This is a genomic window from Slackia equolifaciens (assembly GCF_003725995.1).
Lineage (GTDB): Bacteria > Actinomycetota > Coriobacteriia > Coriobacteriales > Eggerthellaceae > Slackia > Slackia equolifaciens.
In genome coordinates, this window is record NZ_QIBX01000016.1 from 1 (window position 1) to 57,671 (window position 57,671).

A 57,671-nucleotide genomic window follows, 5' to 3' on the forward strand; every position below is an offset into this window, starting at 1 on the left:
GGGTGGGGCGGGCCGTGCCAAGGCCGTGCAGCAATGCTGGGTCGGCCGCAAAGGGAGGGCGTCGTAGGCGCCACAATGGAGGGATTGTCGCTATGGGCTACGAGCACTACGACAACATCATAGAGCCGTTTCTTGAGAATGTGCGCTTGCATCCGGATAGGCTGGCATGCGTATGCGACGATGTGACTCACACCTATCAGGAAATGAACGTACTTACCGACCGCATTGCCCGGGCATTTGTCGACCGCGGCGTGACCGCGGGCGACAGGGTGGCCTACCTTATTCCCAATAGCATTGAGTTGGTGGGCGTGTACTTGGCCATCCAACGCATCGGCGCCGTTGCCGTGCCGCTGAACTATCGCCTCATCTCGCGCGAAATCGCGTTCTTGACCAACGCGGTAGATGCGAAGCTTCTGGTGTTCGACAAGAGATTTGTCGACAAGGTGGAGGCGGTTCTTAGCGACTTCGAGTCCGATCTTGCCCTCATGGGTGTAGGTACGTCGACCTCATTCGCACCGCGACTGTGGGATTTGGCAAGCGAGGCGCCTATAGACCCCGAGGTGCCGTTGTTCAAGGACCCGTCGGCCCTGTCGCGCATCCAGTTCACCGGAGGGAGCACAGGGCTTCCCAAGGGGGCCTGTCGCACGCATCGGCAGGACTTGACGGAAATCCATGCCTGCATCGCCTCGAACGGCATGCTGGAGATGGATCATCCGATAGCGCTTATCCAGTGTCCGCTCGAGCATCACGGAGGGCACAGCTGGTTCATGTCGGCTCTTTCGTCTGGGGCGACGACGGTGATCTGCGGCAAGTTCGACCCGCAGAACATCCTCTCCCAGATTGAGCAGTACGGCGTAACGCACATGATTCTACTGCCGCCTACCACCTATCTGCGCCTCATGCGCGATGAGCACGTGAAGGACTACGACCTGTCCAGCGTGCGCATCGTGCAAAGCGCTGCGGGCGCAATGACGCCCGAGGTGATTTCCGAGGCGTTCGAGGTGTTCCCCAACACCGAGGTGAACTACGGCTGGGGCCAAAGCGAAAGCGGCACCGGCACCAGCATCCGCATCACCCGCGACATGGTCGACCGGCGTGTTCCTGAGCTCGCTTCGGTGGGTACTCCTATGGAAACGCTCGAGGTTCGCATCGTGGACGATGAGGGGCTCGATGTGGAGGAGGGCCAGCCGGGCGAGGCGATCGTCAGGTCGCCTGCGGTCATGTCGGGTTATTACGGGCAGGAGGAGCTCACGCGCAATGCGTTCACTTCCGACGGCTGGCTGCGTACGGGCGACATCATGCGCCGCGACGAAAACGGCTATTTATACCTGATGACCCGCAAGAAAGACATGATCAAGTCCGGCGGCGAAAACGTGTTCATCAACGAAGTTCAAACCGCCATCCTGCGCAACCCCCTGGTTGCCGATTGCGTCGTGTTCGGCACATCGGATCCGGTTATGGGGGAGGCGGTGGCCGCTGTGGTGCAGCCCGTTCCGGGTGCTTCGCTTACGGCCGAGGACGTGCAGGAGACGTGCAAGCAATATATAGCGAGCTACAAAAAGCCGCGCTATGTCCAATTCATCGACGACCTTCATAGGGACGACGCCGGAAAGGTGCGCCTGAAGGATGTCATAGACTACTTCGACCGCAAAAGAGCAGAAAGGAAGTAAGCCAATGGATTTCAAGCTGACCGAGGAGCAGGAGTTGCTGCTTGAGAGCGTCGACGAGGTGTGCGAGCGCTTCGGCACCGAGCAGTATTTCAAGGAGTGCGATGAGAAGCACGTGTGGCCCAAGGAGTTCACCGACGCGCTTCTGGAGAACGGCTTTCAGTCGCTGGGCCTCGACGAGCAGTACGGCGGAACTCCCGTTGACACCCAGACGCTGATGCTGGTTGCCGAGCGCATGTGCAAAAACGGCGTGCCTATCTATATCTACGGCAATCTGTGCGCTCTGAAGGATATGACCGAGTACGGTTCCGACGAGCAGAAAGAGCAGTGCTTTGCCGAGGTGGCGAAGGGAAATCCGGGCTTCGTGCTGGGCTTCACCGAGCCCGGCGCCGGCTCTGATTCCAGCGCCCTTGCGTCCACCTACACCCGTCGCGACGGCAAGGTGTACCTCAACGGCAGCAAGTCCTTCATGACCAACGCCGTGAACTCCAAGTACATGCTGTGCGTGGCACGCAATTCCGAGGACGATGCGTCGCTTCGCGAGAACCGTTCCAAGTTCTCCATGTGGTGGGTGCCTCTGCGCGATGACGAGGGCAACCTGACCCCCGGCATCTCCATTGAGCCTCTGGAGAAGATCGGCTGGAACATGGGCAACACCTGCGAGTTGCACATGGAGGAGGTCGAGCTCGAGGAGAAGGACCTGGTTGGCACCGAGGGCAACGGCTTCATGCAGGCGATGGTGAACTTCGAGGTGGAGCGCCTGATTGCGTGCGCTCAGAGCCTGGGCGCCGCCGAGTGCGCATTCGAGGACGCCACCCATTACGCCACCCAGCGTATTCAGTTCGGCAAGCCTATCGGAAAGAACCAGCTCATCCAGGAGCATATCACCGAGATGTACATGAAAATCGAGAACATGCGCAACTGGGTGTACAAGACGGCCTGGAAGATCGACAACGGCGAGCCCGTGCAGATCGATTCCGCTGTTGCCAAGCTGTACTGCGGTCGTGCTGCGTTCGAGGTCATCGACACTGCGCTGCAGGTCATGGGCGGCATCGGATACACCAAGGATTGCCGTATCTCGCGTCTGTGGCGCGACCAGCGCGTGTACCGCATCGGTGCCGGCACCGACGAGATCATGATCCACATCGCGGGCCGCGCTATCCAGAAACTCTACCAGGATTAGTCGGTTCCGCCGGCTTCGCAGCCGCCGGAAGTACTCGATGAGACGCTGCGACGCCGCACGGGCGTCGGGCGCCCCATCTCGGCGCTTTCTCGCTTGGCCTTATGTATGAAATACGCTCGGCCGCGAGACGCGCCAATCTGAGGCATCGGACGCCCACTCGCTGTTGCGTCCTGTGTCCCGGGGATTTGTTTATAGCGGAAGGCGGCGCGTTGCCGCCTTCTGTGAGCGAAAGCAATCGAAAGGGGTATGACAATGGCTGAACTGTTTGACCCGATGGGCGATCTGATTGCGGAGCAGGCCCAGGTTGACGTGCTGGTCCAGGACTTCACCGAGGAGGACTGGAACAAGACCGCTTCCTACTGCACCACCTGGAAGCTCAAGGACGTCATCGCCCATATCGCGATGTTCGACTACTGTGCCGCCGAGCTGCTGAACGGCCGCGGCGAGAGCGTGAACGCCGTGGCGGACGCGTTCTCCGACCAGGACGAGCACTATCATGTCATGAAGTGCCAGGACATGACCGGCGCCGAGATTCTGGCGTTCTGGCGCGAACAGCGCACCCTGATGAACTCTACGTTCATGGAGCAGGGTCCCAAGGCTCGCGTGCCCTGGGCTGCCGGTATTCCGCCGATGTCCAACCGCTCGCTGGCGTCCGCCCGCCTGATGGAGCTGTGGGCCCATTCCGTCGATATCTATGACGCGCTGGGCATCGATCCCGTGGTGAAGGACCGCATCACCTCCACGCTGTTCCTGTCGTGGCAGGGCCGTCCGAACATGTACAACGTGAACGGGCTTACCTTCAATCCCGAGATTCCGATGTACCTGGAGCTCACTCTGCCTTCTGGCGAGATCTGGGCTAAGGGCGACCCGGAGAGCCCCAACTACATCAAGGGCTCTGCGAAGGAGTGGGCGCTTGTCGCCATTCGCCGTCGCAACTGGATGGATACCGATCTCGAGGTTGTGGGCGATGAGGCGCGCACCTATGCGAGCATCGTGCAGACATACGCCGGTCCCGCCGAGGCCGCTCCTGAGGCTAAGCGCCAGCGCTAGTTTTTTTGCCATCCTCCGATGGCGTTCAATGGATTCCTTGCAGAAAAAAGGGAGGGTTCGCCCTCCCTTTTTTTGCGCAGCAAAACAAAATCAAGCATAAAGCATGCCAAAATTTCCTTAAAGCTTTTTCATTCATGGAAGTCGCATAGAAATCATGGTCGAAAACGGATAGAATAAGCGATGCTTGTTGCGTGAGAGGAGGAGTATGGCCAAAGCAAGCCTCGAAATGCAGGCATCCTCCCGTGCAACTGTTAAGGCGAAAACCAAAACAACGCTTGCTCCCATGGCGTTGCAGGGGCTCGAAATCCTCTCTCTGCCGGTGAGCTCTCTTCCCGATTACATATCCAAAGCGGCGGAGGCAAACCCGCTGCTTGAGGTGAACTACGACGACAATCTACTCGCTTTTGCCGAAATGCCCAGTGAAGACTCCTATGAGGACATGCTCGAGCAGACGGAACGGGCGGACAATCAGGAGCTTTCCGAGCTCCGCCGTAAGCATGCGGAGGGCAGGTTGCCCGGCCTTGTGGGAGACTGGGACTTCTCGCGCATCCAGGACGATTGCATAGAAACCGAAACGCTACGCGAGTACCTGCATCTTCAAGCGTCGTGCTTGGGTCTGCCGCACGATGCCGCAGCGCTCGTGGAGGCCATAATCGAGGGCATTTCGGACGACGGATACTATACCGGCGATGTGGGCGTGGTCGCGTTCGAACACGGTGTCGAACTCGCCGATGTCGATCGAGCGCTTGAGATCGTGCAGGGCATACAGCCTGCGGGCGTGGGGGCTCGGTCGCTTTCGGAGTGTTTGGAGCTCCAGATCGACGCGCGCGACCCTAACAGGGATGCGCTGACCGCGCTGGTGCGCGATCATTTGCAGGATCTGGCAGAAAACCGTTTGGGCCATCTTGCCAAGACGCTGGGCGTCGGCATGGGGGACATGCTGGAATTCAAACGCATTGTGCTCGAGATGAATCCGCGTCCTGGAGCGGCGTTCTACCAGAAGGCGGATGCGCGCTATATCGTTCCCGATCTGATTGTGCAAAGGCATGGCGCGCGGCTGACGGTGGAGGTCGCGGGCGCCCTCGAGCGATGCCTGACGCTCAACGCCGATTACGTTTCGCTCATGGAATCCAAGGGATTGGACGTTGCTACGCGCACCTATCTTGCGGAAAAGCGCGAAGAGGCCGATCGTCTGCTTCGCAACCTTGACCACAGAAGCAGGACCCTTGAGCGATTCGGAGCGTTTCTTGTGGAGCGGCAGTTTAAGTTTTTCCTGATGGGCGGCGGTGCGCTTGCTCCTATGAACATGCAGCAGGCGGCAGATGCGCTAGGGGTGCATGTATCCACCATCAGCCGTACCGTGCAGGGCAAATACGTGCAGACGCCGTGGGGAACGTTTCCTCTCAAGATGTTTTTCACGCGTGCGCTGCCCCGCTCCGATGCCGGCGAAGGAGCAGGGGTCTCGTCATTCGAAATCAAGCAGATGATCAAGCGCATTGTGGAGGAAGAAGACAAGCAGCGACCCTTGAGCGATGCGAAAATCACTGAGGCGCTAAACGAGCGCGGTGTGGAAATCAAGCGGCGCACCGTTGCCAAATACCGAGAGTCGCTTGGCATAGAATCGCAGGCGCGCAGGCGCTGGACGGTGCAAACGGGGGCGGACGACTGAGGGCAAGGCGTAATCGGGAGCATGCAGGAGGCTTAGATGTACGACCGCAAGCGTATGGCAGAGGCATGGAGGACGTTCGTTACCACGGGCGTCGTAGACGAAGATGTGGTGCGGCCTGAGGTCGCGCGCTCGTGGAGGCGCTGTCGCGCTGCAGGCGTGAATCCGTGGTCGTCGTACTTTCCCGATGTCGACGAAGCGCTATTGAAGGAGAAGCGTGATAAATACTCGCATTCCCTTGCGGCTAATGCGCCTATCATGCGCATCGTTATGGCGCTCTTGGAGTGCAACGTGTCACTTATGGATCAGGAGAACTTCGTCTTCGAGTTCGTATCGCCCTTGAGCTATTATCCGCGCACCTTTGGAACCTACGTGCTCGAGGAAGAAGTGGGCACCGGCAATGCTACGGTGGTGTCCTATGAGAAAAAGCCGGTACGTGTAGAGGGGTTCGAGCAGTACCGAGCCATCGCGCAAACCTACTCGGGTGTAAGCGCCCCGTTCATCGACGCCGATGGCAAGTATTTCGGCGCTCTCAATTTCAACGACCCGTTCAACCCTCTGCCTCCCTACGCGCTCGACATGTGCGCGATGGGGGTCGACCTTGCCAACACGCTTTTTCTCGCTAAACGCTCCATGAACGCGTTGCTTTCTACGGCTGAGTTTTTCGCGCCGCTGGTCAACCTGATGGACGAGCCGGTTTTGCTGCTCGACATGCAGGGGCATGTGCTTCTTGCCAATGCCGCTATGCACCCCTACGTGATGGGCTACGAGAGGTTTTCCTATGGCAGCCAGCTGGTAAGCGCGTATCTTTCCAAAAAGACGGGCGCCGATTTCCTGATGAAAGAGGCCATCAAAGACGGCCAACCGCCCGCGGTGGTGTTCAAGGCGCCGCGCAAAAAGGAAGAGCACACGCTGTATTTGATCAGACGTCGGGCGATTGATCTGGGCAACGGCCTTACCTATATGGTGTGCGTATTCAAGGAGTCGGCCAAGGTTGCCAAGGCCGCCGCATCGCGCATGGGCAAGCCCAAGGTCATGGGGCGCGCCACCACGCGCGAGACGGTGAACTACATAGGCGAATCGGAAGCCTGGATAAAGGTGGACAAGCTGGTTCGCAAGATTGCGCCCATCAAGGCCAATGTCCTCATTTTGGGCGAGACGGGAACCGGCAAAGAGGTGGTGGCGCGCGCGATTCATGCCATGTCGGGCCGTAAAGGAAACTTCATTGCCATCAATTGCGGCGCCATTCCGCGCGATTTGTTTGCGGCCGAGCTTTTCGGCTATGAGCGCGGCGCGTTTACGGGCGCTAGCGAATCCGGCGCCGCGGGCAAAATAGAGGCGGCGGATGGCGGTACCCTGTTTTTGGATGAGATAGGTGAGATGCCGCTTGATTTGCAGGTGGGGCTGTTGCGCGTAATCCAGGACCAGTCTGTCACCAGGCTCGGCTCCACTGAATCGCGCAAGTTCGATGTGCGCTTCCTGGCTGCTACCAATCAGGATGTGCGCACGCTTATCGACACGCAGAAGTTCCGCGCCGATTTGTATTACCGTCTTAGCATGGTGGAGATAGAGCTGCCGCCCTTGCGTCGACGCGGCGATGACGTGAGGCTTCTTGCCGATTATTTCAACAGGGATCTCTCGGAGTCTCTGCAGCTGCCGTATACCCCGTTTTCGGAAGAGGTGATGGACGCCCTCAAGGGGTACACCTGGCGCGGCAATGTGCGCGAGCTTCGCAATATCGTCGAACGCACGCTGATCATGGCCGGTGAAGGCGCCAAGGTGACGTTATCCGACCTGCCCGCTCACGTGGCCAATGCTGTTTCGTCTGGGGCCAAGTTCATGGCGCCCGCAAAGGTCATGGCGAGTCTTGCGGAAGCCGACGCACAGGAGCGCGCTGATCAAGGGACACCTGCCGATTCTCCGTCGGACGGAGATGCTGCGATGCGTGCCGAGCGGGATCGCATCATCGAGCTTGTGGAAAGGTACGGCGGCAATATCTCCCAGGCGGCCAAGGCCTTGGGCATTTCGCGCAATACGCTCTACAAGCGCATGGGGCAATTGCATTTGAAAGTCAAAGTGACGGTCGAGGTGGAGGAAAGCGAAGGATAACGGCCACGGAGCGCTATGAGAGCCCCGTGGCGGCAAGAGAGGTCGTTGCAGTCGCAAGGAGCGCTGCAACCATAAAGGGCGTCGGCGCTTGCAACCCATCTTCAGTGCCGCAGCCGCTAAGCGCGAGGTGCGGCCGGGCTGTTTTCGCGCTGCTCGCAATCCACCCAAAATGTTGCAGCCGTTAATCCTCCGGCCAGCCCCGTGACTATTTCGTTTGGCCCCAAGCGGGAAAACACCCCTTTGAATTCGCCGTTGAAGACATAGAGGCCCGAAAGGTTCGCATAGAGGCGGGGCGCAGGAGGCGATTGCCGAGGGCCGCCTTGTTGTTGGCGTTGCGCCCAATACGCCGCCTCGGCGAGGGGCATGGTCAACGTGCGAAACGGCCGAGCGAATGCCTGCGCCAAAAACATGTTTCCCGCTGTTCCATTCGCGCAGGCGCATATCAGATCATGCCAATGCTGCGGCGTCTCCTCTATGCCGAGATATACCTCCTTGGCGCCGTAGCAATCGGTGGGCTTGATTACCCACCGGTCTTTGCGCGCAATCACCTCGTTCAGATCGATAAAGCGCTCATCTAGAAAGGTGGTATAGGGAACATGTCGCCGCACAAACTCATTCTCTTCTTTGGTGAGGATTGCTTGCGTTTGGGGCATGCGTAGCACGCGGAAGATTTGTTTATCGTGCGCGATGTGGCTCGAGAATCCACCGATCATCATTGCAAGGTTATCGCATACGGCGTTTATGAATACGCGTGATTCATTCCAATGAGACAGGATGTCGCTGGTCACGCATCGGCGCCATATGACGTCTATGGGCTTGCCTTCGCGCGTGCAGAGCCTTCCCTCTCGCACAATAAGATCGCGGACGTCACAGATGGAGCACGCCATGCCGTGCTGTTCGAATGCGGCTTGATACTCCTGGAATTCGCTCAGGGTGGCGCATTCCAGATAGTCGCAAATGGCCACATGAGGGGTGGGGGATGCATGGGCGCCGCTGCTATAGATGCCGAGGAAGGTGTCCACCCAGCTGTCGAATAGTTCGTTGCCTTCTATCGCGTGCGTGCGATTAAAAAGGGAGTATGCGCCGGTGAGGCGCGTCGCCCGCGCCACTTCGCGATCCTCATTCATGCCCGACGATCCGTCGGCGTTAATCTCGCAAAATACAAAATCCCCCGTGTCTTCATTCAGGAAGATGTCATAGCGAGCGAACGGCAGGAGTGCATTATGGCCGCACGGCGCCAAAATAAGTTTTTCAAGTCTTGGGTCGAAGTTGAATAACGTGCGATATGCGGGGTCGGTTGCGTAATGGCGAATAACCTTGCACAGAATGGAGTGCATTGCCTGCGCGGCATGCCTCATTGTTTCGCGCGTCTTGCTGTCGAACAGCCGGGGGATAGCCGTGCAGGGGGTCACTTCGTCATGCACGATCGCAGAAGAATGCTCCATGAAGTCAGCGGCTTGGAGTGCTCCCCGCTTATCCCCGTTTAGCCTGGAAACACAATCGAGCCATTCGTCGGTAAGCTGTTTGCTCGATGAGCGATATGCGTGCTTTGCATTGTCGTGGGCGCTATAAGCCACCTGCCTCACCGCTTTGATGCTCGGCGCGTTTCGCAGCGCGCGAGGGCCGCCTGGCACAAGGCGGCAAACAGGGGGCGACCGTTTTCCATGTATTCCGGATGCCATTGCACGCCCAGGAAGAATGCCGCATTCGGATCTTCTGCGCCTTCCACCAGGGCGCCGCAGTATGCCGATGCGGTGAGCGAAGGGGATAGGTAATCAATTGCCTGGTGGTGCATAGAGTTGACGGGAATCGAGAAGTCATGGCTTTCGTTGTTTGCAACCGCACGGCCAGACATGATGTCGTGCAGCTTCGTGTCGCCTTTGATGCGCACGAGATGCGAGGGCGAGGTGTACGGCTTGGGCTGGCTGTGCTCGGCAAACAGGCGCATATGGGAGGGGGCGGCGTTTTCGGCGGAAGCGTGTGCGCCGATTGCCTCGCCCAGGTTTGTGTCTTCGATATGCTGAACGAGCGTGCCGCCTAGCGCCACGTTCATTATTTGCAGGCCACGGCATATTCCTAGCGTGGGAAGGCCGGTCTTGCGGGCTTCCTGCACGAGGGAGATTTCGAATCTGTCGCGCTGGGGCTGCACATCTTTGAGTTCGGGGTGATGCTCTTCTTGCCCGTATTCCGTCGGGTCTATGTCGCCGCCGCCGGAAAGGATCAGCCCGTCGAGCGCGTTGCACATGGCGGATGCGTATTCGGGCGAATCTTCTATCGACGGCACCATTAACGGGATGCCGCCTGCCGCCCATACGGCAGATTGATACTCATGGTTGGTTGAGCACAGGTTGGTGTCGAAGTTTATATCGGTGGTAATGCCTATGATGGGACGACGGCAGAGGTCATGCGATGCGGGCTGCGGTTGCTCTGCGGGCATCGTCATGGGCAGGGGTTTGCATTCCGCGAAATCGGGGCACGTTTTGCAATCGGCGCCTACTTCGGGGCAAATCATGCCCCAGGGTATTTCTTCGCATCCTATGGAGCGGTAGAAGGGGACAGCGCTTCCCCGAGCAACGAACCTGAGCTCGCCATACGTTTTGCGGGCCGCTTCCATCAAGGAGGATCCCACGCCTTGGCCCTTCGCCTCATCGGCAGTGACAATCGGGTTTACGTACGCCACGCTGTCGAATATTCGAATTCTGCAAAACCCCGCGATCTTGCCGTTCTCGAAATGCGCCACAAGGGTGGTGTCAAACCCCTCGAGAACTCCCATATCGGCAGATTTGCCCAGTTCGACAAGCACTGGTGTGTCAGAGGGCTGAGCTGGTCTAATAAAGATGGGAAAACGCGAATTCACGACGCTCCAATCATGGTTGACATTGTGCTTTTGGAGGATGCATCTATGCCGAGGGGCATGTGTGGCGGCCGGTCAGCGAGCATGCCGGTTGAGCCTTGGAGAACGGCGCGTGTCAACCGTGGCGTTGGTGCGCGGGACGCTCCGTGCATGCGTCGCATCGCCGTCGGCTATCCCCTTTCTTATCATAGAGCAAGCAAAATTCATGCCATTAAGGCGAAATTGACAAAGCGCCGCATCGCGCCCTGCCGGATTCAAAACGATGGCCCGCCATCGGAGGCGATGGCGGGCCACGGTGCATCAAGGCGCTGTTTTATGCGAATCCTACTTCTCGGCGAGCCTTTCCACGCTGGTGTGCTCTGCACGTGGGATTCCCTTCACGCTCGTGCCAATGGTCTTTCTCAGCACCAGGAGCGTGCCTATGGTAAGCAGGATACCCAGCGGCAGGCAGATGAAGGCATTCTGCACGAAGCCGGCGATCAGGAACATCACGAACGAGATGCAGCACAGCGTGAGCACGTAGGGCAGCTGCGTAGACACGTGATTCACGTGCAGCATACTCGCTCCCGCCGACGACATAACTGTGGTGTCCGAGATGGGCGAGCAGTGGTCGCCCGCAACGGCGCCTGCCAGAACGGCGGAGATGGCGATGATGCGCAGCGAGGGGTCGTCCGCGAAGATCGGGATGATGATGGGCAGCAGGATGCCGAAGGTACCCCAGCTCGTGCCGGTGGAGAAGCCCAGGCCCAGCGCAACCAGGAAGATCACGGCGGGCAGCAGGTTGAACAGTGCCGGTGCGGCGCCTTCCACCAGGCCGGCGACAAACACGTCGGCGCCCAGCAGGCTGGTCATGTTCTTCAGCGACAGGGCCATGGTGAGCACCAGGATGGCGGGAACCATGGCGTTGAAGCCGGAAACGAACGAGTTGGAGGCGGTGGTCAGCGTGTGGATACGGCGCGCGATGAGGTAGAGGAACGTGAACGCCACGGCGATCAGCGAGCCCCAAGGCAGGGCGGTGAAGGCGTCGGTGTTGGCGAACGCGGCCACCACGTCGCCATTGGCGTCGCCGCCGAAGAAGCCGCCCACATACAGCATGGCGCCGATGCAGCACACGATGAGCACGAAAATAGGCAGGAGCATATCCCACAGGCTTGCCTTGGGGTTGTCGGCGACGGGCGTCTCATCTTCGAGGTTGCCCAGCTCGCCGTCGCGCCATGCTTCCAGCTCGGCCTTGGCCATCGGGCCGTAGTCGAAGTTCAGCACGATGATGCCCACCACGAACACGATCATGAGCAGCGAGTAGAAGTTGAACGGAATGGCCTCGATGAACAGCTGGATGCCGTTCATGTTGAGGTCGGAAGCCACGCCGGACACGGCCGCCGCCCAGGAGGAGACGGGGGCGATCATGCAGATGGGGGCTGCGGTGGAGTCGATGATGAAGGCCAGCTTGGCGCGCGAGATGTTGTGCGTGTCGGTGAGCGGGCGCATGACCGAACCCACGGTCAGGCAGTTGAAATAGTCGTCCACAAAGATCAGAACGCCCAGCACGAACGCGGCGATTTCGGTGCCTATGCGCGACTTGACGTGCTTGCCGGCCCAGCGGCCGAAGGCCACGGCGGCACCTGCGGAGTTCACCAGCGCGACCACCATGCCCAAGAGCACCAGGAAGATGAAGATGCCCGCGTTGTCGGCAACTGCGGGGATGAGGCCGTCGTTGATGATGGCGTCAAGCGTGCCGATGGGGTTGAGGCCCGAATACAGCAGCGCGCCCATCAAAATGCCGACGAACAGCGAGATGTAGACCTCTTTGGTTACGAGCGCCAAGACGATGGCGACGATTGCCGGGAGCAAAGCCCAGGCGGTATTGACGAATTCCACGCCCAATCCTTTCCGCGTTGAGCGTAGACATGGCTGAGCGCCCAATATCGGCGTTCAGCCATGGCAGCTCTCCGCATTCGCGACAGTCCGCAGCATGTTCTGCTACGGCCCAGCTATGCGCGAACGGGGCATTCGCACATCCTTCGGCGCCGGCCCCTTTCGCCCCACGCCGCCCCGGCGTCAAGCAAGGCTACTGATGACAGGCGCGCCTCTACCAGTGGAGGAATGATAGCAGAAAACCTTAAGCGTGCCAGCAGAAAGATCGTTTTGGCAGGTAATAGCGGGTGGAGGGCGTGCGGGAGCGGTCTGCGCGCAGGGGCGGCTGCGTGCAGGCAAAAATTGTCCGAGAAAGGGAAAAGAAGTAGGGTCTGGCGGAAAGCTTCTGATTTTCCTCAAAGATCTCGCCTTGCCGTTGGCTCCGAAAATCGCGTGCCGAACGAAAAAGAAGGCGATATGCTGCAGTTTTTCAGCGGGATGCGAGGTATCCGGGAGTGCAATTTATCGTTCTCCCAGTTCAAAGGTATGGCCGTTTCCGATGCGCCAGACGTTCCTCCTCCAAACTGCAGCATATCGCCTTCTTTTTCGTTGAATCGAGCCATATCGCTCATTTATGGGGTTTCGATTGCCTGAAAGCGTGGAATGCCGCGATGGGGCGGCGTTGCAGGAGGAGGTCGCAGTTGGCATGGGCGCGGTGCGAATCCGTTTCCCGGTCGGCGGTCTTGGGACGAGTTTTTTGTAACGCTGGCGGAATGCTATGATGTCAGCCTATTGCGACCAAGGGAGGAATCGTGACCTGGGAGGTTCATGAGACACATGCTCGTCGCTACCCCGATGAGGGGTGGACGCTGGATGCGTGCGTGGCGGAGGATAAGGCTTGGCGCGCGGCAGACCCCGAGGGGCATCCCGCAGCAGATGGCTGGCCCATTTGGCACTATCGCTACAGCCGCCCCGACGAGGGCTCTGGCCCAGGCACATTGCCGCAAGGTCCCATTCTCGACTTTCACTGTCACTGCTGGGCGGATTCGTTCGCGCCTCGCATGCGCGCCTATTTCGAGAACTCCTTTGGCATCACGGTCTTCGACTCCGGCACGCTGGACGGTCTTGCCGAACGCCGCGCGCGCCTGGGCGTTACGCATTCGGTGGTGCTTCCCGTGCCTACCAACGAGCGCCAGGTGCCGCAGTTCAACGTGTGGCTTCAAGACCACTTGCATGATGAGGGAGTTATTCCTTTCATGGGCGTATATCCCTGGATGGATGACCCGGTGGGCGAGATTCGTCGCTGTGCCGAACTGGGATTCAAGGGGCTCAAACTCCATCCTGTCAATCAGCATTTCCGCATGTCCGATCCGCGCATGTTCCCCATTTACCGCGCCGCGATCGAAGAGGGGCTTGTGCTGTTGTTTCATACCGGCTCGGGCATAGACTACCCCACAGTGGGCCCCGATTGGGATTGCTCCACGTCCGAGATCGAGCGCTTTTTTGACAAATTCCCCTATGAACGCACGGTTCTCGCGCACTTGGGCGGCGCGATGGACTTTCATCATTTTCCCGAGATTCATCCCGAGTGGCCGGGGTATATGGATACGGCGTTCGAATTGGGGCACAAGCCAAACGAATTCATCCTTGAGGCAATTCGCTCGTTTGGGGTTGACCGTATCCTTTTTGGCACCGATTCTCCCTGGGAAGACACGGCTGATTTTCTCACGCGCATCGCACATATGGGGTTCACCGAAGAGGAGCAGCGTGCCATTTTGTACGACAACGGCGCCCGTTTGCTCGGGCTGCCTCCGCGAGCGGAATAGGATTCTCGCGCGGTGTTTCCTTGCGCAAGCGGTACGGGCGCCAAGATGTTTGATGTGGCAGTCGCTGCCCAAAGGGGCTGCTTTCGAATTTCGTCAAATCGAAGAGGCCTCTATTCGCCCGTTTCGAGCAGGAAATCCTTGAGCATCGGCAAATCGAAATCGAGCGTGCCGCCGGCGCGTTCACCGATGACACCCATCTTGAGCAGGCGTCGTTTGTACGTTGATGCATAGCTGGCGGTTTTTCCCATGCGTTGGGCGATGTCGGCCAATCTGCTGCCGTGCTCATCGGGCAGCATCGCGCACGCGAACGTCTTGTCGCCTGCCGACATCTCGCGATAGGTTGCCTCAATGACCCCGCGCCTGAAATCATCCTGAGCCGCCTTGATGCCATAGCGCGCATGTTCGAGGGTGATGGCGGGTTCATCCCCGCTTTCCATCCACATGAAGTATCCCACGAGCTGCATGAGGTATGCGAATCCGCCCGAAGCGTCCACCGCTTCGTCAAGCGCAGGCGCTTCTATCGTTTTGCCGGCGCTTCGCACCGTGGCGCCCATGGCTTGCCTGATTGCTCGGTCTTCGATGCGACCCAGGTATTGTTGGCGGGCGCGGCGCAAAAACGTGACCCGTTTGTCGTCTATGAGGTCGGTCGCGTCTACGGGCAGCCCCGCCATGACCAAGGCAACCTGGTGGTGGTCACGAATAAGCAGCTGATACGTCGAGACGAGCTGAATCAGCTCCTCTACTTCGACGCGCACTTCGTCAACCGTGATAAGCAGGCCACTTTCATGCGCTTCGATTTGGTCGAGAAGGGCCTCCATGCGCGAGCGCCAGATGCCCTCTACCGTGCGCTCAAACACCCACTCCAAGCTGAGGAGTTGCCCTATGCTCACGGCAGAAATCTTGCGTTCCGGCGAAGGATTCGTCAAACGTGCGGCAGCTTTTCCCGCTTGTTGGATGATGTCTTCCAGCATGCCTTCGGCGGCTACGGTGTTGACCGCGAGCCATCCTTTTTCTTGAGCTTCGTCGGCAATGCAAGAGAGCAGTGCGGTTTTGCCTGTGCCGCGCGGCCCAATGAGTATGGTGGAGAGGTTGGGGTTGCCTAGGCCGTCCTCGAACGCGCGTGACATTTCGGCGAGTATGCGATCGCGTCCTGCGAGAAACGGCGGGACCATTCCGAAGGTCGGGGTAAAGGGGTTGCGCGAAGCCATGCATCCTCCTCTTTTGTCATTTTCGACTTTTTTTGCAAGTTTCGACCCAAGGTTCGAACTGGGGTTTCTGATTGTGCCGTGCCCTATACCGAGACGCCGCGAACAATACGTTCGGCGCTGGGGAAGTTCATGGCGCCGATGAACGTATTAAACCGTTCGGCGTCATCGGTGCGGCAGGGCTCCGTTACTCATGCGGGGTGGTTCGTCAAGGCCCTTGTTGGGGCTGTGCGCTTCAAGGGCGTCTTTGCTCATGCGAGGCAGCATCCGCCTCCATTCAACTTCTTCTTGAATTGATTTGGTTTCGTTGACGAGCATTTCCTGGTCAAGCATCATTGCGCGGCATTGTTGTCTTGCCGGCGCGCGCTGGCGTTATTCAGCCCCGTTCGCAAGCAGGCTTGCACATCATGATGCGCTTCTGCATGCGAGGCGACCAGAAGCGCGCCAAAGGAAAGGATGATTCATGGAACCCACCTCTATTCAGAAGTATGGTGCAGAGGCGTTTGGCACGTTTGTCCTCACCTTCTTCGGTTGCGGCAGCGCTGCCGTGGCCGGCGCCACGCTTGGCACGCTTGGCATTGCCATGGCGTTCGGCCTGTCCATCATCGCAATGGCTTTCGTCATTGGCAATGTGTCGGGCTGCCACATCAATCCCGCCGTTTCCTTCGGCCTGTTTTTGGATAAGCGCCTTTCCGCCAAAGACCTTATCGGCTACTGGGCCGCTCAGTTCATCGGCGGCATCGTAGCTGCGTTTGCGTTGGCGTTCGTCATCGTGTCTTGCGATTTGGGCGGTGTGTTGGCCACCGGCCTTGGCTGCAACGGCTTTGAAGATGCTTCTACCGTGGGTCTGAACCTGGTGGGCGCGCTGGTAGTTGAGGTTGTTCTCACCTGCATCTTCGTGCTGGCCGTGCTAGGCTCCACCGCCGATGCCAAAACCGCTCCGTTTGCAGGCATCATCATTGGTCTTACGCTGGCATTTGTGCACATCATGGGCGTGCCGCTGACCGGCACCTCCGTCAATCCCGCCCGCAGCTTTGGCCCGGCGCTCGCCATGGCGGTGCAGGGCGATGCGACCGCTCTTTCCCAGGTGTGGGTGTTCATCCTGGCTCCGCTCGCGGGTGCGGCGCTTGCCGCGCTGATTTTTGCCGCGTTCAAGCAGAAGCAGAAGTAGCAAGGGACGCTTTCTTAAAGAAACGCCGATGCGCGAGGACGGTCTGAGCAAAATGCACATGTGCGACCGTCCTCGCCGCTCGCACATGATGCGGGGTTGCTCGGTGATGCCTCTTGGATGAGGTCGCGCGTCCCCGGCCTTGTCTTTGCAGTTCGGGCAGACTGCGAGGGGCACGATAATGCTGCGCGACCCCGCTGCTTATCCGCGCGATAGGAATCCGCTGGGGCAACAGGTCGCTCGAAGCGCTCGCCGCCCCCTCTACCCGCGCGGCGGGAATCCGTCGAAGTAGTCGCGGAATTCAACATGATGTCTACTGGTGGGGCATAGGTACCGGTGCGCCGCCAGGAAATACTCATCGGTCATTGCGGCCAGGTAGTCCACTACGATTTGATGCGGTTCCTCTTTGCGGTAGGATCGCGTGTCGTCGTAGAATCCGCGTTGCCGCTCGATACGCTCAATGTGATGCTTGAACAGGGGAGAGCTCTCATCGCCCGCGCGCAAATCGGCAAGCAGGCGGTCATAGAGCTCCTCGAACATCGGGCGAATCTCGTCTTGGTAGACATTCGTCTGGTCGCCGACCAGATATATCCGTTCATAGTTCTCGGCCTTGGCGGTTTTCAGGCTTCGAAATGCATCTTCGCTCATCTGGATGCAATCCTGCATATAGCTGTGCTCCACGATGTCCACCGTGAGGTTGTTGATTATCTCGGCGTTTTGTACGCCTACCACGCCTTCGGAAAACACCTGGTCATCGCCAAGCGCTCCCGTATTCAGCGCATCTTGGCGGTCTTTGCCAACGTAGGCGATCATGTCGGAGATGCGCACCACGCATCCCTCCAGAGTGGACGGCCGAAGATGCCCTATGGCTTGCTGGTCAACGTAGCATGCCTCCATCTGGGCGTCGAACGCGTCGAAATCATGCACGTCGCCCAGGCGGAACACCTTCTGGCTGCTCTCGCCGTTGTGGCACAGAATGCCGTCAAGCGTCTGCAGGCTCACGTTGCGCGCATAGAGGTTGTCCATCACGCGCACGCTGTGAACGTTGTGATTGAAGTATCGTCCCGTGCTTGCGTGGTACAGGTCGTTCAGGATGTGTTCGCCAGCGTGGCCGAATGGCGTGTGCCCCAGGTCATGCCCCAAGGCGATGGCTTCGGTGAGGTCGGGGTTCAGGCCCAGAAGCCGCGAAATCGTTCTCGCCGTGCGCGCCACCAATTGCACGTGCAGCCCTCGCCGGCTGATGTCATCGTTGCGCACGAAGCTGAACACCTGCGTTTTCCCGGCATAGCGGTTGTAAGGCGGCACGTTGATGATCTTATCGATGTCGCGTTGGAACGGCGGACGATGGATGCGCGGCGACATATCTCGATGGGGATTGCGGCGCACCACGGCGCTGTCGGGCGTGGCGTAGGGATTCGTTCTGCCTTCGGCCCGATCGGCCTTCCACTGCTCGATGAACTCAGAACTGAAGTTGCTGTATGCCATATCATGCTCCTGACGTGCTGCGATGTATCTTTCGCCGTCAGTATACGCTATGCGGCCTACGAAGGCATGGCATGGTCAAGAACCGCCAAAAGCTCCTGTTTTTTGCCCACGCCCACTTTTGCGTAGATGCGCTTGATGTGCGTGCGCACCGTGTTTTCTGAGATGAAAAGCTCGTCGGCGATGGCGGGGCCGGTGCGGCCGCGCCCCAAAAGCTCCATGACCTCGGTCTCGCGCGACGAGAGTCCGTACTCTTCGGCGACGCTTAGGCACTGCTTGGACAATCGGTCGATAACCTGATTGCTGCTGGCCCCGTGATGGGATGGGCTTTTGCGTTGGCGCGTCGCACCGGCGCCTTCGTGCGAGGCGTTTGCCGAGGCGACTTTTTCATGCGGGGCGCTTGCGCCGACGTCCCCATGCAGGTGTGTTGCGACGGGGCTTTTGTACGGATGCGCCGCGTCGGAGTCTTCATATGAGCTGGCCGAACTAATGCCTTCTTCGGCCTCGGAGCGTTGGGGTGCCTTGGCGCTGCCCTGCTCCTCCTTCGCGGCGCCTTGCTCTTGTGCGACAGCGTCGCGCACCTCAATGGCTTCAACGGTAACGATGCGTGGCGCGGAGGCAGCTTGCAGGCGCTTGAGCGACGGCGCCAAAAACTCCAGGCGCGTGGTGTGCAGGGGTCTGCTTTGCCCTGCGGCAAGCGATGCCACGAGCAGCACGAATAGCGACGCAATGGCCACAAACGATAGCTGCCCCATTCCCAGCGCGCTTTCGCTCCCCGAAAGGTATCCCACAAAATACCCCGCCACCTGGATCAGGTACACCACGGCGCCGAACAGCGCGTATATGAACACCGGATTGATGCCCGAGTCGCGCGAGATTTGGCAGCAGTGCATCATCATGACGATGGTCGCAAGCGAGAAGCAGGCATATGAGATGGCTGCGCCAACCGTGGATACGTTTTCTCCCATAAAGGGCATGAGCACCAGGCCAACGGCCATGATGGGAAAAATGACGCGATAGAAGTTCATCACGTCAAATCGCAGCGTGCGGCTGCGCCACAACGCCAAATACCCCATTACCACAGCCAGCAGAACGCCCATGGAGGCGATGTTCACCACGCTCGAAATGGATTGGTGCGTGATAAGTATGAATCGCACCGCGCCCGCGCAAAATCCCAGCGCCCCAATCGAGATGGCGGCGGCTAAGCTCTCGCGCATCACGTTGCGGTAAATGGCGGGGTGGTCAGTGGGGCGGTCTTCGAACATTGCCTGGTCGAAATCAACGCGCTGCGCCGCAATCCACAGGCATAATCCGGCGAGCGGCACCATCACGAGCGGCAGCAGATAGGCGGTAAGTGCCACGGGGATGAGGCAGATGATAAGGTATAGCACGGCGGAATACCCCGCGGCCACGATGATCGACTGTCCACTCTCGGCGCCGTCTTGCGAGGCGAATACCTTCTGCCATCCGATGATGAACCACGCCGACCCTACGCCCAGCAGCACGGCGGACGCTACGATCAGCATGAGGCTGGCCCACTCGATGTACATGGCGGCTACCAGCATGACGCCGCTTGCCGCTAGCGCGCATGATCCCGGGAGCACCGAGATGGAGCGCGTTGCGGATGGGCGGCGGTACGATGAGGTCATGAAGGCGAAGAATGTAAGCGAGTAGGCGGCAAGCTGTAAGGCGAAAAACGCGATGGTCGAGTCGGAGGTGCGCGTTGACTCGGGCAGGAAGGGGAAGATGCCTCCCCATACGGAGGTGGCGTTGAGCGTGAGGAAAAGGGCGAACCCAAACCGCTCCACGGTAGGCATAAGCGTGGTCATGAGCCGCATGGTTCCCTCCTCCCCCTCGGCTGCTAACGGGCGGCGCTCATACCCTGAGGCGCACCGTCGGACAGCCCTTCTCTCTTCGGCTACTGGCGGGCGGTCAGGCGCCGCCGCTTTTTCTGCCATTCTAGCAAAGGTGCGGGCGCAGCCTTGCCCCCAATGCGACGAATGGGGCTATGGTGATATGTCGCCATCAGGCAAAACGCAAAAATCACCGCATTCTGGTGACAACGTTTTGTCGCGGATGCGCGTATGCTGCACGACGTCGGAATCAACCGAGGCTCTGCGAAGGGCGCTGCGCTGCCGGCGCTTGCCGCCCTGTGTTCAAGCAACAGGTTGCGCGGGGTGCTTCCTGGGAGGGTGGCCGTCTATTCTGCGGACGACCGCAACCGATGGCTTGCTTGAAAAGCGCGGGGCTCTCGGCGACGGAGAAAAATGAAGGGGGAACAATGCGAGAAGCGACAACGATGACCCGTCGCACGTTCGCCAAGGCAGCCGGGCTTGCCGGCTTGGCCGCAGCGGGCGCGGGCGCGTCGAGTGGGCTGTTCGGCGAGGCGCCCAAGGCGTTCGCCGACGAAGAGGCTCAGGGCGATCAGATTGTGTTTACGCACTGCCATGTCAATTGCGGCGGCGCATGCGTGCTGCAGTGCCACATGAAAGACGGCGAGCTCGCCTACGTGGAATCCGACACGGCGGGCAGCTCTGAGTTCGGCGGAGTCCAGGCGCGTGCCTGTTTGCGCGGCCGCTCCATCCGCCGTTGGTTGGGCAGCGACGAGCGCCTGAACTATCCCATGAAGCGCGTCGAGGGCACCAAGCGCGGCGACGGCAAGTACGAGCAAATTAGCTGGGACGAAGCCCTGGACACCATCGCCAGCGAGATGAAGCGCATCCGTGAGACCTACGGAAGCGAATCCATCTTCATTCAGGAATGCTCCGGCGTAGAGCAGAACATCATGATGAACAACCCGTGGTTCCGTCTGTCCAACTTGCTGGGCGGCGAAATCACGCGCTACGGCAGCTATTCCAGCGCTTCCATCAGCTTCGGCGCATATCCGTATGTGTACGGCGGCTCGTGGGGCAATCGCTCGTTCAAGACGCTGCAAGACGGCGAGCTGGTGGTCATGTTCGGCTTTGCGCCCAACGATATGCGCATGGCGGGCGACGGCCCTGGATACGATTTGGCCGTGGCCATGGAGCAGAAGAACGTGCGCGTCATCAGCATCGACCCGCGTCGCACCGAGACCTGCGCCAACCTGGGCGCCGAGTGGATTCCCATCGTGCCCGGCACCGACGCCGCGCTGGTGGCCGCGCTCGCGCACGAGCTGATCGCCAACGACCTGGTGGATATGGACTTCGTCAATCGCTACGTGGTGGGCTTCAACGAGGACACCATGCCCGAGGACGCCAAGGGGCAGAACCTGTCGTACTACGATTACGTTATGGGCACCGGCTACGACAAGGTGGAGAAGACTCCCGCGTGGGCGAGCGCCATCACGCGCATTCCGGCCGAGCGCATCACGCAGCTTGCGCAGGAGATCGGCTCTGCTAAGCCCTGCTTCATCTGCCAGGGCCTGGGTATGCAGCGCCACGCCAACGGCGACAACGCCTCGCGCGCAGTCATGGCGCTTGCGCTTATGGTGGGCCAGGTGGGACGTCCCGGCACTACGTCGGGCGGCACCATCGGCAACGGCGGCATCGGCCTGTCCAGCCTGCCCACGGGTGAAAACCCCATCACCGTGCAGATTCCGCAGTACCTGTGGCCCGAGGCCATTCGCGACGGCGAGAAGCTCACCGCCACGCATGACGGCATCAAGGGCGCCGACAAGCTCAACGTCGGCATCAAGATGCTGATCAACTACGGCAACAACATGATGGCCAACCAGAACGGCGACATCAACACCACCACCGACATCCTGCGCGATGAGAGCAAGTGCGAGTTCATCCTGCAGTACGACGTGGCGTGGACCGATTCGTGCAACTGGGCCGATATCGTGCTGCCTGACCTGACCCCGCAGGAAACCTACAGCCTTTCCGCCGCGGGCGAGTGCAACGACATTGCGGGCATTCGTTTCGGTCAGCCGCTCTACGAGCCCAAGTTCGAGCGCCGCGAGATCTACGAGGTGTGCGCCGAGCTGGCGGAGCGCCTAGGCGTGGGCGACGAGTTCACCGAGGGCGGGCTGACCCGTGAGGATTGGTGCCGCCGTCAGTACGATGAGCTGGTGGAAACCGTGGGCGACGCCTACGACATGCCCACCTACGACGAGGGCGTTGCTATGGGCGCGTTCTCCTACGACATCGAGCCTTCTCAGGATAACGAGCCGTTCATCGACGACCCCGAGGCCAATCCGCTGGAGACTGCCACTGGCAAGGCGCAGATCTACTCGCCCGAGATCGCCGAGATGGCCCGCACCTGGACGCTCGACGAGTCGGAGAAGAACGCTATCACGGCTATTCCGACCTACGTGCCCGGCCCCGATAGCGCCGAGGACGTGACCGACGAGTTCCCGTTCCAGATCCTGGACTTCCACCCCAAGTGCACCACGCACTCCACCTACGCGCACAATCCGGTGCTGCAGGACATGACCCCCTTCCAGGCGTGGATCAACCCTATCGACGCCGAACGCATGGGCGTGTCCGACCTGGATACGGTGCGCCTGACCAGCGCGCAGGGCAGCATGATCACGCAGGCAAAGGTGACCAACCGCGTGATGCCGGGTGTCATCATGCACGCCCAGGGCGCATGGCACAGCGCGCCGGCAGAGGGCGATCGCACCGATCAAGGCGGCTGCACCAACACGCTCACCAGCAGGCAGCGCAACCCGATTTCTAAGGGAACGGGCCAGCACAGCGTGATTGGCACTATCGAGAAAGTTGAGGGGTAAACCATGACGCAATACGGTTTCTACTTCGACGCCACGCGCTGCACGGGCTGCCATACCTGCGAGGCTGCGTGCCGCGACTACCATAATCTTGACGTGGGGACTACGTTCCGCCACGTGTACGAGCTCGAAGGCGGCGGCTGGACGCAGGCCGACGACGGCACCTGGACCACCGATTCGTTCACGTACTACACGTCGTTCGCGTGCCAGCACTGCGACGACCCCGCCTGCATGCATGTATGCCCGACGGGCGCCATGCACAAGGACGACAACGGCATCGTGAGCGTGGACACCGGACGATGCATTGGCTGCGGCTACTGCCACATGGCCTGCCCCTACGATGCGCCGTTCGTGGATCGCGCCAAGGGCCATTCGGTGAAGTGCGATGGCTGCGCGAGCCGCATCGCCGAGGGCAAGCAGCCCATGTGCGTGGAGGCGTGCTCTCTGCGTGCGCTGCAGTTTGCCCCGGTCGACCAGCTGCCGGAGGGCGAACGCGCCAATGTTGCGCCGCTGCCCGATCCGGAGCTCACCAAGCCCAACCTGTATATCAAGAACTGCGCGGCGGCACATGCCGTGGGCGATACGTCCTGCCGCGTGGCCAACGAAGCGGAGGTGAAGTAGTATGGGCAACGGATTCTCCGAAGCCGCTCTGGCGGTATTTACCACCCTTGCCCCGATGGGTGCCTGTGCGTTCATTGTTCTGTGCGCGGCGTGCTTCAAGGGTGCGTTCGAAGGCGCCGCAGGGCGCGCGCTCGACAAGGCGGCGTTTTTGCCTCTTGCCGTGGTCGCCGTCGGATTCATCGGCGCGTTTTTCCACCTGGCCAATCCGCTGAATGCGTTCTTCGTGTTCATGGGCGTGGGAAGCTCCCCGCTATCCAACGAGGTCACGGTGGGCGTGGTGTTCTTCGTGCTGGCAGCCGTGTATTGCATCCTCGCCGTTGCCGGAAAGCTTTCCGCCGGGGCGCGTAAGGGCCTGCTTGCGGCGGTGAGCGTGATGGCGGTTGCGTTTGCCGTATTCTGCGGCCTGGCTTACACCATGTACACCATTCCCACGTGGAATACGCCTGCTTCCGTCGTGCAGATGCTGGGTTACGGCCTGCTGGGCGGCGGTGTGCTGGGTCTGCTCACGCTCGCGCTTGCCGATGTCGAGGTCGCTCGCGAAAACGCGATGGCGGGCGCCGCTCTGAGCATTGCTGGACTGGTGATTGGTGTTGCCGGGTTCGCGTGGCAGGTGGTTACCTCCCAGTCTGTCTCCAACATTTGGGGAGCCGCTGTTGACCAGGTTCCTGCTATCTGGGGCATGGTTGCTGCGCTCGCTGTGTGCGGTGTTGTGGGCGCGGCCGTGGCGGGCGCCTCGCGTAAAAAGCCCGTTCCCGCTGCGCTCGCCCTGGCGGTTGTAGTGGTTGCCGTGGGCGTGTTCTTCGCTCGCATCGGGTTTTACGGCCTGTATATGTCGGTGGCGCTCTAGAGCGGTTGTGCATCGAGGCCCCTTTGAGGGTGCTGCTCGGGGTTCTTCGAGGGCCCTCAAGGGTTTTCAAAGGTCCTCAAGGGGTCCAATCGAGGACGTCACCAGGGTGTTGCCTGATGCTTAGAAGAATTGCATAAGTCGACAGACCATCAAGGGCTGGCTCCGGAGCTTCTCTGGAGCCAGCTTTTTGCCGGGATCAACCTTTGGTCCCAGGCCGCCTTCGACGTGGGGTCACCGTTGCCCTGGGGGTCAACCTTTGGCCCGGGATCGTCGTTGGCGCGAGGCCGCCGTTGGTCCGGGGTCATCTTTGATTCGGGGTTTGCTCCCCGATTCCGGCCCCGTCCAGCTTCTTGTTCCAAGATCAACCTTTTGGCTGGAGTTGGTCTTTTAGTTCGGAATCTACTTCTCTTGATTTGGGATCGCTTTTTGACTTAAGGCCGGTCTTCCGGTTCAGCTAGGGACTTTTGCCTTGGGATTAGTCTTCTGACTTGGGCGCCCCCGATTAGGGGGTCCTCGAGTTCGATGCCGATGTTTTGGCTCGGGCGGTTCGCCAGGGCTCGGTCGTCTTCCTATTCTGCTGCAGTGCCAAATATTTGAAGTATGTAATCCAGATAAGTCTAAAAATAAGGTAAGTCTGCCAATTGTTCGAAGTATGTAACCCTGGTGCATGTAAATTTTGTCCAAACGACAAGCCTGTGGAGCCGGACGAGAGTCCGCTAGTCCATTCGTCGTTTGACTAAAGAGGGTTTTCCCAGGTCGGGTATGGCTCATCCCTTTCGACTTTGTTTTTACGGCAGGACATTTATGTCAAAATGGATTACATACTTCGAATAATTGGCACTCGTGCGGTGTCGAAACGCTTTTTTGGATAACATACTTGGAAAAACTGCCTTAACTCCTGTATTTGTGGACATATGGCTCTCGTGGGCATGCTGGTGCGTAACTATGCGAGCATGGTGATGCGTGAGTTGGGCGGGCGTGCTGGCGAGTGGGCGGACGAGCGTGCTGGTGAGTGGGCTGCGCAGGCATGACGGCGCATGAGCCGTGCGAGCAAACTGATGCGTGATCCGTGCGAGCGTGTCGGTGTGTGAGATGCGCGAGTTGCGCTGTGCGATTGCATTCATGTTGTGGTTGTTTGGGATGGGCGACTGTTGGGATTGTGCGACCGCCGGTTGTGCGCTTTCAACATGGTAGGATAGTGCGTATGGAAATGGCGTTCAGCGAAATATCGTTGGTGGTGTTTACGGCGATTGCCCCTGCCGGTGCGGTAGGGTACATCGTCATGGCGCTCGTTGCTCGTTTTTCGCATGACGCGAAGGCGGGGGAGCGATCTGACCGTTTTCTAGTGATTCCGCTCTTGCTGGCGCTTGTGGGGCTCATTGCCTCGGCAACGCATCTAGGCACGCCGGCGAACGCGCTCTACGTGATCACGGGCCTCGGGCGTTCGCCCCTTTCGAACGAGGTCGCATCCGCGGCGGCGTTTCTGGCGCTCGGCGGCGCATACTGGATTTTGGCGTTCCCTTATCGTCAGCGTACAGCGCCCAAGACCGTTTTGCTTGCGTTGAGTGTGGCCGCGGCATTGGCATTCGTGCACTTCGTTTCTCGCGCTTATGCCGTTGAGAGTATTGTGACCTGGAATAATCCCATCGCCCCACTCACGCAGTGGGCCTGCGCCATAGCGGCGGGGGCTATGACGGCGCTCACGGGATTGCGCGCCGCGCGGTTTCCGGTCGGTCGCGGGCTTGCGGTGGTGCTCATCGTCGTGTCGGCTGGCGCGGCTTTGGCATGCGCGTGTCTGTTGGCTGCCGAGCAGCAAATCGTTTCTGGTATGCGCACGGTTACGACGAACGCGGCCGATATGACCCCGCTCCTCATGGCGCAGATTGCGGCGTTTGTGATTCTTGCGGCAATCGGAATCGTATGTGCATGCGTGGACGAAAGGCGCCGAACCGGAAAGACGATCGAGGGCCATGGCAAAGCGGCCGGGACGGTGTGCGTGAGCGATGCAGGCAAGACGAAGGAGTCTTTCGACGACCAGTCCAGAGAAGGCGCTGCGGGCAAAGCCGCCAACACGGAGCCCCCGGAGGCCTCTCCGAGAACGCTGACTTTGCCTGTCATTGCAGTGCTCTTTCTGCTTGCTGCCTGCTTTGTTGTGCGATTCGCGTTCTACGCCATGTATATGACTGCGGGCGTGTAGCTTTTTCTCGCGTGGCCCGCTGGCGCTGCACCCTCCGCTCGGGCCGTGCAAGATCGACTTTTCCCGGGCAGCCGCTGAGCGGGGGTGGCCTCCACCATCGCGAGCGGTCTTCGCGCCCGTGCACCCTCCATGCGACGCTAGGCAGGAGACGGTTTTGTGCTTTGCGCGTTTTTGCTTCTTAGCAATCTGGTGGACGCCTCACCGACTTTTGCAATCCTGCCCCTTCAAAGAAAAATTGAAGCTCCCATTCTCTCCTCGGCGGAGCGTTTGCCGGCTTTACCATAGTTACCACCTACGCCCGCAGCTCGATGGCACTGCGCGCACGACTGGCAGTACGTTCGTCTAGGAAGCGCATACATGAACATAAACCAGGTGAGATATTTCGAGGCAGCTCTCGAGGAGGGAAGCTTTTCTGCCGCAGCCCGCGCGCAGTTCGTGACCGTTCAGGCAGTGTCTAAGGCCATCGCCGATTTGGAGCGCGAACTTGGCAAGCCCCTGTTCATACGCGAGAATCGATGCGTGCGCCCCACCGAATTCGGTCAAGCGTTTCACGTAAAAGCGCTGCCCGTGCTCGCGGCGTTTGAGGATTTGGAAGCGTTCGCCGAGACCTATGACGAGGATGAAGACGCAAGTCCCATGCGCATACTGCTGTGCGCGCCACCGTTTCCCAACAATGAGGTGGTGGTTCCCAATATCGCCTCGCTTTTGGGCAAGGCGGTGGGCATCAATGTGACGATGAAGCTGTCCAATTCTCGCGATGGCGTGTCGGCTTTGCTGTCTGAGCAGGTGAATGCCATCATCACCATTGGCGTGTGCGAGCATCAGGGCATTGAGTGCATACCGGTGGGAACCATGCAGACCGGCATTGCGGTGCTCGATTCGCATCCCTTGGCGAAAAGGGCCTCGGTGGGCATCGACGATTTGAACCAGTACCCCGTGCTTCTCGCGAGCGAGTTCGACGATTTTGCCCAGTCGATCATGTCCATCTATCGCGAATGCGGGCTGAAATCCGAAAGCGTGAAAGTGAGCACGAAAGATACGGATTTCGAGCTCGGCCGCTTCATGGAAGAGGGCGGATACGTGTTCTGCGCCAACATTCCGCCATTGTTCAAGGGCATAGATAATTTGGCCGTGGTGCCCATCGACCAGGATCACGTTGAGCCCGTTCCCATCTGCATCTGTGCGCTGAAGGGCAAGAATATGCCGCAGTACAAAGCGCTCGTACGCATGGCCTCCAATCCTGCCGTGCTCATGTCCATCATGTAATGGGGCGATTCTGCGCCACGGGGCGAATCGCGTTTTGCGGCATTGCGGAGAGCGGTCAGCCTTGAAGCCATACGAAGATCTGCAGCGCAAAGATGCGCGACGTCCTTCTCGCTGAATCTTTTTCGAGGTCATGCGGGGCTTTTGCCTGCTGGGCAATGAGGGCGTCGCAGGCTTCAACATTTGGTTGAATTATTGACCACGCGAAATGGTTCTGTGATGCTATGCCAGTTTTTATCATCCTCTAAAGAAAGTGAGTTCTTTATGTCTGGTGCACGCAAAGCGCTCAAAGTCATGTCGATTCTGACCATCGTCATGGCAATCATTCAGATCGTTACCGCTGCTCTGATCGTATTCGGCTCGTCGTTCATGGTGGGCATGCAGGAGGCCGAGCTCAACGGCTCTACGGTCGACGTGGGCGTCGCGCTTATGGGCGTGGGCGTCATGGCGCTGGTTTCGAGCGTCGTTTCCCTGATCGTGGGTATCCTGGGCGTGCGCGGTGCGAACGACCCCAGCAAGATCGGCCCCTACAAGGTCATTGCCATCATCGGCTTGGCGCTGTGCGTCATCCAGGCGGCTGCATCCCTGTTCACCGGCCAGATTGCTTCCTTCGGCATCAGCGGCGTGCTTTCCCTTGTGTTTATGGCCGTGCTCGTGTTCCTGGCCTTCAAGATCGAGAAAGAAGGCATGCAGGCCTAAATCCGCTCTGCATGCGGGCGGTGTTGTCAATGCGTGGCTATGAATGTGCTGGGCGTTAAAGTTGCCTCCGTATGCGGACGAATGAAAGCGATAGCGCAAGGACTGGTTTTTCGGCGGCACACCTCATGCAGGCAATGGAAAGGCGTGTACCAGCTCTGGGTTCGCGCCTTCCGGGTGCGGTTAAGCGATTCGGCCACAAGGGTCGTTCTCATGATGGACGCCTCAATTGACCAGGATGAACCGCGATTGATTCAACATTCAAATAATTATTGATGCAAAGTTTTCCTCGGTTTTTACAGGGGCATCTCCATCATAATCCTCTCTTTACGGAGTGAAGCACGAATGGCGCAACGCTTCGTCTGTCCGGCGCTTTTGCGCCGGATTTTTATGTGCATGGCATAAGTTCCAATGAAGATGAACGAGAGGATGCGATGGGGAAGAAGAGCAAGCTTGTAGCTGCTGCCCTGGTATTTGCCGTGGCGGCGTTTTCGCTCGTCTGCATGGCGGGCTGCAGCGCGGATAGCCAGGAGGAGGCGTCATCGGGCGCTGGCACGCTTCGCGTGGGGGTGCGCGACGACATCATGAATTTCAGCTATCTGAACGATCAGACCGGCAAACATTACGGCTTGGAGGTCGATATCGCCAACGAGATGGCGAAGCGCTTGGGCTATGCCGATGTCGAGTTCGTGAGCGTCACGCCTGATTCCCGCAAAGACATGCTTCTCAACGGCGGAGTGGACTGCCTGGTCGCCTGCTACTCTATCGCCGATTCCCGTCTCGAGAACTTCGACTTCTCGCCTGCGTACTACACCGACCGCGCCATCGTCATGGTCGAAAATAGCTCGCTGATCACCGATGTGGAGCAGCTCGAGGGCAAAACCGTAGGCATCATGTCGGGCTCTAATGCCGGTCCGGTTTTTGCCACCAAGATGTATGAGCTGGGAGTCATCGGCCCCGATGTGGTTGAGAACACCGACGAATACACCCAATACCAGGGCATTCTCGTGAAGAAGATCGCCACGTACGAGGAGCTTTCAAAGGCGCTCGAAACGGGTGAGGTCGACGCCGCCGCGATGGACAACAGCATCGCGAGCACCTACATGAACGAGGATCGCTCGATTCTCGATGTGAATCTGGGCGATCAGGAATACGGCGTGGCCACGCAGAAGGATTCCGAGCTCAGCGGCAACGTAGCGAACGCCATTCAGGAAATGCTCGACGACGGCACCATCGCCGCCTACATCGATAAGTGGAACTAGGGGAGGATGCAACCATGTCTATCAGGCTCAAAATAAAGGGCGTCCTCCTCGCGCTGGTCGTGCTGGCAAGCGTGGCGATCATGGGGTTCACGCTTGTGTCCATGCAAGACGACCTCTCCATCGAATCGGCCCAGGCCGACATCCAACGCGAGATGGAGGAGCTGCCCGCGCTGCTCGAGGAGGCGGATGCCGAGACCGCGCAGAATGAGGCGACGTTCGACTCGATTTACCAGTCCAAGGCCGAAAGCATCGCCTTTATGGCGAGCCATGACACGGGCTTTGAGGCGACCAACGCCAAGATGTCTGAATACAAGGATCTTCTGGGCGTCGACAACGTGCTGGTCGTGGACCGCGACGGCGGCGTGGTGGCGCGCGCCCAGGACACGCTGGCGGATTTCTCCTACCAGCGCTATAACCTGCTGCGCACCGTGTTCGATACGGAGGGGCCTTCCGCCTCCATGGAGGTCGAGTTCGCCGATGAGGGCGTTACGATGCGCTACTATGCCGCTCGCATCGACGGCGACTCGATGGTCGTCATCGAGCAGAACCCCGCCGAGCTTGATGAGCTGGTGGCCAACACGGGATCGCTCTCGAGCGTACTCTCGGGTGTGAGCGTGGGGCAGAACGGCTACGTGTTCGCTGTGTCTGCGAAGAACTACGTTGTGGAATACCATCCCAAGGCTGAATTCATCGGCACCGATGCGCTGGATAACGGCATAAGGGTCGAGCGCCTCGAGGACGGCACGTTCACCTGGATCACGTTCGGCGGCGAGCGTTTGTACTGCGGTGTCTCCGAGATCGGCGACAGCTACTACATCAGCGCTATCCCCGAAAGCGACATGGCCGCCTCGCGCAACCTTACGGTGGGCGTTATCCTGTTCATCTTCTTCTCGGTGGCCATGGTGGTGGCGCTTTATGGCTTCTTCGTGATGCGCGAGGATGAAAAGCGCGGCTACAACCCCGAGAATTACGTGAACATGGGGCCGCTGCGTTTCAACAAGGCTATCGGTAAAAAGGCCATCGTGCTTTCGTTCGTGGGCTTTCTCGCCGTCATGCTCGTGACGTTCTACATGCAGACGTTGTTCTCGCTTTCCGCCGAATCGGTGAGCAGCAACGAGCGGGCCGCCGATATCGAGCGTACCATCGACCGCACGAATGCCCAGGCAGACGTGCTGACAGAACAGTACAATGAGCGCTACCTGAGCAAGGCCGAAACCGCGGCGTATGCCCTGGAACAGAATAGCGCCCTGAAAAACCGCGATGACCTGCAGTCGCTCGCCGATGCGCTGCAGGTGGAGCATCTGTATGTGTTCAATTCCGAGGGCGTGCTGACTGCTACGAACTCGCCGTATTCGAACTTCACGCTGAGCGAGGATCCCGAGGACCAAAGCTACGAATTCCGCGCGCTTCTGCAGGGCGTGGAGTATATCGTGCAGGAGCCTATGCCTGAGGAGGTGTCGGGCGAGCTGCGCCAGTACATCGGCGTGACGCTGCGCGATTCCCAGGGCGAGGCAGACGGTTTCGTGCAGCTGAGCATGCGTCCCGAGCGTTTGGAGACGCTTCTTTCCAGCGTTCAGATTGATACCATCCTTGACGGCGTGAAGCTGGGACAGGGCGGGTTCGCCTTCGCGGTGAACAAGTCTGATGGCACGTTCGCCTATTACCCCGACGAGAAGCTCGTTGGCGCGAGCGCCACCGCTGCCGGATTGGACGAATCGCAGCTCAAGGGCGGATTCAGCGATTTCCTGACCGTGGATGGGGTGCGCTACTACGCGTCGTCGTTCGAAACCGGCGACTACTATGTCTACGTGGCGCAGCCCGAAAGCGAGCTTATGACCGATCGCGTGCCGCTGACCCTTGCCACGGGCGCGAACGGCATCGTGTGCCAGATTGTCATCTTCCTGCTGGTCGCGTTCGAGATTCGTCGCAAGCGCGGCGAGGTTGCGGCGGTGCAGGAGGTCGACGACGAGCCCAACCGCACGTTTGAGACCACCATGCCGAGCGGTCGCCGCGCCAAAACCGAATCGGCCGCCAGTCGCTGGATTTATCGCTCTATGAACTGGGGCGACAAGAGCGCCGAGCAGCGCGTGCTTACCGTGCTCAAGGTGCTCATGGGCATATTCGCCATCGCCGTGTGCGTGGCGGTGATATTCCAAGATCGCGTATTCCCGGAGGATTCCGTGTTCTCCTATGTGCTTTCGGGCAACTGGGAGTTCGGTCTGAACGTGTTCGCCGTAACGGCGGCGCTCATGATCGCGTGCGTGGTGCTCACCATCACCATGATGATCCAGGCGCTGCTGCGCATGCTCGCGGGCGTGTTCGGGGCGCGCGGCGAAACCATGTGTCGCCTGATCAGCAGCTTCATCAAGTACGCGTCTATCATCGGCATGGTGTACTACTGCCTGATGCTCATCGGCATCGATACCACCACGCTGCTTGCCTCTGCCGGCATCCTCTCCATCGCCATCTCGTTTGGCGCCAAGGAGCTGGTGAGCGATATCTTGAGCGGTCTGTTCATTATCTTCGAGGGCGATTTCCGTGTGGGCGATATCATCCAGGTGGGCAGCAAGACCGGCACCGTGGTGGAGATCGGCGTGCGCACCACCAAGATCAACGACGGCAACGGCAACATCATCATCATTCGCAACAGCGAGGTGAGCGATGTGGTGAACATGACCAAGGAGCTTTCGTACGCTACGTGCGACATGGACATCGAGTACGGCGAATCGCTGGAGCGCGTGGAGAATATTCTGGAGAGCGAGTTCCCCAATATTCGTCGTCGCTTGCCCTCCATTCTGGACGGCCCGTTCTATAAGGGCGTGGTGTCGCTTGCCGACAACAGCGTGACCATTCGCGTGGTGGTGCAATGCGCCGAAACCAGCCGAGGGCAGCTTGAGCGCGACCTGCGCCGCGAGATGAAGCTCATCTTTGACGAGTATCAGATTAACATTCCGTATCCGCAGGTGGTGGTGCATCAGCCCAGGACGTTCTACAAGGCCACGCTTGCGGAGCAGCTTGCCGCCGACCGCTTCAATGACGAGCAGAAAGAAGCGGCTAGGGATATGGGCAACGAGGAATTCGACGGCGACGATGGCCGCAAGTAGTCCTTCCCGTCTGTTCTTGGACTGGCGGGATGGTAGTGCGCAGACGCTCTTTTTGGGCTTTGCGGAGCACCGCGAACGCGTCAGGTCTGGCATGCGGATGCGTTTCGGCGCACCGAGAACGCGTTAGGCCTGGCGTGCGGACGTTTCAAGCCTAGCATGTGGGGCGGCTCCAAAACGGGGCCGCCTTTGCTTTTGCCGTGCTGTTTTGCAGACGACGTTTTGCGCGGCGCGGTTCTGCTAGAATTTCAACACGCTGGTAGGTCCCGCTGTGGGGCGGCCTCTCTACGCAAAGGAGGGATCGCCTTATGAATATTGTTGACGTTGTCGACATCGTTCTTGAAACTCTGGCTGCTCTGGCGGCCTTGGCCACGATTCTTGGATTCGTCCTGGATGAATGGCGACACTGGAGAAATAACCGCAAGCGGGATGGTTCATGGAAGAAAAATAGCCGGGAGCATTCCCGGCTATCTCAGTAATAACCACTGGGCCGCCCCGCATCTCTAAGTAGCTTTACCCCAGTTACTTCAGGGGCTTACCAGCGATATAAGCGCATTGTAGCATACGGAGGCAGTGCTCTGCAGCGGTTCGCGCCCTGCACGAAATCTTCTTCGTGCGCGGTGTATAGATGGGATGATTCGATGTTTGACCAGGAAAAAATTCAACAAGCCACACGCCTCTTGCTCGAGGCCATAGGCGAGGACCCGCAGCGCGAAGGGCTGCTTGATACCCCCGCTCGCGTGGCGCGCATGTATGAGGAGATTTGCGGAGGCATGCAGCAAGATGCCGCCGAGCACCTGTCCACTACGTTCGAGGCGTCCGAAGCCGGCATGGTGGTGGAGCGAGACATTCCGTTCTACTCATTGTGCGAGCATCATCTGCTTCCGTTTTTCGGGCGCGCGCACATCGCCTACCTTCCCAGCGGGCGCGTGGCCGGGCTTTCCAAGCTGGCGCGCACTGTAGAGGTGTTCGCGCGCCGATTGCAGCTTCAAGAGCGCCTGAGCGCTCAGGTGGCGGATGCTCTGATGGAGCACCTGGGGGCAAAAGGCGTTATCGTGATGATGGAGGCGGAGCACATGTGCATGTCTATGCGCGGTGTGTGCAAGCCTGGCACGCAAACGGTTACGCTGGTCAAGCGCGGCGCGTTCGAGCAGGATCCCGCGCTGGTGGACGAATTCTTCCGCATGGTGGGGCAGCGTTAGCGGGCGTGCCTCATAGGGTGAGCCGCTTGATGCATTCTGCAAAACGTTACACAGGATCGGCGATTGTGCCGGTGGGTGCGTCGAGTTGGCTCCGATGAGAGAAAGGGTTGCGGCTATGGATGACGTGGAACGTGAAGGCTTCGCATCGGAAGAAGGCGGAGAGAATCCTCCTCACGACACCGCATCTGAAGCGACCTTCGTGCGCGCTGAAGTGGTGTCGCCGTCTCTCAAACGTGCCTCCGATGTGGCGGCCGAACGTCCGCATGATGGGTTCGCGGCGATTGCGCCTATGCCTGAAGTGGAGGCTATCCGCACGCATCGCTTGTTCGCGGAATGGTACGGGCGCCTTGAGGCCGCCGAGGCCGACCGCGAGTTTTGTCGCCACCAGATGACTCATCTGCTGGACGTGGCCCGCATCGCCTACATTCGTGTGCTCGAGCGGGGTCTGCCGTTCCGCAAGGAGGTTGTGTATGCCGCGGCGCTGCTGCATGACGTCGGCAAAGCGGCTCAGTATGAGGATGGGGAGCCGCATGAGGTGGCCGGCGCGCGCATCGCTCAGGAAATCCTTCTGGATGTGGAAGGGTTTGATCCGCGCGAAAAGACGATGATCGTTGCCGCTGTGGCGCAGCATAGGCGCTGGTCGGATGCGTCAACGCCGCTCGGCAAGCTGCTCTACGAGGCCGATAAGGCGTCGCGCCCCTGCTTTGTCTGCTCCGCGCGCGAAGCGTGCGCATGGTCCGATGAGCGCAAGAATATGGGAATCGGAATCTAGGGGGGAGGCCGCAATGGACCAGATCCGCATCGTCGATCTTGAGGTGTTCGCCAACCACGGGGTGTATCCCGAGGAGAATGCCCTTGGACAGAAGTTTCTCGTAAGCGCAACGTTGCATGCCGATTTGAGCCGTGCGTGCGAGACCGATTGCCTGGAATACTCGGTGAATTACGGCGAGGTGTGCCATCTCATCGATCGCGCCATGAAAGAGGAGACGTTCGACTTGATCGAACGCGTTGCCCAGATGCTCGTCGATGCCATTCTCGAGGCGTATCCGGCCGTGGAGCGCGTCGATATCGAGGTGAAAAAGCCCTGGGCGCCCATCGGCTTGCCATTATCGTATGCGTCGGTGGCTATTTCGCGGTCGCGCGCATAGCGACGTTCCTCGCTTGACGTAACGCAGCGTTACGTTGCTAGGGTGGGCGTGTGAGCAAGCGGGACTACTCGTTTTGGAACCTTCGCGCTTCCGCCGTCGACTCCTTGCCGTCGTTCGCCACGGCGCCTTCCATCAGGGGCTCAAGCGCAAGGCGGCGTGCATAGTAGCGGCAGTCTACTTCCTGGAAAATCCTGGCTTTCATGGCATCGAGGTCATTGAGGGATTCGGCGTGCGCAAAGAGCACGTCGGCTTTCTCGAGGAGTTCGAAGAGCGTTGCGACGTCGTGCGCGCTCGAGATTTCGGCGGCGTTTTCCTGCATGCTTCCTCCTGTGTTTGCGTGTTTCCCCGGAGGGATCTCCATGCCTACCTGCGCTTTATTCTTTCTGAATTCGCAAAAGTACACATATAGTTCCCCTTTGAGTGTACTCTAATGCATAGGCTTTGTCCCCTATGGACGAGCTAACGCGAAAATTTGGCATCAGGCTGAAACGGCTTCGCACTGAGTCGCATCTGACTCAGGAACAGCTTGCGCTCATGATCGGTGTGAGCAAGAAGTACGTGTCCAATATTGAAAACGGTCGGGGCAACCCCACGCTCACTACTATCGAGAAATTTGCTCGCGGGCTGGATGTGACCGCTTCGGAGCTACTTGATGGGGTCGATTCCAAGACCTCTTGATTGGAGTTTGCGCATCCTTTCGCCAAATGTTGCCAAGTAGGCGGCAAGACGCTCGGAAAGTGCGCTCGTCTCGTTGGGCCGCTCGACATAGCATACCGGCAGGACGATTCTCTCGCGCGGCGCAATATCTTTGATTACGGAATCGGGAGCTATCTGCCTGATTGAGGAATGATCGGCCACGAAAATGATCCCGCCGTCTTGCAGGAATCTCGGCTCGTCGCCCGCCCTTACATCGACGAAGTTCGGAAGCACCTGCGCCTCGTCGAAGGCACGGGCGACGACTTTATAGCACGTGCCGATGTCGATGGGTCGCGCGATGGGGTATTGGGCGATGGTGCGCAGCGAAAGGTGCCCATAGGCCTTTGAGGCGAAATTGTGCGATTTGGATATCGCGACCCTGAGCGGGAAAGAAAAGAGCCTTCGGCTTCGTAAGTCGCCTTCGTAAATCGGACCGATGACCACGGCGGCGTCGAACATGCCGCTTCGCATCGCTTCGAGGCATGCTCCGTTGGAGCTGGAGAGAATCTTCAGATCGATATTGGGGTACTCCTGCGTGAATTGGTCAAAAAGCGCCGGAGCGAGCCACCCGCAGCGAAATGGGAACGATGCCATGACCAGATTGAACTCGGCATCCTCGAGCGAGTCGGCCGAGTGTTCATGGGCTATATCGTAAATCCTGTTTATATATGATATGGCTTCGACAACGGGCTCGTAAAGCTTCTTGCCTAGCAGGGTGGGGCGATAGCTGCGACCGGCCGGCTCAAACAGCTCGACGCCTAGCTCGTTTTCAAGAAGATGAACGGCCCTTTCGATTGCGGGCGCGGTAACGTATACCTTCTTGGAGGCGGCGAGGAAGCTGCCTGCTTCTATCGTTGCGGCAAAGTATTCGAGCTGGTTGAGATACATGAATGCGGCTCCTGTTGGATACTGTGCTGTCATCGGAATTTGTCGTTTATCGACAAATATTTGTTGATAAACGACAAATTCAGACGATTATAGAGCGACCGCAAAGTATTTATGCCAACTGCAAAGCCATACTTTGCGGTCGTCGGCCCATGTGTGGACATAATGAGAAGGGGTGGGTGCTTTGCGCGCCGATTGGCGCCGTTTGGTCTCGCCGTCGCGTCATGCGGGAGCTAGGACTGAAGGATGCAAGGGGAGGGTGTATGCAGTTTCATGACGGCGTGATACGTGCGACGTTTGCAGGGGTGCCGCTTGTGGGCAATCTTGAAAACGGGCACGTGATAGGCCTCGATCCTGAGGGCGATCGGCTGTGTGGCGAGCTTCTTGCGGGCGAGGTTTCGCGGGATGAGGCATGTGCGCGCAATGCCGTTCTGGTGGAACATCTCGAACAGCGTGGCTTCTTCGAGCACCGGCAGCCGCTAGGCATCACTCACGCATACGTTCATGTGACGCAACGGTGCAATCTACGCTGCAAAGGGTGCTATTCGCTTGATGCCGCCCGTAATGCGGTTGACGATCCGCTGCTTTGCGATGTGAAACGGGTGTTGTCCAAGCTTGCTTCTGCAGGAGTGAGCCGTGTGGTGATTTCGGGTGGAGAGCCGTTCATGCGAGCGGATTTGCCCGAAATTCTTGCGCATGCCAAGCGCGAATGCGGGGTTGAGCGCATTGAGGTGCTTACCAATGGGACGTGCATCTCAGACGATTGCATTGCCAGGATTGCGGGTTGTGTGGACCACATCTCCATCTCGCTTGACGTTCCCTCGGCCGATCAAGCGTCATGCGTGCGTGGATACGACCGCTTGCCCGTGCTGCTTGACGCTGTAAAGCGCGCGCAGAAAGCGGGCATATCTGTGAGCATCAAAGCGACGATGCACCGCAAGAACGCGGGTGATTTAGATGCGTACGCCGCCTTGGCGAACGAACTGGGCTGCGGCGTTGATTACAGCCTGCTCACTTGCCCGCCGGGCGGATGCGATGCCGATCTGCTGCCCGACGATGAGGCTCTCAGGCGGTTGGCGCAATCGCTGGTCGCACTGAATAGGAACGACATGCTTGACGAGTTGAGGAGGGGTTCTATAGGGGTTCGTGCGAAAGGGTCCTGCAAGGCGGCCGTCAACCTGGTCAGCGTGGCCTACGATGGCGAAGTGTATCCGTGCCACATGCTTCATCGCGAGGGACTTTCTATGGGGAATCTGTTTCGCGATGAGGTAAAAACCATCGAAAAGAGCCCCGTCAGGCGCGCATTTCTTAAGTTTACCGCGGATGACGTGGGGGAGTGCCAAGGGTGCTCGTACAAGTGGTTTTGCGGAGGAGGCTGCCAGGCTCGCACCTTTGATGGTGCGGATGTACGGGCGCGGCGCAGGGATGATTATTGCGTTCTGATGAAAGAGTATTTCGGCTTATACGAGTCGATGCTTGAAGAAGTTCTGGCTCGCTAGCGAGCCGAGGGCGCTTCTCGAGCGAGCTGCCAAGCCTGTCTCGTGAAAGCGGCAGGTTCGTTTCGTGGGAGCTACAGGTTCATTTCGGGCGAGCCATCAAGCCTGCCTCGTGAGAGCCACAACCGAAAGGAGAAAACCATGTTGTTCTGCACCGAACTATTCGAAGGCAATCCGCGCGCATGCATCTATATCGGGCCAGCGGGAATGCCTTGCTTAATGATTGGATAGCCATCGCTTATGACTTTAGAGGGGTTTGATTGAATGAGATCGATGCCATTGAGGCTTCCTCGGTGAAAGTGCAAAGAGTCTCGAGGGTCTTGCACTCTGGATTCGCGGCAATTTATTATTTCTCAACGATATGCTTCATCTTCCTAATTGTCGCAATGGCTGCCTGGGGTATTTCGGATTTGGAATCAGGGATACTTGTGCCATTCTGCATGTCACTTGCCAAGGTGATATTTGAGGCGGTCGTCGCTCTTTTTCTTATCGGAGTTGCGAAAAGCGTATTTGGATCCATAGGAATGGGGCTGTCCCCGTTTTCGACCGTTATTGCAAAACGTCTTCGGATTGCAGCGCTACTAATGGTTATCCATGCTGTTTTTTCATTAATAATATCTCCGGCATTTATGAGCATTGCCGGTTTAGGAGAGGCTGCAATTGGAGTGGCAATTGGCTCGGCACCATCAGAGGCAACTGCACGCTTTATCCCTATCAACGTGGGTGATATCGTGCTTGCCGTTGTGCTGTTTTGTGCCGCGCTTATTGTGGAGTATGGAAGTCTGCTTCAACAATTGTCCGATGACACGCTATAACGTAGCCATGGCTATAGTTATACATCTCGATCGCCTCATGGCAGAGAAGAAGGTCTCTCTCAACGAGCTCTCCGAGAGGGTCGGCATCTCCGTCTCCAACCTCTCCAAGATGAAGACGGGCAAAATTCGGGCGGTTCGCTTTTCAACGCTTGAGGCAATCTGCACCGAGCTCGACTGCCAGCCAGGCGACCTCATCGAATGCACGACTAAGAGAGACGTACATTAGAGGCGTGAGAAACGTTCGAAACGGGCGGTTCCCCTGTGGGAGCCGCCCGTTTGCATTTCGGGGTCATGATTGACGCGCTCGGGGCGAAGCGTCGCCCGAGGTGCGGCTTGACTAGGGAACGGCATTTACTGGGGTGTTCCTATGGTTTTATCAATAGGCTTTGGGGAGGGGCGTTTCCTTAGCCGCTGCCGAGCGGGTCGGGCCGGAAGGGGTATTGCCGACGCATTAGTATGGCCCCGGTGAGGGTCTTGGGCAGCTTGCTGCCCGAAGGGACGGCACGACTCACTATGCCACCGGTATAAAAATCGCGTTATCTGCGAACTTTTCGGGGACCATTTCCAAAAACGGCGTTATATGTGGGAACGCGTCGGCTCATGGAGAGGGTCCATGGAAGGAAGTGCGATTTTGACCTGGGGTTTTCGTGAGCCGGTTACGATCCGGGCCCGGATTTCGGCGGATCCGGCGCCGTCTGCTCGCGCATGTAACGCCGTTTTTATACCGCGACCCTCGAAACGTAGCAAATAACGCGATTTTTATACCGGGGCATTGGCAAGGGTGGCATTGCGTCGGAGGCGTTGATGCCTGTGGTATTGAGGGGTAGTCCGAGAAACTCCTGGGAAATCCTCTTGCTAAACAAAAAGGCGGCTCCGTGAGGAACCGCCTTTTGAGGGTGGCTTCTTGTGTGGTCCTAACCTTGTCCGACACTAACCTTGGCTGTCGCTTTGGGTGGTGCTGTCGTCGGGGTCTGTCGGCTGAGTGTCGTCCGTGCTGCTTGAGCCCGAGCCGCTCGACACAACGATCTCAATATAGGTGTCGGTGGTTGCGGTGCCCGATTGCGTCTGCCTGATCACGTCGCCCTCGGGTACGGTATTGCTGCTCTCATAGCTCACGCCCACGTTAGTGAATCCGGCGCTGTTGAGCTCGCTAATGGCCTCGCTTTCGCTCATGCCGGTCACGGCAGGCACATTAACGGGAATGGTGGCAGGGTCCTTGCCCAGAGAGATGTAAATGGTTACCGTCTCGCCCGCTTCGAGCTGGCCGCCGTTGGGCTCCTGGCTCATGACCACGCCCTCATCGTAGCGGTCGCTATACTCGCCGTCCTGGATGCTTACGGTGAAACCGGCGCTCTCAAGCGTCGCTCGCGCCGTTGCCTGGTCGTCGCCGATTACGTTGGGCACGTTGGTCAGCTCGGGGCCGGTGGAAATCCAATACGTGATGGTGGTGCCCTCATCGGCCTCGGTGCCGGAGGCGGGATCCTGCCTGCTCACGGTATTCTCTTCGGCGTCGGAGCTTTCATTGCCGCCGAATTTAGCGACAAATCCCGCATCCTCGATCATCTGCTGCGCCTCTTCGGCCGTCTTGCCGTTCAGGTCGGGTACGGTGCCCTTCTTGGCGCCAATGGAAACCACGATGTTGACCGTTTCGCCCTTGGCGAGTTCCGAATCGGCAGCGGGATCGGTGCGAATGACGCGGCCACTCACCGTGTCGGTGCTGTTCTCCTCGGTCACTTCGCCCACCACGTATCCAGCGGCTTCGATGGCCTGGCGAGCGGCTTCTTCGGTCTGGCCGGTCACATCGGGCACGCGAGTTTGGCCGCCGAACGCGCCAGAAACCGCCAGCGCAATGCCGGCGATGGCGAGGATGGCCACCAGCGCGCCGATCACGATGCCCACGGTGCGCTTGGAGCTCTTCTTCTTTCCCATGTCGAACTCTTTGCCGCCGGCGCGATAGTCGACCGTTTTCATGGGGCCAGAATTGCCGTTCATGCTGCTTACGGCAGGCATAACGGCAGTGCCGCCAGGCACATCGTTGCTGATGGGGGGCACCACGCCGTTCATAACCTGGGTGGCTGCGCTGTTGACGTTTTCGCCCAGATTGACGGGGCGGCCCATCATGAAGTCGTCCAGCGCGTGTTTCATCTCGCGTGCGGTACGGAAACGGTTGACGGGGTTTTTCTCCATCGCCTTGAGAATAATGGCCTCAAGGTCGGGATGGATTTCGGGGTTGATCTGGCTAGGCGGCACGGGCGCTTCATTCACCTGGCGCATGGCCACGCTCACGGCGTCCGGGCCGTCGAAGGGCAGCTGCCCGGTTGCGGCCTCATACAGCACGCAGCCGAGCGAGTACATGTCGCTTGTGCCATCGAGCTCTTTGCCCTGCGCCTGCTCGGGGGAGATATAGTGAGCGGTGCCCAGCACGCTGGAGGTCTGGGTTTTCACGCTATTCTTGGCGCGCGCGATGCCAAAGTCCATCACCTTCACGTTGCCATCGGGCTGCACCATGATGTTTTGCGGCTTGATGTCGCGGTGGATGATGTCCAGGCCGTGCGCCACGGAAAGCGCCTGGCACACCTGGCTGCCGATCTCGGCCACCTTGCGCTGATTGATGGCGCCGCGCTGTTGGATGGCGCTCTTGAGGTCGGTGCCGCGCACGAACTCCATGACGATGAAATAGGTGCCGTCGTCCTGGCCCCAGTCGTATACGTTCACGATGTAGGGGCTCTGCAAGTTCGCGGCGCTTGCAGCCTCTTGCTTGAAACGTGCAGTGAATTCCGGGTCGGCCGCGTACTGCGGAAGCATGACCTTTACGGCCACCGTGCGTCCGAGTACCTGATCCTGCGCTTTGTAGACCTCGGCCATGCCGCCGATGCCGATGCGTTCGGTGATGCGGTACCGTCCGTTGAACACCCTGCCTATCATCTTGTAGTCTCCCTCGTCTAAAACTGGCTTGCTGCGTTTGTGCGACGTATGCCGTCTATCGTCAAGCGGGGTGCGACCCCGCCAAAGCGTCATAACCGCGGCCATTCGAGATGGCGACTGCCTGCGCTCCCACCTATGCAGGAGGCATGCCGGTTGCCGAGTCTTCGCGGTGCCTCTTGCGGTGGCGTTCGCGAAGACGAACAGTGCCGATTCTTCGAGCTGGCGCGCATGACAGGTAATCGTACCGCATTTACATCATTCCCTGCACTTCAAGCGCCGTTTCCAACACAGTCTTCGCACGCGGACTCGCAAGGCCGCTTTCGTCCTCCGCGTCGGCATTGACGCCCTGCTCGATGACCACCGCGACCACGACGCTGGGGTTGTCGGCGGGCGCGAAGCCCACGAACCAGCTGTCGTCGTATTCCTTGCCGGTTTCGGCGGTACCGGTCTTGCCCGCCACCTGCACGCCGTCGATTGCGGCGGCGTATCCGGTGCCGTTGTTGACCACACCCTCCATCATCTGGGTGATTTCGTTGGCGGTGGAGGCGTCCATGACCGAGCCGAGCGATGTGCCGCTGCCCGTGTAGGATCGCTCGCCCTGGGCGTTGTACACGCCGTCCACGAAGTAGGGCTGCTGGAGCACGCCGTCGTTGGCGATGGCGGCGCCCACCATGGCCATCTGCATGACCGTCGCCTGCGGGCCCACCGTGTGCGTGCTGCTGTCGCCTACCGCCTGGCCGCATGCTGCCCATGCGGTTTCCCATGTGGTCATCTGGTCGGCGTCGCCGGTGAGGCTGGTAGTGAGCGGGACCTCCAGGTCCAGATCTTTATTGAACCCGAACTTTTCAGCGGTATCCATCAGGGTTTCCGCCCCCAGGTCGACGCCGATTTGGCCGAACGCGGTGTTGGATGAAACCTCAAAGGCGCGCTGCAGGCTCACCTCGCCGTAGCCGACATCGCCCGCGTTGGTCACTCTGGCGTTGCCGATCTCCATGAAGGCGGGTGCGTCGATGACCGAATCGGTGGTCATGACGCCGTTCTCCAGCGCGGAGGTGAGCGTGACCATCTTGAAGGTGGAACCGGGCGCATACAGGGAGTTCATGGCGCGGTTAATGAGCGCGCCGCCGGAGTCGTCGGTGCCGCCGGCCGCCGCGGCGAGCAGCTGGTCGATATCGGCGTTGGAATAGGTGGGCGAGCTTGCGCTGGCGAGCACCGCGCCAGTGTTGGGGTCAAGCACCACCACGGCGCCGGAATAACCCTCGAGCACCTGTTCGGCAGCCGCTTGAATCTTAGAGTTCAGCGTGAGCGTGACGTCGTTGCCAGGCTGCTCGATACCGGCTGCGGCGTTGATCACGTCGGTCCAGCTGGCGAAGTTCTCCTGGCCCTTGAGGGTGTCGTTCATGGACGCCTCTATCCCCGAGGTGCCGTATTGCTGCGAATAATAGCCCACCACGTGGCTTGCCATGCTGCCCTGCGGATAGGTGCGCTCATAGGTGCCGTCGTCCTGCTGTACGCTCTCGGCCAAAACCACGCCGTCATAGGTGCTGATGGAGCCGCGTTCCGTTTCGGCTTCCTTCATCAGGGTGTGATTGTTGCCGGGATAGCTCTGGTACTCCTCGGCTTTGATGACCATGATGTAGGTGAGGTTGGCCACCAGCAGCGCAAACATCACAGCGAAGGCGATCATGCAGCCGGTGAGGCGCTTGCCCAGGGCGTAGCGGCCTAAAACGCCCGTCTCCGCGGCGCGGCCGTGCGCGCCATGGGCCCCAATTGCCGCCATGCGCCCGGTGCCGTCGCGCATTTCAGACGTGAGGCCGGTCCCTTCGTCTCCGCAGCGAAGAAGCAAGGCGATGCCGATGAACGCCGCCAAAAGCGAGGAGCCGCCCTGGCTGATGAAGGGCAGGGTGATGCCGGTAAGCGGGATCAGGCGGGTAACGCCGCCCACGATGATGAACGCCTGCAGCACGATGGTCACGGTCACGCCCACGGCCACAAACGAGCTCACGTCGCTTTTCGCGCGTGCCGCGGTTGCGAAGCCGCGCACGGCAAGGCTCAGGTACAAAAGCAGTACGGCAGCGCCGCCCAAAAGGCCGGTTTCCTCGCCGATGGCCGCAAAGATGAAGTCGGACTCCACCACGGGGATGTTCTCGGCAAGGCCGTTGCCAATGCCCACGCCTATAAGCCCGCCGTCTGCCAGCGAGTAGATGGTCTGGCACAGCTGGTAGCCGGTGTTCTGCGCATCGGAGAACGGATCAAGCCAGGTGTGCACGCGCACCTGCACGTGGCCGAAGAACGTGTACAGAACCACGCAGCCAATGGCAGCCAGGCCGAAGCCCACAACCAAGAACAGCTTTTTACCGCTTGCCACGTACAGCATGACCAGGAACAGCACGAAGCATACGAGCGCGCTGCCCAGGTCCTTTTCGAACACGACCACGCCGAACGAGATGGCCCACATGATGAGCAGCGGCAAAAGCGTCGCGGCATCGGGCAGGCGGAAGCGGCCCACGCGCACGGTGAACACGCTCAGCATCTCGCGGTTCTGCGCCAGATACGATGCGAGGAATATGACTATGCAGAGCTTGGCCAGCTCGCCGGGCTGAAAGCTGAAGCCGCCCACCTGGATCCAGATACGGCTGCCCAGCTCCTCGTGTCCGATGACCGGCAGCATGGGCATGAGCAAGAGCGCGATGCCCGCAATCATGAAGGTGTATTTGTATTGGGCGAGCTTATCCAGGTTGCGTACGATAGCAAGTACCGCAACCATGAGCGCGATGCCCAAGAACAGCCACATGACCTGGCGCAATGCCAAGTCGGGCGCCAGGCGGGTCACAAAGGCTATGCCAATGCCCGAAAGCGCGAATGCGATGGGCAGGATGGCGGGATCGGCGTTTTTGGCGAAGAAGCGCGTAGCGATGTGCGCCGCCACGAATGCGCCGAACAGGCCCAGCGGCACCGCGAGCGATTCGAGGGAAAGCGCCGTGCCCTGGTTGGTGAGCACCATGGCGAACAGCAGCACAACGAAGGGCGCTGCCAGGCACAAAAGAAGAAGTTCGGTGTTGCGGCGCGTCACGAGGCATCGCCACCTTCGGTGGAGCTGTTGTCAGTGGCCGACGTGGAGGCGCCTGACGCTTCGTTGGCGTTCGAGCTGGTGCCGGAGGCATCTGCATCGCTGCTTGCCGTGGATGCCTGATCGCTCGTGTCGGAGACGGCGGCCCCGGACGAGCTGCCTTGCGCCTGCTCAGCCTGGGCCTGCCAGGTGCTCAGCAACTCCTCGGCATCCTCGACGGAATCGGTGCGGATGCCTTCCTCCGTCAGGCGCGATGCCGTATTGGGAGGAAGCGCCAGGTCGTCGACGGATAGCCCCGTATTGCGTTCGACCTTCCAAGTTTGGAAGCCCATGAACTCGCCGGGAATGCCACGGCAGATGACCACCTGGTCGTTTTGCACGGTGAGGAAGGCCACGTGGTTGAGATAGGCGTTGCCGCCCACTACCGCGCCCGCGAGCACGGCGATGAGGGCGAGGACAACCAGCACCGCGCCGATGCGCCCGCGGCGGCGCTCCTTGGCGACGCGCTTTTCGGCTCCTGCTGCCACATCCACCACGATGGCGGTGATGTTGTCGTGCCCGCCCGCGGCGAGCGCCTCATCCACCAGGGTGTCGGCGCATTTCTGCGGGTTGCCCACGCGGATGAGCGTACTTTCCAGCAGGTCGTCGTCCACCATGCCGGAAAGGCCGTCCGAGCACAAAAGAAGACGATCGCCATCTTCGACGGTCATCTCGTATATATCGGGGAGCGTGTTGGGGTCGGATCCCAGGGCGCGCGTGATCACGCTGCGCTGGGGGTGCGTCTTGGCCTGCTCCGGGGTTATCTGGCCGCTCTCGATGAGGTCGGCCATGAGGGAGTGGTCGCGCGTGATGGCCTGCAGGCGGTCTTGGTGCAAGAGGTAGGCGCGCGAATCGCCCACCTGCGCGATGACCATGCGAGGGCCGTCCAACACGGCGGCGGTCATCGTGGTGCCCATGCCCTGGCGTCCCAGCCCCTCGCGCGCGGCGCGAATGACGGCGCGATTCGCCTCCACCACGGCGCGCGCGAGGTCATCGCCGTCGGCCGTGTGCGGGGCGTGGGCGACGAGCGACTGGATGGCCACTTCGCTCGCCACTTCGCCGGCCGCATGGCCTCCCATGCCATCCGCTACGGCGAACAGGGGCGGAGTTACGGTCAGACTGTCTTCGTTGTGATCGCGCACCAGGCCCACGTCTGTCCGCGAGCCGTACGAGAGCATCGCGCCTTTTGCGTGGCGGCCGCGCTGCGCCTTGGGCGCCTTGGCGGCGGACATTATTCAAACCTCACGCGCATGGCAACGTCGCCCACGTTCACCACGTCGCCGTCGCGCAGGGCGACGGGCTCGGCGATGAGGCGTCCGTTGACGGCGGTTCCGTTGGTGGATCCCAGGTCCTCTACGAAGAGGTTGGATCCCATAAGGTTAAAGCGGGCATGGCGTCCCGAGACATAGCTTGCGCCAATGACGATATCGGCGCCTGGCGCGCGTCCCACGATTACGGGGCCGTGCACGGCCATGCGCACGCCGCGCAGCTCTTTGGGGCCGCGCTCAACGGACACATACCATGATTTTTCCTTGGCGCGCTGGCCTTTGACCAGACCGATGCCCGTTTTCATGAGCGCGAATAAGAACAGATAGAGCAGAGCCACAAACAGCAGACGCCCCAGGAGAAGAATGACGTCGATCACGGCAGGCTCCTATCGCAGCGTGAATACGAACTCGGTGACGCCCAGGGTGATGCGGTCGCCGTCGGTCAGGCCGCGGCGTTGCACGGGCATGCCGTTTACCAGGGTGCCGTTGGTGGATCCCAGGTCGGTGATGACCCAGATGCCCTGGGGCTCGAATTCGATCTGTGCATGCTGGCGCGAGGCGTTGAGGTCGCTGATCACGATGTCGTTGCCGGTCTCGCGGCCCAGCAGCACTCGGTTGGTGGCCAGGTCGTAGGAGCGGTTGGATGCGATGTCGATGAGGTGCGCGCGCACCATCGCCTGGTTGGGCACCGGGGCGGCTTGGCCCGCACCCGCCGCGAACGCGACGGTGTGAGGAACGCCCTGCATGGCGGCAGCACCGGCTGCGCCGTATGCGGGATTCGCCATGGCGCCGGCCGCGGGGTAGGCTCCCATGCCGGCGGGATAGGCGCCCGCGGCGGGAGCCTGCGGGAACGCGCCCATCTGCTGCGGCTGCACGGGGCGGCCGTACTGGTCATAGGCTGCGGGCTGCTGTGCCGCCTGGGCGTAAGGGTCTTGCTGAGGGGCGCCGGAGGCCTGAGCGGCGGACGCTTCCTGCTGGGCGCTTTCGTCCGCCTGGCCTGCATCGTTGGCCTGCATCGCCGAGCCGTCGGCGCCGGGCAGGGGCTCCTCGTCGGAGAACGTGCCAGCCTCATGGCGCTCAGGCTGCTGCGTGCCCTGCTCCTCCTCGCGATAATCGGCGAAGTTCTTGCTGTTGAAGGTGTATTCGCCGTAGTCTACGGAACGGTCGATTTCCTCTTCGGGAACGTAAGGCAGGGGAGGCTTGGCCGCCGGCTCCGCGTCGAACACGGGAGGGACGGAGATGCCCGAGGGATACGCACCCTGGGGCGCTTGTGCAGGGTATGCGCCCTGACCTGCCTGAGCGGGATACGCTCCGCCCTGATGGTAGGGGTCGTTTGCCGCGGGGGCGCCATAGGGCTGCGCGCCGTAGGGCGCCTGGGCGGCGCCGTAAGATTGTTGGACGGGAGCTCCGAATTGCTGCTGCGAACCGCGAGGCTGACCGCTGCCGTAGGCGGGGGCGCCGTAGGCCTGCTGGCCGTAAGGCTGCTGGGCATACGGGTCGGCCTGCGCAGGCGCGGGGTTGGAGCCGCCCATGCCGTAGCGCTGCATCTCTTCTGCGCGCAGCTGTTCGATGATGGGTGCGCTCACCACCTCGGCGATTATGTCGAACTTGCCATGCTTGAGGCCTTCGTCAACGATGAAGCGCACGAGCGGCTGGCCGTCCATCGACAGCCCGTCTGATGCGGCAGATGCCGCGAGGCGCGTTTCGCACTCGCCCGCGAGCGTGGGATAGAACCCGAACAGGCGCTGATCGTCGTCGGGGTTCACCAGCACGGTGTAGAGCGTTGGCGCGTACTGCTTCCCGGCGCTCACCATTTTTTCGCGCCGCATCTGCTTTTCCGCCTTCTTCATGATCTGGACGGGAGAGATGGGGGCGTTGCGCATCCCGCCGGCGCCTTCGAAGGTGTCTTCCATCTTGCCTTCGAACTTGGAGAAGATTCCCATGGTCGACTCAAGCCTTTCTGCGTTTATGGTCTGAGAGCCTAAGCAAATATAGTAGCTAACCAACTATAATAAGCGCCAATTGTAATTGAAAGGTTACACGGGTGGAAAATCTCATCTTGAACAGATATCGCCCGCTCGGAGAGGCGGGTCGTGGCGGATATGGCGTGGTGCAGGTGGCGTGGGACACGCGTATCCAGCGCCGTGTGGCCATCAAAATGCTGCACTGGGATCCGTCTGCCGTTGGAGCCTGCGAGGGGCCGAGCGCCGCGCGCGGGCCGTATGCGGTTCAGGCGTCGGGGGCTGCGTATGATGCGCGCCAGGCGCCGCGCGACATTCCCGGTCTTGCCGAGGCGCGCACGGCCGCACTGCTTTCCGGCGACCATATTGTGGGCGTGTACGATTTCGAGGTGGATTACCGCAACGCCACGGCGTATCTCATCATGGAGTACGTCGACGGCATCACGCTGACCGACCTCATGCGTGAGTTCGCGGGCCCGCTTCCCCTCAACATTGCCACCTGCGTGTTCGATGCGGTGGCCGATGCACTGGCCAAGGCGCACGCCAACCAGGTGCTGCATCTGGATATCAAGCCCGATAATGTGCTCATCAATCGCCAGGGGCAGGTGAAGGTGTCCGATTTCGGCCTGGCGCAGCTTTCGTGCGAGGCGGGGTACGGCCAGGCTGCGGGCGGCACCATCGGTTACATGCCGCTTGAGCAGATGCGGCTCGAGGCGCCCGATACGCGCACCGACGAATGGGCGCTTGCGGCGCTCACGTACGAAATGCTTACCGGCGACAACCCGTTTGTGGCCGAAACGCTGCACGAAGCCGAGACGGCCATCGAGGAGGCGGAGCTGGTTATCCCCTCCGTCGTGCGCGACGATGTGGACGAGGAGGCCGACGAGGCGATTTTCGGTGCGCTCGCCATCGAGCGCGATTATCGCTTCGATTCGGTGGCCCTGTTCGCCGATGCGCTCATGCCGCATTTGGGCGATGCGCGGCGCGGAATGCGCGAGCTTGCGGTGCTGGTGGGCGAGGCGTGCGATGATGCCGAGGAAGAGGATGCGACCGAGCCCATGCCGCGGTACGTGCGCAATCGCGTGAGCCTGATGGATAGGCTGGGCGAGCGTGCGCAGGCGGTGTTGTTTCGCCTGTGGGCTGCTGCCGCCTGCGGCTTCGTTGCGTTCGAGGCGGCAACGAACATTCCGGCGCTCTACACGGTTGCCGGGCGAGAGACGCCGGCGTTTTGGGGCATGCTCCTCGTGTGCATTGCGGCAGCTGGTGCGCTTCCCGCCGCCGGGGCGGCCGTCGCCATCGTTGCGCTCGCTGCGGCGCTGTTTGCGAGCGGGGCGTATGCGTTGGGCGCCGTGTTTCTCATTGCGGGCGGCGCATGGTGGGCGTTTTTCGGCCGTCGCGGGCATGCCCAGGCGGTGACGGGCGTGACCGGCGTGGCGCTGGGGGCGTTCGGCCTGGGGCCGCTTGCTCCGCTGTTGGCGGGGTATTTCCTGCGTGTGCCGGGCGCTGCCGCAACGGCGGCGTTTTCGGCGCTGACGGCGTTTGTGCTTGCGTGTTCGGGGAGCATGTCTCTTACCGGGTGGAACGTGTTCGTGAACGGGCAGTTCTCCAATCACATGGGCGCCAATGCGCTCGTGCTTCTGGGTGACCCTTCGATGTGGGTCCAGGCCGTCTCGTGGGTGGCATCCGCCTCGGCGCTCGCGTTGCTCTGCGCCCGGGGGAGCAAGCCGTGGGCCGTGGCAGGCGCTGTTGTCGCTGCGGCGCTTATGCTGCTGGGCGACATCATGGGCTCTGCCGTTGCTGCGGGCGTGGCGGGGGGTGCCGCGGCGGGCGTGGCGATCGACTGGGCCGACATTGTGCCCGCGCTCATAGCGCCCGCAATCGTCATCGCCGCGGCGCTGGCCGTAGGCGTGCCCTTGCGTCCCGAGCCGCGCGGCGGCGACGATTGGGATGAAGGGGGCTGGGCCGAGCGGGATGCCGGGGCCGGCCGCGGCCGTCGCGGTGCGAGGCGCCCGCGAAGGCGCAGGTAGGGGCGCCTTAAGACAGCGGCAGATGTCTGCGTGTCAAGCTGCCCCTCTCGAACATAGAGGTGGAATGACGGGCTTGTTCCGTTTTGCTCCCGTATGAAGCGCATTCCAAAATTGGTTCATTTATTTCCGACTTTCTACCGTTGGACCGCATACGACACCATAAAAGCGTTCTTCTTTCGATCGAGGCGTCCCAAATGAGCAAACAATCGGCGCGAGGGGTTAAGCCGTGGATCGTAGAACGGTAGAAAACCGGAAATAATAGAGCGATTTTCGAGATTCGCATATATTGGCGCGGTCGGGTCAGGGGCGGCAGTAGCGGCTAAGGCGTCAGCGCAGCAATTAACTCGTCTGCAAATTAGTTTTTCTGCCGTCATGCGGCCGCAAACGCGTCCGTAAAATTTTACGGACGCGTTTGCGTACCGCGAATCAAGACGCAAGCCCATATTCAACGTGTCTGAGAACGTTGTGCAGGTTGTGCTTCCTGTGATGGAAGAGGGGCGAACTTTCAGGCGACGAGATGGCAGTGTTTGGCGCGCTCAACGGATGCGAACTTGCTATGAGCGCTATTGTGCACAAGGTTGGTTTTGGGCGGTGCCTTTTGTGCGTTTGGCTGACGGGTTCACATACGCGCGCTGCCGTACTTGCGCGGGGAGTCGTGCTGTATGCATCCGCGATGTTTCCGTCCGCTTCCTTTCGTGGTAAAGTCGCGAGCTATGGCGGGCGCAAGCGTGCCAGGCCGGGGCTCAGGCAGAGTTGCGAAGCGAGCGATACGGAGGATGGAGGCGTGCGGCGGATGTGCCGCGGCGGTCATTCGTATCCTGACCTGGAGCGCGGCTCGCATGCTGGGCGCACAATGACAATGCGCGTGTAAGCTGCGGCATGTTCAATGCGGCGCGTTGCGATGCAATCGGGGATGGAAAGGGATGGTTGTGCTAGGCGTCTTGGTTATGAACACGGGCACTCCCGACGAGCCTACGCCGGAGGCTATCCGGCCTTATTTGAAACAGTTCCTTTCCGATCGAAACCTCATAGATATGCCGCCCGCGCTGTGGCAGCCCATTCTCAACATGTTCATTCTTCCCAACCGCCCCAAGCGCACAGCGCCCCACTATCAGGCCATTTGGACTCCCGAAGGCAGTCCGTTTCTGCTGGAGTCGCGCGCTCTGGGCCATGCCCTGGAGAATCAACTCGAGCGCCTTCTGGGCGCTTCGGATGCCGGTTCTGCGAGTCAAGAGGCGGCGGCTAACGGTTGCGTGAAGGTGGCCCTGGGTATGCGCTACGGAAATCCATCCGTTGGATCGGCCATGCATGAGCTGCGCAACGCCGGTGCGACTACCATTGTCGCCTTGCCTTTGTATCCCCAGATGACGCGTTCATGTGCGGGGACATGCTTCCAGGAATTCGACCGCGCCTTCAAGATGGTGTATGGCGTTGAGCCTGATGGCTGCGGCGCGGCGGAACGTGGGGAATATGCGGTGCTTGGGGTTTCGACGAATCGCAAGTCCGCCCATGGGCACAACGGCGGCATGGAGGTCGGCGGTCCCGAACGCGACGAGTCCCGAAGAGCGACGATCGGCGAATTCGGTTCGGTTCCGCGCGTGGTGCGCATTGGCCATTATTGGGATGCTCCGGGCTATCTGCCCGCTCTTGCCCGATCCATTCGCGAGGCGTGGGATTACGTGCCGGGGTCCAAACTCGTCGTGTCGTTTCATTCCATACCCATGTCGCATGCGCAGTCGGGCGATCCATATCCTGAGCAGACGTTGGCAACCGCCCGCGCGTTGGCCGACGAGCTGGGGATTCCGCGTGGTGACGTGCGCCTAACGTATCAGTCGCGCTTCGATGGGCGCAAGTGGATTGGCCCCATGCTTGAGCCCACGCTGTCTCGTCTGGCGAAAGAGCAGGTCAAAAACGTCGCAGTGGTGTGCCCCGGGTTCTCCGTGGATTGCCTGGAAACGTTGCACGAGGTGGGCGATTTGGCGGCGCGCCATTTTGCCGAGGAGTGCGGGCGATCTGGCAACGCGGGGGCGCGGTTCTCGTATATTCCCGCCTTGGGCGCAAGTCCCGCCCTGGTGGAGGTGCTTGCCCATCTGGTGGCGGCGCGCGCACAGTAACCCGCACGCGCAATTGGACGCCTGGCGACCAGCGTGCCTGCGGCGGCGTGCGTCACAGGCGGGTGCGGCGCGGGATAGCGCAAGACCGGCCGGCGCGCCTGCAGTTGTGCGCCCGTGGTGCGCGATTCGCCAAGAGGCGTATGTCGCTCGGCTGCCCTTGATTCATTCCGCGTTTTTTCGCCAGTTTCCCCAGGACGCTTGACCTGAAGTGCGCTCCAAGTGATTCAATGCCGTTGAACAGGAGTCCGCCGGGCTGCTTGGCTTGGCGGCAGCTGGCGTGCTCAAGAAGAGCGCGCCTGGAGAAGGGGTGGCCACCATGAAGATTGCCGAAGTGAGCAAGCGCTACGATATCTCTGCCGATACGCTGCGGTATTACGAGCGCGTGGGGCTTTTGCGCCATGTTCCGCGTACCGACAGCGGAATCCGCGAATACAACGAGATGAACTGCAGCACCATCGAGTTTCTGAAATGCATGCGTGCGGCGGGCGTGTCCATCGAGGCGCTGATTGAATACATGGATTTGTTTGACGAGGGCGAAGATACGGCGCCTGCGCGCAAGGCGCTGCTCGAGGAGCAACGCGACCTGGTGCGTGCGCGCATCGCAGATTTGCAGGCCGGGCTCGATCGCCTGAACTATAAGATCGCCAACTACGAGACCATCATCTTAGAGGCGGAAAAATCCATGCGTCCCGGCGCTGAGTCCGCTCAGCCGGGCTCGCATATGTGCGAATCGTGCGGCGACAAGGAGTAGGGATGGCCTTGACGTGGGAGGACGCCGTATGCGGTCTTGACCCCAACGAGCGATACGGCCTGGCGTTTTCCGGCGGCTGCGACTCGTCGTTCCTGCTTGCCGCCATGTGCCGCGCCGGGCTGGATGTGAAGGCGTATATGGTAATGACGGCGTTTCAGGCGCCGTTTGAGCTGGATGATGCGCGGCGTGTCGTGGAGGAAGTGGGCGCGGAGTTCGAGCTCATGCGAGCCGATGTTCTTTCGCAGAAGGACGTGTGCGCCAATCCGCCTGATCGGTGCTATTTGTGCAAGCGGTTCATCTTTGGCGAGGTGCTTGCCGCGATGGGGCGCGACGGACGGCGCGTGCTGCTCGACGGCACGAATGCATCTGACGATCCGGCCCGCCGGCCGGGTTTTCGCGCGCTGGCCGAGATGGGCGTCCGTTCGCCCTTGCGCGATGCGGGGTTCACGAAAGAGAATGTGCGCGAGGCGTCGCGCGCGATAGGTCTCTCCACTGCCGACAAGCCTAACTTTTCGTGCTTTGCCACTAAAGTTTCTGAGGGGCAGCGAATTGACCGAGCGTCGCTTGAAGCGGCGGCACATGCACTGGGGATGGAGCTGTGTCTCTAGTTGTATCCAGTGTGCTCAAAGATCTTGAAATAAATTAAGTTTCTGAAAGAGAGCAGAAGTGTCGGAAGAAACTATTGATGGAGGGGTCAGCCCTCAGGGATATGTTGATTTGGGCTACGCCAAGCCGGATACGCAGCGCGAAGAGCGCACCGGCGTCGCCGAAGTGATTTATGGCGCAGGTAAAACCGCTGATCAGATTGCGGGCATCGTGGGCGCGTTGCGCGGGGCAGGGCAGGAGCGCGTGCTGATTACGCGCCTCGACGCAGATAAAGCGTCTGAGGTGCAGGGCCTTCTCGCGAATCGCGATGCCGAAGAATTCGAATACCGCGACACGCCTCGCATCGCTATCGTGGGCGGCCTGCCCGAGCCCGATGGCGATGCCTACGTGTGTATTGCGTGCGCCGGAACGAGCGATTTGCCGGTGGCAGAGGAGGCCGCCGTGACCGCCGAGATGCTGGGTAGCCGCACCGTGCGTCTTTACGACGTGGGCGTTGCGGGCATTCACCGACTGCTCTCGCATGCGGACGATATCGCGGGCGCGAGCAGCGTGGTGGCGGTGGCAGGCATGGAGGGCGCGCTCGCAAGTGTGGTGGGCGGCATGGCGAAATGCCCGGTCATAGCGGTGCCTACGAGTGTAGGATACGGCGCGAGCCTAGGAGGCATAGCCGCGCTGCTCTCCATGCTCAATTCGTGCGCGAGCGGCGTGAGCGTGGTGAATATCGACAACGGGTTCGGCGCGGGCTATCAGGCGGCGCTCATTGACCACGCTTGCAAGCGTGCGGCGGAACGAAGGGGTTAGGCATGGGACGGATGCTCTATTTGGAATGCGCGTCGGGTATCAGCGGCGATATGGCCGTTGCCGCGCTCTTGGATTTGGGGGCGAGCGAGGAGCGCCTGCGAAATGCGTTGGATAGCCTGCCGGTCGATGGGTTTGAGGTGCGTGTTTCGCGCGTGAAGAAGTCTGGCCTCGACGCGTGCGACTTCGATGTAGTGCTGGACTCCGCACATGAGAACCACGATCACGACATGGCGTATTTGCATGGAGGCGGTGATGAGGTGGCGCGCCTGTCGGGCGGCGGACTCGATGACGGATGCGCGCATGCACACCACCACGAGCACGGCCATCATGCGCACGAGTCCGACGAGCGCGATCACCATGCGCAAGGCCATCACCATGAGCATGGCCATCACCATGAGCACGCGCCCCACGAGCATGACCACAACCATGAGCATGATGCGCACGGGCATCATCACGAGCATCGCGGCATGCCGGAAATCGAGGCCATCATTCGCGATGCCGACATAACCGACCGCGCCAAGGAAATCGCCCTGCGCATCTTTGGCATCATCGCCCGCGCCGAGGCAAAAGCCCATGGCGTTCCGGCCGACCAGGTGCACTTTCACGAAGTGGGCGCAGTGGATTCCATCGTGGACGTGGTGTCGTTTGCCGTGTGCTTCGACGATCTGGGGCTTGATGACGTGGTGGTGGAACGCTTGTGCGAAGGCCGCGGAACGGTACGCTGCCAGCACGGCGTGCTCCCCGTGCCCGTGCCTGCGGTGTCCCATGTGGTCGCCGAGGCGGGCATTCCGCTCTCCATCATGGACGTGCAAGGCGAATTCGTCACGCCAACCGGAGCGGCTATCGCTGCTGCCGTTCGCACGCGCGACGCATTGCCCGCGCGCTTTACGGTGGAGCGTATTGGCTTGGGGGCTGGCAAGCGTGAGTACGCGGTGCCCAGCCTTCTGCGCGCCATGATCATTCAGGAGGAGCTCAAGAAAGAATCCGATAATCCTATTGCGTCAGGTCGTTGGGCTGCGTCCAATGAAGTGCGTTTTGGTCTTGACGAGGCATGTGCGATAAGCGAGGCGCATATTTGGAAGCTCGAATGCGACGTGGATGACTGCACCGGCGAGGCGCTGGGCTTCACGATGGAGCGGCTGTTTACGGCCGGCGCGCGCGAGGCCCACTTCATGCCCATATATATGAAAAAGAACCGCCCGGCGTGGCAGATCCAGGTGATTTGCACGCGCGATCGCATTCCCACGATGGAGGCGGAGCTGTTTGCGCACACCACCACCATCGGCATCCGCCGCACGCCCATGGAGCGAACGGTGCTGCCGCGTGAGGAACTTCGGGTGAGCACGCCCTTCGGTCCCGCTCGCGCCAAGCGCGTTACGCTGCCCGACGGCCGCCGCCGCACTACGCCTGAGCACGACAGCGTGCAGGCGTTGGTCGAGGCATCCGAATCGGCGCCGAAAGAGGCGGTTTCCGATGACACGCTCCAGCGCCCGCTGACCTATCAGGAGGCGTACGCGCTCGTCCTGCGCGCCGCGGAGGCGCTCGAAGGCTAAAAGCGCCTGCGAACTGTGGCTTCGCTATGGCGGTCTGTGGTATCATGCCTCCGCTTTGTAAGGATGTTGCGCTCCCGCATTCGTGCGGGAGCTTTTTTACGGAGGGCAAGAAATGTCACAGGCAACGATGGCGCAAGCGGGAAACGCGACGGTTCAGACCGCGGGAGCAACGGACGAAGCGGGTGCTCGCAAGAGGCTTGACCTGCGCAAAAGCCTGCTCGTGGGCATGACGTTGTTCTCGATGTTCTTCGGTGCGGGCAATCTGATTTTGCCGCCGCTTTTGGGCGCGCAGGCGGGCGAGGCCGCCGTGCCCGCCATGATAGGCTTCTTGGTAACCGCCATCGGCTTTCCCGTGCTGGGTATTGTGGCGGTGGCGCTCGCGGGCGACCTCCCTAAGCTTGCCGGTCGAGTGAACGCCCGATTCGCGCTCATCTTCACCGTGCTGGTGTATTTATCTATCGGTCCGTGCTTGGCCATTCCGCGCACCTCGTCCACATCGTTCGAAATGCTGGCGCCGCTTTTGCCCGAAGGCGTTCCGTTGAACGTGGCGTCCATCGCGTTCTCGGTGGCGTTTTTTGCCGTGGCGTATGCGCTGGCGATGCGTCCGGGCAAGCTCACGCAGGTGCTGGGACGCATCTGCGCGCCGGCGCTCATCGTTCTCATTGTGATTATTGCGGTGTCGTCGATTGCTATGCCGTTGGGCGAGCCCACGCCGGTGCGCGCGCCGTATGACAATGCGGCGGCTGTGCAGGGCTTCCTCAACGGGTATCAGACCATGGACCTCCTTGCCGCGCTCAATTTTGGCATCGTCATCGCGCTGAACATTCGCTCGTTTGGCGTGGAGCGTTCCGGCGATGTGGCATTCGAGATTTCGCGCGCGGGCGTGGTAGCGGGCGTGCTCATGCTGCTCATCTACTGCGGCCTGGGATTCGTGGGCGTGGTCACGGCCGCCTACATGCCTGATGCGCAAAACGGCGCCCAACTGCTCACGGCGGCCGCTACCGGGCATTTTGGGCTGGCGGGCACCATAATCATTGCGGCGATCTTTTTCATTGCGTGCCTCAATGTGTGCACGGGCCTCATCAGCTGCTGCTCTACGTATTTCGCGGAGACGTTTCCCAAGCTTCCGTATGCGGTTTGGGCGGCGATTTTCGCCGTGTTCTCGTGCGTGGTGTCCAACTTCGGGCTCACGGCCATTCTCACCTTCTCGGTGCCGCTGCTCAATGCTCTGTACCCCGCCGCTATCGTGCTGGTGATCATGGGCATGCTGCATCGTGCGTGCGACCGTGTGCCCTATGTGTGGAAATGGGTCGTGGGCGTTGTGGCTGTTGAGAGCGTTATCGTGAGCCTTCGTGATGCGTTTTTCGCGAACGTGTGGCTGCCGTTTGACATGCTGCCGCTGGCCGACATCGGCCTGGGTTGGCTTGCACCCGCACTGGTTGCGGCGGTCATTGGGGTGGTGCATTCGCTCGCGCGACAGGGTCGCTCTCTTTAGCTCTTGTTGAAGCAAGGGGGTAACCTGCTGCAGCAGGGCCTCTGAAGCTATTCGCTC

The 57,671-nt window shown here is 60.3% G+C and carries 43 protein-coding genes and 1 riboswitch; of the genes, 30 read left to right on the top strand and 13 right to left on the bottom strand.

The window, feature by feature from the left end:
* The first annotated feature begins 92 nt into the window (after positions 1-92).
* The 5 genes from DMP06_RS08395 to DMP06_RS08415 all read left to right on the top strand — a co-directional run bounded on the left by DMP06_RS08395 (position 93) and on the right by DMP06_RS08415 (position 7,675).
* Complete coding sequence (locus DMP06_RS08395; protein WP_123209297.1) at positions 93-1,670, top strand: class I adenylate-forming enzyme family protein; 1,578 nt, start codon at positions 93-95, stop codon at positions 1,668-1,670.
* A gap of 4 nt (positions 1,671-1,674) precedes the next feature.
* Complete coding sequence (locus tag DMP06_RS08400; RefSeq protein ID WP_123209298.1) at positions 1,675-2,850, top strand: acyl-CoA dehydrogenase; 1,176 nt, start codon at positions 1,675-1,677, stop codon at positions 2,848-2,850.
* A gap of 252 nt (positions 2,851-3,102) precedes the next feature.
* Positions 3,103-3,900, top strand: coding sequence for a TIGR03084 family metal-binding protein (locus tag DMP06_RS08405; RefSeq protein ID WP_123209299.1), 798 nt, complete (start codon positions 3,103-3,105; stop codon positions 3,898-3,900).
* Between the two features lie 205 nt (positions 3,901-4,105).
* Positions 4,106-5,569, top strand: coding sequence for an RNA polymerase factor sigma-54 (gene rpoN, locus DMP06_RS08410; RefSeq protein ID WP_123209300.1), 1,464 nt, complete (start codon positions 4,106-4,108; stop codon positions 5,567-5,569).
* Positions 5,570-5,605: 36 nt separating this feature from the next.
* Positions 5,606-7,675 carry a sigma-54 interaction domain-containing protein gene (locus DMP06_RS08415; protein WP_123209301.1) on the top strand — a complete coding sequence of 690 codons (2,070 nt, stop codon included), beginning with the start codon at positions 5,606-5,608 and terminating at the stop codon, positions 7,673-7,675.
* A gap of 116 nt (positions 7,676-7,791) precedes the next feature.
* Here DMP06_RS08415 and DMP06_RS08420 read toward each other — a convergent pair whose 3' ends face one another.
* The 3 genes from DMP06_RS08420 to DMP06_RS08430 form a co-directional block, all read right to left on the bottom strand.
* Positions 7,792-9,120: a carboxylate--amine ligase gene (locus DMP06_RS08420; protein WP_123209302.1), complete on the bottom strand. Its 1,329-nt coding sequence runs from the start codon at positions 9,118-9,120 to the stop codon at positions 7,792-7,794.
* 137 nt (positions 9,121-9,257) lie between these two features.
* Entirely contained in the window at positions 9,258-10,448 is a 1,191-nt protein-coding gene (locus tag DMP06_RS08425) for a GNAT family N-acetyltransferase (protein WP_148042519.1), read from the bottom strand.
* A gap of 405 nt (positions 10,449-10,853) precedes the next feature.
* The gene (locus tag DMP06_RS08430; RefSeq protein ID WP_123209304.1) at positions 10,854-12,407 is read right to left on the bottom strand and encodes a Na+/H+ antiporter NhaC family protein; all 1,554 of its coding nucleotides are present in this window, start codon (positions 12,405-12,407) and stop codon (positions 10,854-10,856) included.
* A 56-nt stretch (positions 12,408-12,463) separates the two neighbouring features.
* A riboswitch (Lysine riboswitch) is annotated at positions 12,464-12,629 on the bottom strand.
* A 566-nt stretch (positions 12,630-13,195) separates the two neighbouring features.
* Here DMP06_RS08430 and DMP06_RS08435 point away from each other — a divergent pair.
* The gene (locus DMP06_RS08435; RefSeq protein WP_123209305.1) at positions 13,196-14,209 is read left to right on the top strand and encodes an amidohydrolase family protein; all 1,014 of its coding nucleotides are present in this window, start codon (positions 13,196-13,198) and stop codon (positions 14,207-14,209) included.
* A 110-nt stretch (positions 14,210-14,319) separates the two neighbouring features.
* Here the strand turns inward: DMP06_RS08435 and DMP06_RS08440 are convergent, their stop codons facing one another.
* Complete coding sequence (locus tag DMP06_RS08440) at positions 14,320-15,417, bottom strand: ATP-binding protein (protein ID WP_123209306.1); 1,098 nt, start codon at positions 15,415-15,417, stop codon at positions 14,320-14,322.
* 460 nt (positions 15,418-15,877) lie between these two features.
* Here DMP06_RS08440 and DMP06_RS08445 point away from each other — a divergent pair, with 460 nt between their 5' ends.
* Positions 15,878-16,585: an aquaporin gene (locus DMP06_RS08445; protein ID WP_123209307.1), complete on the top strand. Its 708-nt coding sequence runs from the start codon at positions 15,878-15,880 to the stop codon at positions 16,583-16,585.
* 258 nt (positions 16,586-16,843) lie between these two features.
* On the opposite strand, the gene DMP06_RS08450 is transcribed toward DMP06_RS08445, so the two are convergent.
* Positions 16,844-18,067 (bottom strand): deoxyguanosinetriphosphate triphosphohydrolase family protein, encoded by a 1,224-nt coding sequence (locus tag DMP06_RS08450; protein ID WP_123209308.1) that lies wholly within the window; start codon positions 18,065-18,067, stop codon positions 16,844-16,846.
* 56 nt (positions 18,068-18,123) lie between these two features.
* A complete protein-coding gene (locus DMP06_RS11805) occupies positions 18,124-19,902 on the bottom strand; it encodes a helix-turn-helix transcriptional regulator (protein WP_274542721.1) in 1,779 nt (592 codons plus the stop codon).
* Positions 19,903-20,345: 443 nt separating this feature from the next.
* Here DMP06_RS11805 and DMP06_RS08460 point away from each other — a divergent pair, with 443 nt between their 5' ends.
* The 12 genes from DMP06_RS08460 (at position 20,346) to folB (ending at position 35,112) form a co-directional block, all read left to right on the top strand.
* Positions 20,346-22,778 carry a DMSO/selenate family reductase complex A subunit gene (locus DMP06_RS08460; RefSeq protein WP_161957870.1) on the top strand — a complete coding sequence of 811 codons (2,433 nt, stop codon included), beginning with the start codon at positions 20,346-20,348 and terminating at the stop codon, positions 22,776-22,778.
* A gap of 3 nt (positions 22,779-22,781) precedes the next feature.
* Positions 22,782-23,396 (top strand): DMSO/selenate family reductase complex B subunit, encoded by a 615-nt coding sequence (locus DMP06_RS08465; protein ID WP_123209310.1) that lies wholly within the window; start codon positions 22,782-22,784, stop codon positions 23,394-23,396.
* 1 nt (position 23,397) lies between these two features.
* Positions 23,398-24,243 (top strand): dimethyl sulfoxide reductase anchor subunit family protein, encoded by an 846-nt coding sequence (locus DMP06_RS08470; protein WP_123209311.1) that lies wholly within the window; start codon positions 23,398-23,400, stop codon positions 24,241-24,243.
* Positions 24,244-25,447: 1,204 nt separating this feature from the next.
* Positions 25,448-26,440 carry a dimethyl sulfoxide reductase anchor subunit family protein gene (locus DMP06_RS08475; protein ID WP_123209312.1) on the top strand — a complete coding sequence of 331 codons (993 nt, stop codon included), beginning with the start codon at positions 25,448-25,450 and terminating at the stop codon, positions 26,438-26,440.
* 357 nt (positions 26,441-26,797) lie between these two features.
* Positions 26,798-27,706: a LysR family transcriptional regulator gene (locus DMP06_RS08480; RefSeq protein WP_123209313.1), complete on the top strand. Its 909-nt coding sequence runs from the start codon at positions 26,798-26,800 to the stop codon at positions 27,704-27,706.
* 261 nt (positions 27,707-27,967) lie between these two features.
* On the top strand, positions 27,968-28,402 hold the full coding sequence (locus DMP06_RS08485; RefSeq protein WP_123209314.1) for a hypothetical protein: 435 nt from the start codon (positions 27,968-27,970) through the stop codon (positions 28,400-28,402).
* 431 nt (positions 28,403-28,833) lie between these two features.
* A complete protein-coding gene (locus tag DMP06_RS08490) occupies positions 28,834-29,661 on the top strand; it encodes a transporter substrate-binding domain-containing protein (RefSeq protein WP_123209315.1) in 828 nt (275 codons plus the stop codon).
* A 14-nt stretch (positions 29,662-29,675) separates the two neighbouring features.
* Positions 29,676-32,765 (top strand): mechanosensitive ion channel domain-containing protein, encoded by a 3,090-nt coding sequence (locus DMP06_RS08495; protein WP_123209316.1) that lies wholly within the window; start codon positions 29,676-29,678, stop codon positions 32,763-32,765.
* 305 nt (positions 32,766-33,070) lie between these two features.
* The gene (locus DMP06_RS11435) at positions 33,071-33,241 is read left to right on the top strand and encodes a hypothetical protein (protein WP_161957871.1); all 171 of its coding nucleotides are present in this window, start codon (positions 33,071-33,073) and stop codon (positions 33,239-33,241) included.
* A gap of 162 nt (positions 33,242-33,403) precedes the next feature.
* Positions 33,404-33,964, top strand: a complete 561-nt coding sequence (gene folE, locus DMP06_RS08500; RefSeq protein WP_123209317.1) for a GTP cyclohydrolase I FolE — start codon at positions 33,404-33,406, stop codon at positions 33,962-33,964.
* A 115-nt stretch (positions 33,965-34,079) separates the two neighbouring features.
* Positions 34,080-34,736, top strand: a complete 657-nt coding sequence (locus tag DMP06_RS08505; protein ID WP_245962441.1) for an HD domain-containing protein — start codon at positions 34,080-34,082, stop codon at positions 34,734-34,736.
* Positions 34,737-34,749: 13 nt separating this feature from the next.
* Positions 34,750-35,112 (top strand): dihydroneopterin aldolase, encoded by a 363-nt coding sequence (gene folB / locus DMP06_RS08510; RefSeq protein WP_123209318.1) that lies wholly within the window; start codon positions 34,750-34,752, stop codon positions 35,110-35,112.
* Between the two features lie 64 nt (positions 35,113-35,176).
* Here the strand turns inward: folB and DMP06_RS08515 are convergent, their stop codons facing one another.
* Positions 35,177-35,431, bottom strand: coding sequence for a hypothetical protein (locus DMP06_RS08515; protein ID WP_123209319.1), 255 nt, complete (start codon positions 35,429-35,431; stop codon positions 35,177-35,179).
* Between the two features lie 131 nt (positions 35,432-35,562).
* Here DMP06_RS08515 and DMP06_RS08520 point away from each other — a divergent pair, with 131 nt between their 5' ends.
* Complete coding sequence (locus DMP06_RS08520) at positions 35,563-35,790, top strand: helix-turn-helix domain-containing protein (protein ID WP_123209320.1); 228 nt, start codon at positions 35,563-35,565, stop codon at positions 35,788-35,790.
* Here DMP06_RS08520 and DMP06_RS08525 read toward each other — a convergent pair.
* A complete protein-coding gene (locus DMP06_RS08525) occupies positions 35,758-36,696 on the bottom strand; it encodes a LysR family transcriptional regulator (RefSeq protein WP_161957872.1) in 939 nt (312 codons plus the stop codon). The two genes, DMP06_RS08520 and DMP06_RS08525, sit on opposite strands and share 33 nt — an antisense overlap.
* 260 nt (positions 36,697-36,956) lie before the next feature.
* Here DMP06_RS08525 and DMP06_RS08530 point away from each other — a divergent pair, with 260 nt between their 5' ends.
* From DMP06_RS08530 to DMP06_RS08540, 3 genes are all read left to right on the top strand, one after another.
* On the top strand, positions 36,957-38,192 hold the full coding sequence (locus DMP06_RS08530) for a radical SAM/SPASM domain-containing protein (RefSeq protein WP_161957873.1): 1,236 nt from the start codon (positions 36,957-36,959) through the stop codon (positions 38,190-38,192).
* 257 nt (positions 38,193-38,449) lie between these two features.
* Positions 38,450-39,004 (top strand): hypothetical protein, encoded by a 555-nt coding sequence (locus DMP06_RS08535; RefSeq protein ID WP_123209323.1) that lies wholly within the window; start codon positions 38,450-38,452, stop codon positions 39,002-39,004.
* A 7-nt stretch (positions 39,005-39,011) separates the two neighbouring features.
* On the top strand, positions 39,012-39,230 hold the full coding sequence (locus DMP06_RS08540; protein ID WP_123209324.1) for a helix-turn-helix domain-containing protein: 219 nt from the start codon (positions 39,012-39,014) through the stop codon (positions 39,228-39,230).
* A 704-nt stretch (positions 39,231-39,934) separates the two neighbouring features.
* On the opposite strand, the gene pknB is transcribed toward DMP06_RS08540, so the two are convergent.
* The 5 genes from pknB to DMP06_RS11810 all read right to left on the bottom strand — a co-directional run bounded on the left by pknB (position 39,935) and on the right by DMP06_RS11810 (position 48,249).
* Positions 39,935-41,929, bottom strand: coding sequence for a Stk1 family PASTA domain-containing Ser/Thr kinase (gene pknB / locus DMP06_RS08545; RefSeq protein ID WP_123209325.1), 1,995 nt, complete (start codon positions 41,927-41,929; stop codon positions 39,935-39,937).
* Between the two features lie 250 nt (positions 41,930-42,179).
* Positions 42,180-45,002, bottom strand: a complete 2,823-nt coding sequence (locus DMP06_RS08550; protein WP_123209326.1) for an FtsW/RodA/SpoVE family cell cycle protein — start codon at positions 45,000-45,002, stop codon at positions 42,180-42,182.
* Positions 44,999-46,270, bottom strand: coding sequence for a Stp1/IreP family PP2C-type Ser/Thr phosphatase (locus DMP06_RS08555; protein WP_123209327.1), 1,272 nt, complete (start codon positions 46,268-46,270; stop codon positions 44,999-45,001). Before DMP06_RS08555 ends, DMP06_RS08550 begins: the two co-directional genes overlap by 4 nt.
* Positions 46,270-46,683 carry an FHA domain-containing protein gene (locus DMP06_RS08560; RefSeq protein WP_123209328.1) on the bottom strand — a complete coding sequence of 138 codons (414 nt, stop codon included), beginning with the start codon at positions 46,681-46,683 and terminating at the stop codon, positions 46,270-46,272. The genes DMP06_RS08555 and DMP06_RS08560 overlap by 1 nt, the downstream gene beginning before the upstream one ends.
* Positions 46,684-46,692: 9 nt before the next feature.
* On the bottom strand, positions 46,693-48,249 hold the full coding sequence (locus DMP06_RS11810; RefSeq protein WP_123209329.1) for an FhaA domain-containing protein: 1,557 nt from the start codon (positions 48,247-48,249) through the stop codon (positions 46,693-46,695).
* A 101-nt stretch (positions 48,250-48,350) separates the two neighbouring features.
* Here DMP06_RS11810 and DMP06_RS08570 point away from each other — a divergent pair, with 101 nt between their 5' ends.
* The 7 genes from DMP06_RS08570 (at position 48,351) to brnQ (ending at position 57,614) form a co-directional block, all read left to right on the top strand.
* Positions 48,351-50,294: a serine/threonine-protein kinase gene (locus tag DMP06_RS08570; RefSeq protein WP_123209330.1), complete on the top strand. Its 1,944-nt coding sequence runs from the start codon at positions 48,351-48,353 to the stop codon at positions 50,292-50,294.
* Positions 50,295-51,223: 929 nt separating this feature from the next.
* Positions 51,224-52,408, top strand: a complete 1,185-nt coding sequence (locus DMP06_RS11440; RefSeq protein WP_161957874.1) for a ferrochelatase — start codon at positions 51,224-51,226, stop codon at positions 52,406-52,408.
* 316 nt (positions 52,409-52,724) lie between these two features.
* Positions 52,725-53,159 (top strand): MerR family transcriptional regulator, encoded by a 435-nt coding sequence (locus DMP06_RS08580; protein ID WP_123209331.1) that lies wholly within the window; start codon positions 52,725-52,727, stop codon positions 53,157-53,159.
* A gap of 2 nt (positions 53,160-53,161) precedes the next feature.
* Positions 53,162-53,767: an ATP-dependent sacrificial sulfur transferase LarE gene (gene larE / locus DMP06_RS08585; protein WP_123209332.1), complete on the top strand. Its 606-nt coding sequence runs from the start codon at positions 53,162-53,164 to the stop codon at positions 53,765-53,767.
* A 58-nt stretch (positions 53,768-53,825) separates the two neighbouring features.
* Positions 53,826-54,566 (top strand): nickel pincer cofactor biosynthesis protein LarB, encoded by a 741-nt coding sequence (larB, locus tag DMP06_RS08590; RefSeq protein WP_123209333.1) that lies wholly within the window; start codon positions 53,826-53,828, stop codon positions 54,564-54,566.
* 2 nt (positions 54,567-54,568) lie between these two features.
* Positions 54,569-56,119: a nickel pincer cofactor biosynthesis protein LarC gene (larC, locus tag DMP06_RS08595; RefSeq protein ID WP_123209334.1), complete on the top strand. Its 1,551-nt coding sequence runs from the start codon at positions 54,569-54,571 to the stop codon at positions 56,117-56,119.
* Positions 56,120-56,231: 112 nt separating this feature from the next.
* Complete coding sequence (gene brnQ, locus DMP06_RS08600) at positions 56,232-57,614, top strand: branched-chain amino acid transport system II carrier protein (RefSeq protein WP_245962442.1); 1,383 nt, start codon at positions 56,232-56,234, stop codon at positions 57,612-57,614.
* The last annotated feature ends 57 nt before the right edge of the window (positions 57,615-57,671 follow it).

Bases quoted from the DNA above. Each gene is read 5' to 3' on its own strand.
- DMP06_RS08395 (WP_123209297.1), top strand. From the start codon at position 93: ATGGGCTACGAGCACTACGACAACATCATAGAGCCGTTTCTTGAGAAT.
- DMP06_RS08400 (WP_123209298.1), top strand. From the start codon at position 1,675: ATGGATTTCAAGCTGACCGAGGAGCAGGAGTTGCTGCTTGAGAGCGTC.
- DMP06_RS08405 (WP_123209299.1), top strand. From the start codon at position 3,103: ATGGCTGAACTGTTTGACCCGATGGGCGATCTGATTGCGGAGCAGGCC.
- rpoN (WP_123209300.1), top strand. From the start codon at position 4,106: ATGGCCAAAGCAAGCCTCGAAATGCAGGCATCCTCCCGTGCAACTGTT.
- DMP06_RS08415 (WP_123209301.1), top strand. From the start codon at position 5,606: ATGTACGACCGCAAGCGTATGGCAGAGGCATGGAGGACGTTCGTTACC.
- DMP06_RS08420 (WP_123209302.1), bottom strand. From the start codon at position 9,120: ATGGAGCATTCTTCTGCGATCGTGCATGACGAAGTGACCCCCTGCACG.
- DMP06_RS08425 (WP_148042519.1), bottom strand. From the start codon at position 10,448: ATGGGAGTTCTCGAGGGGTTTGACACCACCCTTGTGGCGCATTTCGAG.
- DMP06_RS08440 (WP_123209306.1), bottom strand. From the start codon at position 15,417: ATGGCTTCGCGCAACCCCTTTACCCCGACCTTCGGAATGGTCCCGCCG.
- DMP06_RS08445 (WP_123209307.1), top strand. From the start codon at position 15,878: ATGGAACCCACCTCTATTCAGAAGTATGGTGCAGAGGCGTTTGGCACG.
- DMP06_RS08450 (WP_123209308.1), bottom strand. From the start codon at position 18,067: ATGGCATACAGCAACTTCAGTTCTGAGTTCATCGAGCAGTGGAAGGCC.
- DMP06_RS11805 (WP_274542721.1), bottom strand. From the start codon at position 19,902: ATGCGGCTCATGACCACGCTTATGCCTACCGTGGAGCGGTTTGGGTTC.
- DMP06_RS08460 (WP_161957870.1), top strand. From the start codon at position 20,346: ATGCGAGAAGCGACAACGATGACCCGTCGCACGTTCGCCAAGGCAGCC.
- DMP06_RS08465 (WP_123209310.1), top strand. From the start codon at position 22,782: ATGACGCAATACGGTTTCTACTTCGACGCCACGCGCTGCACGGGCTGC.
- DMP06_RS08470 (WP_123209311.1), top strand. From the start codon at position 23,398: ATGGGCAACGGATTCTCCGAAGCCGCTCTGGCGGTATTTACCACCCTT.
- DMP06_RS08475 (WP_123209312.1), top strand. From the start codon at position 25,448: ATGGAAATGGCGTTCAGCGAAATATCGTTGGTGGTGTTTACGGCGATT.
- DMP06_RS08480 (WP_123209313.1), top strand. From the start codon at position 26,798: ATGAACATAAACCAGGTGAGATATTTCGAGGCAGCTCTCGAGGAGGGA.
- DMP06_RS08485 (WP_123209314.1), top strand. From the start codon at position 27,968: ATGTCTGGTGCACGCAAAGCGCTCAAAGTCATGTCGATTCTGACCATC.
- DMP06_RS08490 (WP_123209315.1), top strand. From the start codon at position 28,834: ATGGGGAAGAAGAGCAAGCTTGTAGCTGCTGCCCTGGTATTTGCCGTG.
- DMP06_RS08495 (WP_123209316.1), top strand. From the start codon at position 29,676: ATGTCTATCAGGCTCAAAATAAAGGGCGTCCTCCTCGCGCTGGTCGTG.
- DMP06_RS11435 (WP_161957871.1), top strand. From the start codon at position 33,071: ATGAATATTGTTGACGTTGTCGACATCGTTCTTGAAACTCTGGCTGCT.
- folE (WP_123209317.1), top strand. From the start codon at position 33,404: ATGTTTGACCAGGAAAAAATTCAACAAGCCACACGCCTCTTGCTCGAG.
- DMP06_RS08505 (WP_245962441.1), top strand. From the start codon at position 34,080: ATGGATGACGTGGAACGTGAAGGCTTCGCATCGGAAGAAGGCGGAGAG.
- folB (WP_123209318.1), top strand. From the start codon at position 34,750: ATGGACCAGATCCGCATCGTCGATCTTGAGGTGTTCGCCAACCACGGG.
- DMP06_RS08515 (WP_123209319.1), bottom strand. From the start codon at position 35,431: ATGCAGGAAAACGCCGCCGAAATCTCGAGCGCGCACGACGTCGCAACG.
- DMP06_RS08520 (WP_123209320.1), top strand. From the start codon at position 35,563: ATGGACGAGCTAACGCGAAAATTTGGCATCAGGCTGAAACGGCTTCGC.
- DMP06_RS08525 (WP_161957872.1), bottom strand. From the start codon at position 36,696: ATGTATCTCAACCAGCTCGAATACTTTGCCGCAACGATAGAAGCAGGC.
- DMP06_RS08530 (WP_161957873.1), top strand. From the start codon at position 36,957: ATGCAGTTTCATGACGGCGTGATACGTGCGACGTTTGCAGGGGTGCCG.
- DMP06_RS08540 (WP_123209324.1), top strand. From the start codon at position 39,012: ATGGCTATAGTTATACATCTCGATCGCCTCATGGCAGAGAAGAAGGTC.
- pknB (WP_123209325.1), bottom strand. From the start codon at position 41,929: ATGATAGGCAGGGTGTTCAACGGACGGTACCGCATCACCGAACGCATC.
- DMP06_RS08555 (WP_123209327.1), bottom strand. From the start codon at position 46,270: ATGTCCGCCGCCAAGGCGCCCAAGGCGCAGCGCGGCCGCCACGCAAAA.
- DMP06_RS11810 (WP_123209329.1), bottom strand. From the start codon at position 48,249: ATGGGAATCTTCTCCAAGTTCGAAGGCAAGATGGAAGACACCTTCGAA.
- DMP06_RS08580 (WP_123209331.1), top strand. From the start codon at position 52,725: ATGAAGATTGCCGAAGTGAGCAAGCGCTACGATATCTCTGCCGATACG.
- larE (WP_123209332.1), top strand. From the start codon at position 53,162: ATGGCCTTGACGTGGGAGGACGCCGTATGCGGTCTTGACCCCAACGAG.
- larC (WP_123209334.1), top strand. From the start codon at position 54,569: ATGGGACGGATGCTCTATTTGGAATGCGCGTCGGGTATCAGCGGCGAT.
- brnQ (WP_245962442.1), top strand. From the start codon at position 56,232: ATGTCACAGGCAACGATGGCGCAAGCGGGAAACGCGACGGTTCAGACC.